This is a genomic window from Pseudoalteromonas sp. MQS005 (genome assembly GCF_001661605.1).
GTDB classification, from domain to species: domain Bacteria; phylum Pseudomonadota; class Gammaproteobacteria; order Enterobacterales; family Alteromonadaceae; genus Pseudoalteromonas; species Pseudoalteromonas tetraodonis.
Genome location: NZ_LYRQ01000023.1, coordinates 1 through 57,671, shown reverse-complemented (window position 1 = coordinate 57,671; position 57,671 = coordinate 1). Strand labels below are relative to the sequence as shown.

Here is a 57,671-nt window from a genome sequence, read left to right as displayed (position 1 = left end):
TATAGTGCGCCTTAAAAAGCTAGGCCATGCAATGCACTTAGCCACTACTAATAAAGATTTAACCTTACGCATTGAAGATAACGCCGAAGATGAACTCGGCTGGCTTGCCACTAGTTTTAACCAAATGATTGCTACGTTTAAAGATAACATTGCTCAGGTATCTCACTCTTCAAAAGTGCTTATTCATTCAGCAGAGAAAATTTATACTTCTGCCGATACTACTGAGCGCGCTATTTTAGAACAAAAGAAAAGTACCGACTCGGTAGCCGCAGCAATTAATGAGCTAGAAAGCTCATCCAATGAAGTAAGAAACACCACTCATTTTGCTCAAGAAAAATCTGAGAACAGTAATGAGCTAGCACAGCAAAGCATGCAGGTTGCAGAGCAAACAGAGCTCAGTATAAATCAACTAGCTGAAGATGTACGCCAAGCGGCAGATCAAGTGAGACAACTGCAAGAGCAAACGCTTGAAGTGGGTAAAGTGCTTGAGGTGATCAGCAGTATCGCCGAGCAAACAAATTTATTAGCACTTAATGCAGCCATTGAAGCTGCCCGTGCAGGTGAAGCAGGCCGAGGGTTTGCCGTTGTTGCTGATGAAGTACGAACTTTAGCAACCCGAACTCATGCCTCTACCGATGAAATACGCCGTACTATAGATAAGTTGCAATCAGAAGCAGCGCAAACAGTTAAAACCATGGGTGAGTCCTGTGCGGAGGCAGACGAAAGAGCGCAACAAGTACAACAAGTTGCACAGGCTTTAAAAGATATTTCTAGCCAAATGAATGAAATAAATGAGCTAAATATACAAATAGCCGATGCAACAGAGCAGCAAAATCTAGCCGCCGAAGAAATAAACAGAAGCGTTGTTGGTATCAGTGATAATGCAGAGCAATCGTTAGTGGATGCGGATGAAAATCAAAAAGTCAGTGAAGAGTTACTCAATTTAGCTCGCTCGTTAGATGAGCAGGTACGAAGCTTTAAACTAAAACAATAATTTTAAAAGCCAGTCAATAAGTAGTTTATTGACTGGCATATCATTCTTAGCCTAGAGCTAACCAATCACGTGGCTTTAAGAAATCTTTATATAATAATGCCTCTGCACTGTCTTCGGCTGGGGTATAGTTATATTCCCAACGTGCTAAAGGTGGCATCGACATTAAAATAGATTCAGTTCGGCCACCGCTTTGTAAGCCAAATAATGTGCCGCGGTCCCAGACTAAATTAAACTCAACATAACGACCACGGCGATATAATTGAAAGTCGCGTTGTTGTTCGGTGTACTTATCGTTTTTGCGACGCTCAATAATAGGAACGTAAGCATCTAAAAAGCCATTACCCACCGATTGCATAAATGCAAAGCTTTGCTCAAAACCTAACTCATTCAAATCGTCAAAAAATAAGCCGCCTACGCCGCGAGTTTCATCACGATGTTTTAAATAAAAGTATTCGTCACACCATTTTTTATATTTTGGATAAACATCATCACCAAATGGCTGACACACATCGTGCGCAACTTGGTGCCAATGCACTACATCTTCAAGTACAGGATAAAACGGGGTTAAATCAAAACCACCACCAAACCACCAAATCGGTTCTTCACCTTCTTTTTCGGCAATAAAAAAGCGTACATTGGCATGGCTTGTTGGTATATGCGGGTTTTTAGGATGAATCACTAACGATACACCACACGCATGAAAGCTGCGCCCAGCAAGCTCAGGTCTATGTGCAGTGGCAGAGCCCGGCATAGAGGCACCAAATACATGAGAGTAATTAACCCCCCCTTGCTCAATCACATTACCATTGGTGATAACGCGAGTACGACCACCGCCGCCCTCTTCTCGCTGCCAGCTGTCTTCAACAAACTGTGCTTTCCCGTCTGCTGCTTCTAAGCCTTGGCAAATGGTATCTTGCAAAGCCATAAAGTACGCTTTTACTTGTTTTAATAATTCGCTTTGCATCGTTAACCTCTGAATACATTGCCAGTCATGGCATCTTTAATGGTACTTGGTTGCGTATTACCACCTAATGGTTCATCAACATAAAAACTAACCTGCTCGCCAAACTGCTGCTGAGCTTCAACAATACTTGTTACCGTTTCTTGGCCGGTTAAATTAGCACTTGTTGATACCAGTGGTTTACCAAACTGTTGGCATAAACGTTTAACTGTAGGGTGGTTAGTTACTCTTACTGCAATAGTATCAAACTGCCCTGTTAACCACTTTGGGGTAGACTTAGCTGCAGGCATCACCCAAGTGAGTGCGCCTGGCCAACTTGAAAAAATATCGGCACGTTTATCCATAGGCAGCTTAGCGTCATCGACGTATTTTAATAATTGCCCGTAATTGTCAGCAATTAAAATAAGCCCTTTTTCAACGGGGCGTTGTTTAATACTCAATAAACGTTCCACCGCCTGTTGATTGTCAGGGTCGCAACCAAGGCCATAAACAGCTTCGGTTGGGTATAAAATAACATCGCCTTGTTCTAAGCTAGTTATTGCAGCAGATAAAGAAGAAAGGTCAGACAAAATTGTCTCCAGAGATATTTACGTTATTCAGTGGCAGCAAACTTATGCATACAGCTTTTTTGTGGGCATTGTAACACAACACCACTCGCGGTTTTTTTCTCAGTAACAACTGGCCAGTCACATACAGGACACGCTTGAGCTACAGGTTTATGATTAAGCGTATATTTACAGCTTGGGTAACAGTCGCAAGAATAAAACACTTTCCCAAATTTATTGCTGCGTGAAACCAAGTGGCCTTTTTTACATTTAGGGCAACTAATCACAGGCTCTTCACTTGGCGTATTGTCATGCTCACTGGCAATATAATGACATTCAGGGTAACCGGTACAGCCAATAAACATACCGTAGCGGCCATTTTTCACCACCAGCGGCTTGCTACACTCTGGACACTCGCTGTCCTCAAGTACTTTGATTTCATTGCTATCATGATGTGCAAGCGGGCGAATAAAATCGCACTTAGGGTAACTAGCGCAGCCTAAAAAAGGCCCAGATTTACTATTACGAATGACGAGTTCTGAACCACATTGCGGGCATATCTCATATTCTTTTTCTAAGGCGTGTTTATTAGCCGAGAAAAGTGAATGATCGATTTTACTCATGTAAATCCTAGTGGTTGGTGAATTTTCGCCTAATATACCCAAAACCCTTAAAGATACAAGCTATGGCAGTCGGTTTGTTAACGCTGAAAATAATAAAACACGCAATAATGATTAATGTAACACTTCACTGGGCTCATCAAAAATAAGATCTTCCATTTGCTCATACGCCTGCTGAGAATCAGGTGCGTTAAATAACACCATAAGAATTAACCATTTTAAATCTTCCAAAGTAATAGCTGAATTATCAAGCGCCGCTAAACGGTCCATCACCATTTCACGAGTGGTGCTATTAATAACGCCCGTTTGTTCAACAAACATTAAAAAGCCGCGACACTCGGTGTCGAGAACTTGGCACTCACTGTCGGTAAAAATACGCACTGCATGTTGTGGAGTGGCTAATAAATAAGGCGATTCATTGCTGTATTGTAATGCGGCAAGTTGATCTAACCAGTCAATGGCTTTGTTAATTTCGGGTTTGTTAAACCCAGCGCGAAGTAACTCATCGGTAAGTGTGCTTTGCTCAACAAATACATCACTTTCGCTGTGAACATAGTTTTCAAATAAATACATGAGAATATCAAACATATTATCCTCCAGCGCTTAATTTAATATAGCCGTCTAATACACGTTCAATTTGATCGTCTAACTCTAAATCAAGCAATCGCGCTTGTACTTTATCAATTGGCCACTGTACTCGACGCATAATATCGTCCACACTGGTCACCTCAAAACCAATACTGTTAAGCACCTCGCAATCTGAGGTTACAGCATCAGTTAACTCTTTATAGTTTAGACCAGAAGGGTATGAAAAGTTCATCTCATCTAGAATATCGGCGACGTTTTCTACCAGCTTAGCACCTTGCTTAATTAAAAAATGACTTGCTTGTGCCAGCGGGTTTTTAATTGAGCCTGGCACCGCAAAAACGTCTTTATTTTGTTCAAGCGCATAACGTACGGTGATCAGTGAGCCACTTTTAATTTCGGCTTCAACAATTAAAACGCCTAAAGAGAGTCCTGAAATAATACGATTACGCCGTGGAAAGTTATGCGCGTTGGCCGCGGTGCCCGGTAAAAACTCACTTACCAATAAACCCTGTGTTAATACTTGCTCTGTAAGTAACTTATGGCGTTTAGGGTAATAAACATCAACACCAGTCCCTAGTACGGCAATGGTTTTACCATTTCCTGCCAGCGCTCCTTTATGGGCAGCACCATCAATGCCACGCGCCATACCAGAGGTTACTGTTATGCCAGCAAGCGTTAGCTGATGTGCAAATTCTGCAGCAATTTCAAGTCCTGTGGTGGTTGCATTTCGACTGCCAACAATCGCAATTTGTGGAGAAGACAGTAAGCTGATATCGCCTTTACAAAAAAGTAATAATGGCGCACTGGCTATTTGTTTTAGGTGTTCTGGGTAGGTGGTATCAAAAATACTAATAACAATAATATGTTGCTGGCTAATAAGCTGTTCATAATGCGCAACTTGCTGCCAATTTGTATTAAGTAAATTGCTTGCTTGGCTCGCTGTTAAGCCCAACATAACCAGCTGGGAATGCGATAAGGAAAACAGCGACTCTAAACTGTGCTGCTTAGAGAGGGCTAATAGCGTTTTTATTCCAAGCCCTTTGCATAAGTAAAAGGCAAGCCAATGGCTTAGCTTGCCAAACGATTGCTCCATGTTCCCTCCTAGAACACCGACTCGCTACTTAATGAATTACTGCCAAATCTCCAATGCGAATTGGGTGCTGATTTTTAGTGATCAGCGCATAACTAACTTTGTCATACACTTTAAAAATAATCATTTCACCAACTTTCTCTGCTGGCATTTTCCAAGTAACGCTATCTTCATCGGTTTCTGAGCCAAATAATTCGCTAGTAGCCGATACCAATTTTTCTAAACGACTTGAATCTTCGGTATAACGCGGGCCTCTGGCACTATCAATCACCTTAGGTGACTGACGTTCAATATCCAGTACATGACCTACTTTAACTTGTTGCTCTGAACCTAAGTTTAGCACCACTACATCCATCGTGCTAAATTCTCTCACCTCGCGCGGAGAGGCAATCACTTGACCCTGCATTGGCTGTTCAGGACGATGCATCTCAAAATATACTGGCAGCATCTGCCCTTCCATTGCAGGTAATAAAAAGTCACCCTGTTTGATCTCACGTTTTACTGATTCAACTCTTACTGAGGCAGGTTCGCCATTGGCCGCATCACCTGTTCTAAACGCACGAGCCATACCCACATAAGATGCTCTACTCGCTAACTCTTCACCGGTATTAGGGTCAGTATAAGGCGCACCTTTATGATAAATAGCATATGCCTGATGACGTTTTAAGTTACCTTTTACATATAAAATATGGTCAATAGTTTGGGTTTTGGTATTTTCGTTGGCGCCCAAAATATAGGGCTTTTCTTTTATCGAATCGCTGTTAATAGCTTGCTCAAACGACAAATACGGTTTAATCAACGCAAGAGGTAAAGTTGTTATCGCATCTTTCCCTTTTGGCGTAATACGTCCCATAGGTGATAGCTTTCGATACGCTTTATTAATCACTAAACGCGGATTACCGTCTGTATCGTAAATTAATGCTAACGCATCTCCCGGATAAATAAGGTGAGGGTTGTCTATTTGTGGATTCATTTGCCATAGTTCAGGCCATAACCAAGGTTCGTTTAGATATATAGCTGAGATATCCCAAAGCGTGTCACCTTTTTTCACAACATACTGTTTAGGTGCATCTTTTTTTATAGTTAGTACATCTGCCAGCACAGGAAAAGTTGCACCTAATGCAAGTATAATTGCAATTAATGGAGATTTCATTGAGCTTCCTCATAGTGTTTTTTCATTATTATTAACCAAAACCTGTTAAAGGGGAACGTGAATGGCTAAAATAAGAACATACAATACCCTAAATTTAAGCATAAGTGTAAAAGGTAACTATGGCTAGGTTAGAAGTTTTAAGATTTCCAGATGAACGTTTACGTACAATCGCAAAAGAAGTAACTGTTGTTGACGATCAAGTGCGTGAAATTGTCAAAGATATGCTAGAAACTATGTACGATGAAAATGGTATTGGGCTTGCTGCTACACAGGTTGATATTCACCAGCGTATTGTGGTGATCGACGTATCAGAAGAGCGCAATGAACCACTCGTGCTTATCAATCCGCAAATTATCAAAAAAGATGGCTCAACCGTGAGCGAAGAAGGCTGTTTATCAGTTCCTCATTCGTATGCAAAAGTTGACCGTGCAGAAACCGTTACCGTAGCTGCACTGAACGAAGAAGGTAAAGAATTTATTCTTGATGCTGACGAATTATTAGCGATTTGTATTCAGCATGAACTTGATCACCTTCAAGGTAAATTATTTATTGATTATTTATCTCCATTAAAGCGCCAACGCATTCGTAAAAAGCTTGAAAAAGAAGCGAAGTTTGCAGCGCAGTAATAAGCACCTTAGTAAATAATTAGGAAACTCAGTGACACAACCATTACGCATTATATTTGCCGGTACGCCGGACTTTGCTGCACGCCATCTGCAAGCACTCATAAATAGTGAACACCAAATAGTGGGCGTTTACAGTCAACCAGATCGTCCAGCGGGTCGCGGAAAAAAACTAAAAGCCAGTGAAGTAAAAGCGCTTGCATTAGAACATGACCTACCCGTTTTTCAACCGCAATCACTCAAAACAGACGACGCACTTGAAGAGCTAAGCAGCCTCAATGCCGATATCATGATTGTCGTTGCCTACGGTTTAATTTTACCTAAATCCATTTTAGATGCCCCACGTTTAGGGTGTTTAAATGTACATGGTTCTATTTTACCGCGCTGGCGTGGCGCCGCACCTATTCAACGCGCTATTTGGGCAGGCGATCAGCAAACCGGTGTAACCATAATGCAAATGGATGAAGGGCTAGATACCGGCGATATGCTGCATATTAGCCGCTGCCCTATTGATAGTACTGAAACCAGTGCAAGCTTATACACTAAGCTTGCTGAACTGGGACCTGGTGCATTAATCGACACCATAAATCGTTTAGCTAACGGGGACATAACGCCTGAGCCACAGAACGACGCCGATGCCAATTACGCTAAAAAGCTCTCAAAAGACGAAGCCAACATTGATTGGTCTATGGATGCCGAGCAAATCGAGCGTAACATTCGTGCCTTTAACCCATGGCCAGTATGCTTTACCCAAATGCGTGGTAATACGGTAAAAATATACCAAGCAAACGTGGTTGAACAATCAGGCGCAGCTGGCACTGTATTAACAAGTGATAAAAACGGTATCGTTGTGGCTTGTGGTAAACACGCTTTATCTATTGGCGAATTACAACCACAAGGCAAAAAGCCAATGGCAATTAATGATTTTTTAAACGGTCGTAGCGACTGGGTCACACCCGGCACCGTATTAGGCGAAAATAATGAGTAATGTAAGCAATGTCAGAGCGCTAGCCGCTGAAACTTTATATAACGTGGTTGATAAAGGCGCATCGCTTAATCAAGAACTCCCTTTCGCTAGCCAAGGCCTATCTCCTAAAGATAAAGCCTTACTGCAGCAAATTTGCTATGGAGTATTACGGTACTTACCTAGCCTAGAAAATTATTGCCAGCATTTAGTAGAACAACCGCTTAAAGGCAAACGCCGTATTTTCCAGTTTTTGTTATATGTAGGTATTTACCAACTACAACACATGCGTGTACCGCCGCATGCAGCAATTAGCGAAACCGTTAATGCGTTACAACAATTACGCGCTCTTGGCTTAAAAGGGCTTATTAACGCCATTTTACGAAGCTTTCAGCGCCAACAAGCTGAGCTTGAAGAAAAAGCCAAACAAATTCCGGTGTGTTTATACAACCATCCAAACTGGTTTATAAAGCAAGTAAAAGAAGCCTACCCAGATAGCTGGGAAGACATTCTAGAAGCTAATCAGCAACAAGCGCCAATGTGGCTTCGAGTGAATCAATCGCAGTTTAGCACCCAAGAATATAGCGAAATGCTAACCGCTAACGATATTGAACATACTCTAAATCCTGATTTTATTGATGGCATTAAACTAAGCAAACCACGCGATGTGTTTTCACTTCCTGAGTTTGATACCGGTGCCTGTTCAGTACAAGATGCGGCAGCGCAGCTTGCTGCACGCTACCTAGACCCACAAAATGGTGATGCAATACTCGATGCCTGTGCAGCGCCTGGTGGTAAAACCTGCCATATTTTAGAGCTTGCCGACGCAGATGTGCTTGCGCTTGATAGCGATGCCACACGCCTAGAACGTGTTAAACAAAACCTAGAACGCATAGGTTTGGGCGCCGACTTACAATGTGGTGATGCATCGCAACCTCACACTTGGTGGGATGAAGAACAATTTGATCGTATTTTGTTAGATGTACCCTGCTCTGCAACTGGCGTAATTCGTCGTCACCCAGATATTAAATGGTTACGTCGCGCATCCGACATTAACGATTTATCGACCCTGCAAGGCGATATACTCGACAGCATTTGGCCATTGTTAAAGCCAGGCGGTACATTGGTGTATGCAACCTGTTCGGTGCTTCCACAAGAAAACCAACAACAAGTTGCTAAGTTTTTAGCTAATAATGAAGACGCAGAGCATATTCCTTTGCACAGCGAAGACACTAAAACCACACCAGGCTTGCAGTTATTACCAGGCGAAAGTGACGGTTTTTACTACGCTAAATTAGTTAAAAAAGCCTAGGTAACACATTTAGCTACTTCAGTTTAGAGGTAGCTAATACTTTGATGTAATTAGTATTAATAATACGGGTACATAATGAAAATAATCATACTCGGTGCTGGGCAAGTTGGCGGCACACTCGCAGAAAACCTAGTGGGTGAACAAAACGAAATAACCGTAGTTGATATCGACGGTAACCGCTTGCGCGAACTGCAAGATAAGTACGATTTACAAGGTGTTGCAGGCCATGGCGCTCACCCCGACGTGTTAAGTCGCGCAGGGGCTGAAGATGCCGATATGATTATTGCGGTGACCAGCTCAGATGAAGTTAACATGGTGGCATGCCAAGTTGCCTACAGTATTTTTAATACACCGACCAAAATAGCCCGTATTCGCTCTGAGCAGTATTTAAAATACCGCGAAAAACTCTTTCATAATGATGACTTACCTGTCGATCATTACATAGCCCCAGAAGCACTCGTTACTAAGTATATTCGCCGCCTAATAGACTACCCTGGCGCATTACAAGTACTGCAATTTGCCGATGGCATGCTCTCTTTAGTGGCTGTAAAAGCCTACTATGGCGGCTTATTGGTAGGCTATGCCCTATCTACACTTAAGCAGCATATTCCTAATGTTGAAACTCGGGTAGCCGCTATTTACCGCCAAGGTAAAGCGATAAAACCCTTAGGCACCACCGTAATAGAAGCCGACGATGAAGTATTTTTTATTGCCGCAACCAAACACATTCGTGCGGTAATGAACGAGCTACAAAAGCTGGAACGCTCGTATAAAAAAATCATGATTGCCGGTGGCGGTAATATTGGTGCAGGTCTAGCCCGTTCACTGGAAAGAAACCACAGCGTTAAGTTACTAGAGCGAAGTAAAGAGCGTGCCGAACAGCTTTCTGAAATGCTCGACAACACCGTGGTATTTTGTGGTGATGCATCCGATCAGGAGCTGCTCTCTGAAGAACACATTGAACAGGTTGATGTTTTCATTGCCGTTACCAACGACGATGAAGTAAATATAATGTCGGCTATGCTCGCAAAACGCATGGGGGCACAAAAAACCATGGTACTTATTCAACGAGGCGCTTACGTTGATTTAGTACAGGGCGGCGAAATTGATATTGCTATTTCACCACAACAAGCGACTATTTCTGCATTGCTGACTCACGTGCGCCGTGGTGATATTGTAAACGTGTACTCGTTGCGTAAAGGGGCTGCAGAAGCCATAGAAGCGGTTGCCCATGGTGATGAAAATACCTCTAAAGTGGTAGGTCGCGCAATTGCCGATATTAAATTGCCTGCAGGTACCACAATAGGTGCAATTGTGCGAAATGACGATGTACTGATTGCCCATGACGATACAATTATTTTGTCAGGCGATCATGTAATCATGTTCTTAATTGATAAAAAGCACATTAACGTGGTTGAAAAGTTATTCCAAGTTAGCGCTATTTTTCTATAATTAAACTGCTTGAGTTAAGTAATCAACAAGCACAAAAAAGCCGCTGACTATTAAGCGGCTTTAGTGGAGTATGATGGGTTAATACTTATTGTACTCTTGCAAACTCTTCTTTAGAAAGTTCACCATTTCCGTCGGTATCTAAGTCATCAAAAATGTTCATTAGTTGTTTATTAGCGGCGGCTTCCTGCTGGCTAATTACACCATCGCCATTACTATCAAAAGAGGCAAAATCTACCGCTGCATAAGCTGCTGATGATGACGCTAATACTAAAATCGCAAGTGTTGTGTTTAATGCTTTCATAATAAGTCTCCTATAAGAGGGAAATCCTTTTCTGAGATCCCTGTGCAATGAAAAAAGTCAAAAATTAAAAGTTTGCAAACTCAGCTTTAGAAAGCTCACCATTACCGTCAGTATCAAGCTCAGTAAATGCGGCTGTTAAATCAGCGTTTACAGCGGCTTCGCTTTGACTAATAGCACCGTTACCATCAGTATCAAGCATGTCAAAGTCGCTTGCTGCAAAAGCAGCTGATGAAGAAGCTAGCGCGATAAGTGCAAATGTTTTATGTAATGTTTTCATAATTTAATCCTTCAAAATGTAATGCAATGGTCTATCAAAAAATTGTGTCTGGCTATCACGGTCCTTGTTATTCTCTTTCATAGGCTTCCTTGCCTATTTAGGTTGTCTTTGGCAACTCAGAATATACTTAGCCTTGCCTTATGCTTTCGAAAATTCTTCTTTTGATAGCTCACCGTTTTGGTCAGTATCAAGCTCTGAGAACATGCTCATTAATTTTGCATCAACCGATGCTTCGCTTTGGCTAATAGCGCCGTTACCGTCGGTATCTAGTGTGTCAAAGTCGCTCGCTGCAAAGGCAGCTGATGAAGAAGCAAGAGCGATAAGTGCAAATGTTTTGTGTAATGTTTTCATAATGAGTATTCCTTAAAATCGTTTAAATAATGGGGGAGCTTTTAACTCCCAAAACTTTAATAGCTTAGGGTTATGCTTTAGAGAACTCTTGTTTTGATAACTCACCGTTTTGGTCAGTATCAAGCTCTGAAAACATGCTCATTAATTTTGCATCAACCGATGCTTCGCTTTGACTGATTGCGCCGTTGCCGTCAGCGTCTAGCGTGTCAAAGTCGCTTGCTGCAAAAGCGGCTGATGAAGAAGCCAATGCGATAAGTGCTAAAGTTTTATTAATGCTTTTCATAATCTATCTTCCTTCAAAGTTTATGTTTTATGCGATTAAGTGTTTTACTTTAAATCACGTTTCGTTCAATACAGCCTGACTATTACAACTTCGATGCCAAAAATATAAAAACCATAATTTTCAATAAATTAACCAGCAACTAGCTGAAAATGGCGCTATTTAACTCGTTATTTTGTTGCTTTTTAGCAACAGTAGATAAGGCAATAAAATTAAAACAATAAAAATCAAAGAGTTGAGTTTAAGGAAAATCCCACACAGTCGATGAGCAATCGCTAAAAAAGAGGATTAAATAAACAAAAAGGAAGGTGAGTTGAGTTTAATTTTGTTATAAACAAAAAAATCAGAATAAAAAACATATTTAACTAATTGTTTTTAATGAATTTATAAAATAAATTTGAAATGGCTTTTAAAAATAACAACAACACATGGCTATTTGTTGCAAAAGAGCGAAAATGTTAGAGCTTGTTGATATTTTAGAATTGTAAAATGTTCAGCGTCGACAGATAACAGGCCTTATACAATTTCAACTTCAAGTGCACTAGGGTCAATGAAGTGATCCCCCATCAGGGCTTTCATTTGCTCTTCACTGGCAAATAATCGAATTCCGCAATATATGCCCTTAGCATGTTTTTTCACACTGCATATTTGCCCTTCGTGCTTTGTATCTTCATCAAACACTACGATGCAACGCATATCTTTAATGTCGTCGATTTCTTGGGTTGTTTTAATATCAAACATAACACCCGTTAACGAAATATCTTTTATAACGCCTTCAAAAGAAGGGCGATCATCCGATAATTTTAACTTGGCTGGAAACAGCGTCGGTATACGCGCTTGCGAGCGCAGTTCAAATAGCTGTACTTGTGAAGGATAGTCGATAAACAATAACTTAGCCGGGTGAGATGCTACAGACATAAGCTGCTGACGAAACGCTAAAACATGCCCACCACTGCCCTCTATAAGCGCTCTTACCACCACCATCACACCATCGCGTAAATAATCACTTGCCATGGGGAGCCGTTTTGCATTGGGGTAATTTAAAATAATAAACTTATTTTCTAATAAGCCTATAAACTCTGTTTTTACGCGTCGGCTACTCGTGGGGGTGAGGATTTCTAAATCAACTATGCCACCCGTGACGATTTGGTTTAACTTTTCCAAATTGGTTTTTCGCATATTTCCTTCCTGATATTTATAACGTTATCCACGCCAAAATGTTGGGGTAAATAGCACAAGTAAGGTAAATATCTCTAAACGACCAAATACCATTGCCACGGTTAATATCCATTTTGCAGTATCGGTAATAGCGCCATAATGAGAAGCAACATCACCTAAACCAGGCCCAAGGTTATTTAAACACGCTGCCGTTGCTGAGAATGCCGTTATATTGTCTAACCCGGTGCCCATTAACGCTAACATAATAATAATAAAGACTAGTGCATAAGCCGAGAAAAAACCCCATACCGCTTCAACTACTTTATCTGGTAGCGCCTTTCGTCCTAACTTTATAGAATATATAGCTCGAGGATGCACTAAGCGGTTTAGCTCTCGCACCCCTTGTAGATAAAGTAAAAACACGCGCACTACTTTCATACCGCCACCAGTTGAACCAGCACAGCCACCAATAAAACTAGAGAATATTAATAAAATAGGTAAAAACAAAGGCCAAGCAGAAAAGTTATCTGTGGCAAATCCTGCGGTGCTGCTTATAGATACAGCTTGAAACAATGCCTGATCGAGGGTTTCATCGCCATTGGCATAAACATCGTGAGATGAAAGTACCGTGAAACAAATCACCACCAGTGCGAGCTGAATACATAGAAACACTTTGAATTCAGGGTCACGAATGTAGACACTAATATTACGACTCGCTACAGCAGCATAATGCAGAGAAAAGTTAATGGCTGCGATAATTAAAAAGAACACACAAATAAAGTTAATTACTGGGCTATCAAAATGCCCCATTGAAGCGTCATAAGTAGAAAAACCACCAATGGCCACCGTAGAAAAAGCATGGCAAATTGCATCAAACCAATTCATGCCAGCGCTCCAATACGCCAAAGTACATGCAAGGGTAATAGACACATAAATATACCAAAGGTGTTTAGCGGTGTCGGCTATACGCGGGGTCATTTTGGAATCTTTTACGGGGCCTGGAATCTCAGCCCGATACAACTGCATACCACCTACGCCAAGCATTGGCAGGATTGCTACCGCTAATACAATGATCCCCATACCACCAAACCACTGTAATTGTTGGCGATAAAACAATACAGATTTAGGCAGATACTCTATGCCGGTCAGTACGGTAGCTCCTGTAGTGGTTAAGCCAGAAAAGGCTTCAAACACGGCATCGGCCAAAGAGAGGTTGGGTTCTTGTAAAAATACCAGCGGTAAGGAGGCAAACGCGCCTAGTACCAGCCAAAACAAAACCACGATTAAAAAGCCTTCGCGGGCTTTTAAATCGCCATGCTCATGCCTATTTGGGTAATAAGCCATTAAGCCAATAACAACACTGAATATAAAGGCTAAAACAAACGGCACCCCTCCACCATCTTTATAAATTAAAGACACTAGCGCTGGTGGCACCATAGTAATACTGAATAGCGCAACCAATTGGCCAAGAATTTTTATGATGGTACGAAATTGCATTGAGCGTATCGCTTTTTTATTAGTAAATTAAAATAACTACTGTATGACTCGAAATTTAATGTTTAATCATTAAATGGGATGAATGTAAGACTATTACTCTTTGATTGTTAACTCAACTGCGCCGTGGCTTAAATCAAAAATATCTTTGATGGCTTGCTGCGCTTGGCGACTATCAATGGTAATAGTCCACTCAATATTTGCAGTAAACTGCTTTTCAATATTAAGTACCTGAAAGTTGGTTTTTAAGTATTGCTCTATCGCCCCTTGCATACTGTATTCACTAAAGCCCACCAGCTCAGCACTCGGCACTTTCACCACGGTTTGTAGTTTTGCTAAGGCATTATTGAGTGAACCACCATAAGCACGCACCAGCCCACCCGTACCGAGCTTTATACCTCCAAAGTAACGTGTTACCACAGCGGTCACTTCACCTAAGCCTGAGCCCACTAGCACATTAAGCATGGGTTTACCGGCGGTGCCATTGGGCTCCCCGTCATCAGAAAAACCATAAACATGGCTGCCACCTGGGTTACCTGCAACATGTGCCCAACAATTGTGACGTGCATCACTGTATTTTTCTTCAATATTTTTAATAAAGGCTTTCGCAGCATTTAGATCGGGCGTGTGGCCTATATGAACGATAAAGGTACTTTTTTTAATTTCTTCTTGATGAAATACAGCTTCGGCTGGGTATTTATATTCAGACATAGCACTTACTTAGGCTTTAATTAAAAAAATGGGGCCAAAAGGCCCCTTTGTATCCGTTTATTTTAGCGCGTATTGACTAACTCGTCTTTAATAAGGATTTAGTCGAGTAATAAATTACGCGTCATATTTTCTAGGCTATCTTCGTGAACAATAATATTGTCCTCGATACGAATACCGCCAAAAGGTTTAAACGCTTCGACCTTTTCCCAGTTAATAAATTGCTTATTGTCTGTTTGTGCTAAATCACCCAATAAAGAGTCAATAAAGTACAAACCTGGCTCAATAGTAAACACTTGGTTTTTCTCAATTAAGCGAGTACAGCGCAAGAATGGATGACCCTCTGGTGGCGCTTGATGTGCCCCTGTTTCATCACGCATAAAACCACCCACATCGTGAACCTGTGCACCTAAATGATGCCCGAGTCCATGCGGGAAGAAAGTTGAGGTAATTTGACGCTCAACAATTTCAGCTGCAGGTAGTTTAACAATATCAAAATCACTTAATAGCTGAGCAATACGGTTATGACAATCAATATGCAGATCGCCATACAGTAAACCTGGCTTTAAGCTTTTTCCTAACTCAATTTGATGCGCTGTCATAGCGTTAACTAAGTCAGCAAACTCACCCTGCTTTTTAAAGTCGTAGGTACGGGTAATATCCGCAGCGTAACCATTAAAATTAGCGCCCGCATCAATTAAAAATGAATTATGCGTTTGTGGTGCTTTTGGCTCAAAATGGGTGTAGTGCAAAATAGCGCAGTTTTCGTTAAGGGCCACAATGTTGCCATATGGCATTTCGTTTTCACTTTGGCGTGTTGCCATTAAGTAAGCTTGCTGAATATCAAACTCGCTACCACCATTAAAAAAAGCATCACGCGCTGCTTTATGGCCATCAACCGCAATACGGTTCGCATTACGTAAACACTCAAGTTCATATTGCGTTTTATAAGCACGGTGGTAATGAATATAGTTAAGTACTGGCTCAGGGTTCATAATACTAAAGCCAAGTGCTTGTGCTACTTCGAGGTATTCACCAATGTAGGCAAATTTAGCTTTATCGTAAGGTAGTAGCTTTTCAACCTGATCAGGTTGTAATAACAATTCAATATCGAAGTATTCTGCCCAAAAATCTCTTGGCTCATCAGGTACTTTATGCCAAAAATCAATTGGACGATAAAAAATAAGTTTTGGCTTATCGCTACCATTTACCACTATCCAGCAATGTGGATTATCAATAACCGGTAGCCACGCTTTAAAATGGGGGTTAACTTTAAACGGGTAATACATATCATCTAAAAATTGGCGCTTAGCTTGGCCTGAATGAATGACTAATCCTTCTAACCCTTCTTGCTCACAAATAGTACGTGTACGCTGCTGCAATGTTGCAATATGTTCGGCGTATAAAACGGCTAATTTTTCCATAATAAACCCATCTGTTAAATTTAACTTGCTTTGAGTCTACCACTTATACACAAAGCGCTCAAAAAAGAGGGATACTTACTGTGTAAATATCCCTCTGTGGTTGTAGATTTATTTTTACTATCCGCCCATCGTCATTTCTAATATGGGGGCTAGAAGGTTTCCCTCCCGACCAAGGCGAGTATGATAAACCTGCCGATAAGCAAATACATTTTTTACATAATCTCGGGTTTCTCTATAAGGAATAAGTTCAACCCATAGCTCAGCCGGCATTGCTTCTTCTGGTAACCAACGCTTAATACGATGATACCCAGCGTTATAAGATGCTGTAGCTAACACCTCATTGCCGTGGTTTTTCTTTTTTAAATACTGTAAATAACGAGTCCCGAGACGAATGTTGGTTTTTGGTTGATACAAACGACGATTAGAAACCGTGCCTTTATTAATATACTTTGCCGTACTCGGTAATAGCTGCATTAACCCGCGTGCATTTGCATGGGAGCGCGCATCAGGTGCAAATGAGCTTTCGCGACGTGCAATAGCAATACTCCAAGTTAGGTCAATTTTGCTTCGCTTGCTGTAACGCTCAAACATTTCTTGAAATGCAAAAGGGAAACGCAAATCCACATAATCCCATGCTTTTATTTTTGCTAGGGTGAATATAGTACTATCAAACCAATCCAGCTCGGCTGCAAGTACCGACGCAGCTAATTTTTCATCATCAGCTGAGGTATCAGTTAAATAATTCCACTCGCGTCGAGCGGCAGTAAAGCGCTCTAATTCATACAGGGCTTTGGCACGCTTAAAGCCTGGCGCATTACTCACTCTTGTTACTAAAGCTTGATTTACATTAACGGGCAACTCATTTAAATCAACCGGTATGCCCAAACGCGCAGCGGCTAAAAAACCATAATAATCACGGTTAGCGGCCACTTTCGTCCAAATTGCCTTGGCTTTTTCATGATCTGCGCGTTTGTCATAACTATAAGCAAGCCAATACTGTTGCCCTAAGCTAAGATTTTCTTTACCTGTAAAAAATGCCGCAATTCCCTCCCAATCTTGGGTTTTGAGTAGATTAGCTAACTGCCATTGCATTAATTTACGATCTTGGCGCTCTTTGGGTACTTTATTTAAATAGAAGCTAGCTTGGCTATGGCCGCTCGACGCCAATGAAAGCGCAAAGGTATAATATACATCCGCTTTTTCATCATCAGTGTAATCAAATAACCCCTCAATTTTTTGCCATGCCTTTAATGCCAACTCTTTATCACGCCAAATTAAACGCTTAATACCATAAAGCGCTATTTCACCCTCTTTCACTGTTTTGCGCTTATAACGGTATAACCCCGCCGCTGCACTTGGGTCACGTCTTACTTTTGAGTATAAATCGGCTAAGTAGCGCTCATTGGCTGGCAACAATGTTTTTAAATAAGGCAGTAAACGATAAGACCCACCTTGTGCCGCTAAAGTGACACGTTGCCAAACAACATCGGGCGTTAAATAACCATTTTGACGCCAGCGTTTAAAAAGGCCATCGCATTCACTTGGCTGCGACTCACCCACTGTCCATAAGTCGGTTACCTGATTGAGTATTGCTTTTTTAGGCGCACCAAGATCAAGCTGAAAAGTAAGGTGGGTACAAGTAAGCTCACTGTCAGAGGTTTCACGGTAGTTTTTAATAAACGCTGCTTTTTGATTTCTGCGTTTTAAATAGTTTAACCATGCTTTACGCACTGGCCACTCTAATGGCGTATGTTCATAAACAGTGAGAAAATTTTCTATCTCTGTTTGGTGGGCTAAGCTTGGGTAACGTTCCCAATAGGCTTTTTCAACATACGGTTTAAGCGGATGAGACAATGAATCCACCGCTTCTTTAAAATTTTGATAATTGCCATAGCGCGCCTGTTTTTCAGCGTCTAAAAATGCATCAATATCAGTTTTCGCGTTGGCAGAGGGGAAAGAGAAAAATAGAGTCGCTGCCGCTACGCTTAATAAGTATTTTTTCATAATGTCCTTTAGGGCATAGTAACCTTCAAGGCTGACGAAGTGTGGCGAAGAGTAAGTAAACAACAGCACATACACAGCTGTACTATTTATTCTAATAAAACCCAAGCTATGAACACTAAGACAGCGCAATAAAATGAATAAAGAAAACTTTCAAACCCACCTTAGCACCAAACCAGCTATATTTTAACCAGACGTTTGTAACCAAGATAAATTTTTCGTTGCATTTTTAATTTAAAGCAAGCACACTGGTCTGAATATGAACTCATCGTACCAGTCTTAGTTCATCAACTAGGGAGAATAATAATGTTATATAAAAGCGATTCCTTTGAAGTTAGCTTCGTGAAGGAAAACATCGCCGAGTTTAAGTTTTGTGCTACAGGTTCTGTAAACACATTATCTCAACAAACTCTTTCAGATTGCGCGGCAGCATTAAAAGAATTAGCCGCTAACGCTGATATTAAAGGCATGATTTTTACCAGTGATAAAGACCACTTTATTATTGGTGCAGATATCTTCGAATTTTTACCTACTTTTACTAAACCTGAAGCAGAATTAGTAACGTGGATCAAAGATGCAACTGACGTTTTTGATGCAATTGAAGATTTACCATTTCCAACACTAAGTGTTATAAACGGCTTGGCGCTTGGCGGCGGCTGTGAGTGGGCACTTGCTACCGATTATCGTGTTGCAAGTGACTCAGCAAAAATGGGTTTACCAGAAGTTAAATTAGGCATAATGCCTGGATTTGGCGGCACAGTGCGCCTTCCGCGCATTATTGGCGCCGATAACGCGATGATGTGGATCACCACAGGTAACGAAAATCGCGCAGCTGATGCCCTTAAAGTAGGTGCGTTTGACGCAGTAGTTAGTGCCAACAAACTACAAGAGTCAAGTTTAGCAACATTAGAATTAGCGATTGCTGGCAAGCTAGATTGGCAAGCAAAACGCGCTGTAAAATTACAACCGCTTAAATTAAACCGTGTTGAGCAAGGCATGAGCTTTGCAATGGCAGAAGGTATGGTAATGGGTAAAACCAAAGGCCACTATCCTGCTCCAGTTATGGCCGTTCGCACTATTAAAGCGGCAGCAAACTGCTCACGCGCCGAAGCAATGGCAATTGAAAATGCCAACTTTGCAAAGCTTGCTCGTACCAACGAAGCAGCCGCGCAAACAGGTATCTTTTTAGCGGATCAATACATTAAAGGTAAAGCACGTAAATTTGCTAAGCACAGCGATGTAGAAATTAAACAAGCTGCTGTATTAGGCGCAGGTATTATGGGCGGCGGTATTGCATACCAATCTGCTTATAAAGGTACACCAATCATAATGAAAGACATCCAACAGGATGCACTTGATTTAGGTATGGGTGAAGCGTCTAAGCTATTAGGTGCAAAAGTTAAGCGCGGCCACATGCCGATGGAAAAAATGCTAGCAACGCTTAGCAAAATCAAACCAACGCTTAACGATGCAGACCTACAAAACGCCAATATTATTGTTGAAGCGGTAGTAGAGAACCCTAAAGTGAAGCAAGCCGTACTTGCTGATCTTGAAAAGAATACGCCAGAAGGCACTGTGCTCACGTCAAATACATCGACTATTTGTATTGACCTACTTGCAGAAGCACTTGAAAAACCAGAAAACTTCTGTGGTATGCACTTTTTCAACCCAGTACCAAAAATGCCATTAGTAGAAATTATCCGTGGTGCAAAAACCTCAGATAAAACCATTAATGCCGTGGTTGATTACGCACTTAAACTAGGTAAATCGCCGATTGTTGTTAACGATTGCCCAGGCTTTTTTGTAAACCGTGTTTTATTCCCTTACTTTGCAGGCTTTAGCAAATTAGTGGTTGAAGGCGCTAACTTTGCAAAAGTAGATAAAGTCATGGAAAACGTATTTGGCTGGCCTATGGGTCCGGCTTACCTACTTGATGTAGTCGGTATTGATACTGCTTTCCATTGTACTGGCGTAATGGCAGACGGCTTCCCTGAACGTATGGCACGTGCAGAGAAAGATCCAGTGACTGTTTTTGCTAACGAAAAACGTTTTGGTCAAAAGAACAAAGCAGGTTTTTACAAGTATGAAACAGACCGTCGCGGTCGTCTTAAAAAATCGCATGACCAAACAGCGATTGAACTACTTGCACCAATTACAGACGCACCAAAAGAATTTGATAAACAAGAAATCATTGACCGTTGTATGATCCCAATGGTCAACGAAGTGCTACTTTGTTTACAAGAAGGCATTGTTGCTTCTCCTCAAGAAGCTGATATGGCACTTGTATACGGTGTTGGTTTCCCTCCATTTAGAGGCGGCGCGTTCCGTTACTTAGATCAAACAGGTTTAGCTAACTTTGTTGCAGCAGCAGACAAATACGCTCACCTAGGTGCGATTTACCAAGTATCAGAGCAAACTCGCAAGTGGGCTGAAGAAGGCCGTGTTTTCTATAAGGTGGAAGGTTAATATCATGAATAATCCAGTAATTGTAGATTGTATCCGCACACCAATGGGTCGCTCAAAAGGCGGCGTATTTAAAAACAAACGTGCGGAAGACTTAAGCGCTCATTTAATGAAAGGCTTATTAGAACGTAATCCAGCAGTTGACCCTGCGTCAATTGACGATATTTATTGGGGTTGTGTACAGCAAACTTTAGAGCAAGGTTTTAACGTTGCTCGTAACGCATCTCTACTTGCAGGCATTCCACATTCAGTGCCAGCAACTACAGTTAACCGTTTATGTGGCTCATCAATGCAAGCATTGCATGACGCTGCTCGCGCTATTATGACTGGCGCTGGCGATACTTACCTAATTGGTGGTGTTGAACACATGGGCCACGTACCTATGACTCACGGTAACGACTTTCACCCTGGCTTAGCAACATCAATTGCACAAGCTTCTGGCTCTATGGGTTTAACTGCTGAGTACCTTGCTACTATTCACGGTATTAGCCGTGAGCAACAAGATGAGTTTGCTTACCGCTCGCATCAACGTGCACATGCTGCAACAGTTGAAGGGCGTTTCCGCCGCGAAATTTTAGCAATGGAAGGTCACGATGCTGACGGTTCACTTATCCTTGTTGAAGATGATGAAGTAATTCGTCCTGAAACAACCGTTGAAGGCTTATCGCAACTTCGCCCAGTATTCAACCCTGCTACGGGTTCTGTTACAGCGGGTACGTCTTCAGCACTTTCTGATGGCGCATCAGCTATGTTAGTGATGAGCGAAGAAAAAGCAAAAGAACTTGGCTTACCAATTCGTGCATATATTCGCGCGATGGCCGTTGCCGGTTGCGATCCATCAATCATGGGTTACGGCCCAGTACCAGCAAGTAAAAAAGCATTAGCACAAGCTGGTATTACTATTGATGACATCGATGTTGCTGAACTTAACGAAGCATTCGCAGCACAATCATTACCCGTACTTAAAGACTTAGGTTTAGCGGATGTGGTTGACGAAAAAGTGAATTTAAATGGCGGCGCTATCGCACTGGGTCACCCGCTGGGTTGTTCGGGTTCGCGTATTAGCACCTCACTTATTCACTTAATGGAAGACAAAAACGCAAAATACGGTTTAGCGACTATGTGTATTGGTTTAGGCCAAGGTATTGCTACTGTATTTGAACGTGTTCAAGACTAATTAGTTTTTAACATGTAAAACCAGCTTGGTGATTAAAAGGCGAACTAGCGCAAGTTAGTTCGCCTTTTTTATGCCACCAGCTTTTGCAGGTTTAAAATGAATAATGTGATCGGGTGCATTAAATTTATTTCAGATTATCTATTAATAAGTTGAGCTGTTTTGTTATACGTAAAATAGTTAACCAACAGCTTTATTTGCGCTAAACTACCCGACCTAACCAAGCCACGACTATTTTTACAGGTAATTTTTATGAGCTTTGATAACCCCGATCACCAATTAGATGCTATCGGCCTTCGCTGCCCAGAACCTGTGATGATGATACGCGCTGCAATTCGCAAAATGAGCGACGGCGAAACACTGCTTATTATTGCCGACGACCCTTCAACCACCCGCGACATCCCCAGCTTTTGTACGTTCATGGATCACACGCTAGTGGCTAAAGAAGTTGCAGAGTCACCATATAGATATGTGGTGAAGAAAGGATTGTAAAGCTATCAGCTCAAAATAAAAAAACCGTGTTTGTTAAATCAAGCACGGTTTTTTATTTTATCTTTAAACTAACGACTGACAGCTTTTAACTTACAGCTTTTACTTCTTCGTTATCGTCACTTGCGGCTCATCGTAGTCACTAAAATCAATGCTGACTATGTAGGAGCCTTTAATCGCTGGTGTGTAGCTAAAGTAATTATAAATGGTATTACAGTCGGCGCGTGTTGATTGGCCGAGTGTTAGGCTTTGCCCTGATGGCTGTGAATCGCTGTAGCCACAGTTAAAACCTTCACTAAAATCCGCATCCGCTATTTTAAATTCGTACACTTTGCCTGGGGTCGAAAACCTAACTTGGGCTTGGTAAAGCGCAGGCCCAACTTGTTTAAATTGATATTGTGGTTCGGCATCCCATAATGTGAAGTCCCCTCTTAAATAAATACTGCGATCCAATTCTTGCTGCGGCAACACGTCGTTAATTGAAATTTGGCTGGTACAGGCACTCAATAGGCCCACTAAGGCTAACGTGAAAATGCGTTTCATTGGGAGCTTCATGGTGAATCCTCTATTAACTAATATAAATAAAACACTAAAAAGCCAGCATAATGCTGGCTTTTTAAATAGCTATTGGCTGTTATTTTTGTAATACAGAAATATCTGCAATTTCTAAAAATAACCCACTTAACTGACTTAAAAGCGCAAGGCGGTTTTGCTTAACCGCTTCATCGTCGGCCATTACCATGACATTGTCAAAAAAGTTATCAACACTGTCACGAATACCAGCTAATTGGCTTAATGCCTCTTGGTAGTTTCCATCGCTGTATAGTGGCGCTAAGTCGGTAGCAAATTTTGCAACTTGAGAAGCCAGTACTTTTTCTGCGTCGTCACTTAGTAAGCTCTGATCAACATCACCTTGCGTTGTAATATTGTTTTTAGCAAGAATATTACTTACACGCTTATTAGCGGCTGCAAGCGATTCTGCGGCGTCTAACGTACGGAAATGGCTAACGGCTTTAACTCGGCGGTCAAAATCAACAGGCTTCGTTGGACGGCGCGCAAGTACCGCTTGAATTACATCTACCTCAATGCCTTCATCTTGATACCAAGCACGGAAACGCCCTAGCATAAATTCGAATACATCGGTTGATACATTTAGGTTAGTCAGCTTTTCACCAAACAAGGTTTGTGATTTAGCAACCAGGTCTAAAATATCAAGTGGTAGCTGCTTTTCTACCATGATACGTAATGCACCAATGGCCGCACGACGAAGTGCAAATGGGTCTTTATCACCTTTTGGTGCTTGGCCTATACCAAAAATACCCACCAGCGTGTCAAACTTATCTGCAATAGCCACTGCACAGCTGATCAAACTCGTTGGTAAGTTATCGCCAGCAAAGCGTGGCATGTACTGCTCGTTTTGCGCAACAGCGACATCTTCAGCTTCACCGTCATGACGTGCGTAATGCATTCCCATTACACCTTGTACGTCGGTAAATTCCATCACCATTTCGGTCATTAAATCGGTTTTACTTAATAAGCCAGCACGCGCTGCTAGTGCTTTATCTGCACCTAGTTGCTCTGCAATGTAACCGGCAAGTTCACTGATACGCTGTGACTTATCTTTAAGTGTGCCCAACTGCTTTTGGAATAAAACGCTGTCTAGCGACTCAAGTCGGCTTTCAAGTGTTTTCTTTTTATCTGTTTCAAAGAAGAACTGCGCATCAGCTAAACGCGGGCGCACTACTTTTTCGTTACCAGAAATAACCACACTTGGATCTTTACTTTCGATGTTAGAAACAAACAAAAACTTATTTAAAAGTTTGCCGTTTTGATCTAATAACGGAAAGTATTTTTGATCGTCTTTCATGGTGTAAATAAGCGCTTCGGCTGGCACATCTAAAAATGCTTCTTCAAATGTAGCTGTTAGCGTTACTGGCCATTCAACCAATGAAGTAACTTCTTCAAGTAAATCTTCATCCATAGCAACTACGGCATTAACTGCTTTTGCTGCATCTTCTATTTGCGCACGAATTTGTGCTTTACGCTGCTCGTAGTCAGCTATCACGTAAGCTGATTTAAGTACGTCAAACACATCATCAGCATGGTTAATGCTAATTTTTTCTGGATGATGAAAACGATGGCCTTGCAGTTGATTGCTCACTTGCTTACCCAGTATCTCACCTTCTATTAGCTCATTACCCAGTAAAATAGTGACTGTATGCACAGGGCGAATAAATTGTGTTTTATTCGCGCCCCAACGCATTGGTTTTGGAATAGGTAATTTAGCAAGCGCTTTACTAATTGCATCAGCCATTAGTAATTTGGTTTCTTGCCCTGCTACTTTAGCAATATGCAATAACCATGCGCCTTTATCGGTTTCGAGTGTTTGCGCATCTTTTACTTCAATTCCACAACCACGAGCCCAACCCATGGCTGCTTTGGTTGGGTTGCCCTCAGCGTCAAATGCCGCTTTAGTTGCAGGGCCGCGTTTTTCAACTTCTTTGTCTTGTTGTTTAGCGTCTAGCGCTTTTACTTGTAAACCTAAACGACGAGGCGATGCATACCAGCTCACACCTTGGTGAGCAAGTTCTAAGCTTTCAAGTTCTGCTGTTAAGTTTGCAGCAAAGGCTTCGGCTAATTTACGAAGTGATTTTGGTGGCAATTCTTCGGTGCCAATTTCTACTAATAAATTTTCTGCTGACATGCTTACTTATCCTTACACAGCGGGAAACCAAGCGCTTCACGTGCATCGTAATAACTTTGTGCACACGCTTTTGATAATGCACGAACGCGTAAAATGTAACGTTGACGCTCGGTCACCGAAATAGCATGACGTGCGTCTAATAAGTTAAATGCGTGCGATGCTTTCATTACTTGCTCGTAGGCAGGTAATGGTAAGTTTGCTTCAATTAACTTTTGGCTTTCTGCTTCGCACTTATCAAACTGTGCAAATAAGTCTTCTACGTTTGCATGTTCAAAATTATAAGTAGACTGCTCTACTTCGTTTTGATGGAATACATCACCGTAGGTTACGCGCCCTAATGGACCGTCTGCCCATACTAAGTCGTAAATGCTATCTACGCCTTGAATATACATTGCTAAACGCTCTAGGCCGTAGGTAATTTCACCTGTGACCGGTGAGCATTCTAATCCGCCCACCTGCTGGAAGTAGGTAAACTGGGTTACCTCCATGCCGTTTAACCAAATTTCCCAGCCCAGTCCCCATGCACCCAACGTTGGTGATTCCCAGTTATCTTCTACAAAGCGCACTTCATGAGTGAGGGTATCAATACCCATCGCCGCTAAAGAGCCTAAATAAAGCTCTTGGATATTATCTGGAGATGGCTTTAACACCACTTGGAATTGGTAGTAATGTTGTAAGCGGTTTGGATTCTCACCGTAACGACCATCGGTAGGTCGACGACACGGTTGAACGTAAGCGCTCGACATAGGCTCTGGGCCAATTGATTTTAAAAATGTTTGCGGGTGAAATGTCCCTGCGCCCACTTCCATGTCAAGTGGTTGAATAATGACACAGCCTTGCTGTGCCCAATAATCCTGTAAAGCCAGGATCAAACCTTGAAAGGTTTTAACGTCATATTTTTGCATATTTTGGCTTTTTACTATCTGAGAAGTAGCGTGAAAATTACCCTCAGTATACCTTGTGCACACTCAGGTTTTAAGCAGTTTGTGCAATTGAGAAAATAAAAAAGGAGCCTAGGCTCCTTTTTTGTGATTAGCATAATTTAATTATACGTCTAAGTTAACCACACGCAGTGCATTCGTTTCTATGAACTCACGACGAGGCTCAACTTGATCGCCCATTAACGTAGCAAATAATTGATCCGCTGCAACAGCATCTTCAATCGTCACTTGCAACATACGGCGTGCGCTTGGATCCATGGTGGTTTCCCAAAGTTGATTTGGGTTCATTTCACCTAGTCCTTTATAGCGTTGAATATAGATCCCACGCTTAGATTCTGCGATCAACCATTCCAATGCATCCACAAAGTTATCAACAGGTTTTGTTTTTTCACCGCGTTGGATGTAAGCACCCTCAGTGATGATATTAGCAATATTTTTACCTGTTACAGCAATACGTTGGTAATCTCTTGAAGTAATAAAGTCATAATGAAGTACATGCGCTTTATCCACACCATGCTGACGAATATTCACAACAGGGTAATATAAATTACGCTCCGTATCGTGCTCAGTACCTGCGTGGAAAATAGTTGCATCTTCATCACGCGCAACTAAGTCATCAACAAGCTCTTTGGTCCAAGCAATTACCTTAGCCTCGTCTGAAAGGTCTTCTTTTTTCAGCTCGCTTTGGTAAATCAAACGGTTCATCACTGTGTTTGGATACTTACGCTTTAAGCGCTCGATCACTTTAACCGTGTTTTGGTAATCATGAACGATTGCTTCTAACGCTTCACCATCAACCGCTTCTGCACTATCACTCGTGTAAAGAGCAGCATTACTTAGCGCTAAAGATGTAAGGTAATCAACTAATGCAGGGTCATCTTTAATATAACGCTCTTGCTTACCTTTTTTCACTTTATAAAGAGGTGGCTGAGCAATATAAATGTAACCACGTTCAACAATTTCCGGCATTTGACGGTAGAAGAACGTTAGTAGCAAGGTACGAATGTGAGAGCCATCCACGTCGGCATCGGTCATGATGATGATACGGTGGTAACGTAGTTTTTCTGGGTTATATTCGTCACGGCCAATACCACAACCTAATGCAGTAATTAGCGTTGCCACTTCTTGTGAAGAAAGCATTTTATCAAAACGTGCTTTTTCTACGTTTAAGATTTTACCTTTAAGCGGAAGAATCGCTTGATTCTTACGGTTACGACCCTGCTTGGCTGAACCGCCAGCTGAGTCACCCTCCACTATGTATAGTTCAGATTGGGCTGGATCTTTTTCTTGGCAATCAGCTAATTTACCTGGTAAACCAGCTAAGTCCATAGCGCCTTTACGACGTGTCATTTCACGCGCTTTACGCGCTGCTTCACGGGCGCGTGCTGCATCAATAATTTTGCCAACAACAATTTTTGCATCCAATGGGTTTTCCAATAAAAACTCAGTGAATTTTTCAGCCATTGCTTGCTCAACTGCCGACTTAACTTCGCTAGAAACTAGCTTGTCTTTTGTTTGTGATGAGAACTTTGGATCAGGTACTTTAACACTCACAACTGCAGTTAAGCCTTCACGCGCATCATCGCCCGTTGCATTACTGGTTGTTTTAGCTTTTTTGTTAAAGCCTTCTTTTTCCATGTAGTTATTGAGCGTACGCGTTAGCGCCGATCTAAAACCAGCTAAGTGAGTACCACCATCACGTTGAGGAATATTATTTGTGAAACAGTAAATGTTTTCTTGGAATGCATCATTCCACTGCATTGATACTTCTACACTAATACCATCTTCTTCACGTTCGTGAGTAAAATGGAATACCCCTTTATGCACTGGTGTTTTATTGCGGTTTAGGTATTCAACGAATGCTCTGATACCGCCTTCGTACTTAAAGTGGTCGCTTTTATTTTCTTCGCGCTCATCGCTTAATATGATACTTACACCTGAATTCAAAAACGACAGCTCGCGTAAACGCTTTGCTAAAATATCGTAATGAAAATCAAGGTTAGTGAACGTTTCGCCACTTGGCCAAAAACGAATTTCAGTACCATTTGTTTCAGAATCACCAATTACAGCTAGTGGTGCATCAGGTACACCCATAGTGTAAAACTGCTCATGAAGTTTACCTTCACGACGAATGGTTAGTTTTAATTTTTCTGATAATGCATTTACTACCGATACACCAACACCGTGTAAGCCACCTGATACTTTATAAGAGTTATCATCAAACTTACCACCGGCGTGTAGCACCGTCATAATTACTTCAGCTGCAGATACACCTTCTTCTTCATGTATAGAAGTAGGAATACCACGGCCGTTATCTCTTACAGATACCGAACCGTCTAAGTGAATAGTGACATAAATATCATCACAGTGACCCGCTAAGGCCTCATCGATAGAGTTATCAACGACCTCAAACACCATGTGGTGTAAGCCCGTACCATCATCGGTGTCCCCTATATACATACCAGGACGCTTTCTTACTGCATCTAATCCTTTAAGTACTTTAATACTCGACGAATCATAATTCTCAGACATGGTTAATCCCACTTATCTTGTTATTAGGTTGCCATGTTTCACGTGGAACATTTTTAGTTCTCGTTGCATGGGTTCCACCACAGCAGAAATACTTTCAGATAAAATTGAAGAAATAAATATTTGAGAACTACAGTGAGTCAATAACTGGCCCACTTTCTCTTTTGTATCTTCGCTTAGTTCTGAAGGTAGATCATCTATTAGCAATATAGATTGCTTATCTGTCTCTGACTCAATTAAGCTATTTTGCGTTACTTTTAACGCATACAACAATAACTTTAATTGCCCGCGTGAGAATACATTCTCAACACTGCTGCCAGCGACACTAAAACTAAAATCAGCCTTATGAGGGCCTTTACTTGTAAAGCCTTGGCGAGCATCTCGCTCAAAACTTTGCTCTAACGCATCACAAAGAGATTCACTCTCTTTCCAGCCCGCATTGAAGCTAATTTCTAAATCGCGTATTAGCGTTAATTCTGCACACATTTTATCAAAAAATTGCTGCTTAAACCTAGTTATATACGCGATTCTTAATTTATTTATTTGTTCTGCCAGTCTAACAAATTCTTTGTCCCAAAACTTGATTTGGTCAAAATAATTCTTAGGCTTAGATTTTAATAAGGCGTTGCGTTGTTTAAGCACTTTATTAAACGATTGCCATAAGAAAAAAAACTCATGTTCCACGTGGAACAAACCTAAGTCTAAAAACTTTCTGCGCTCCTTAGGACCGCCAAAAAATAGTGAGTAGCTTTCTGGTGTTATTATTTGTACCGGCATTAACTGGGCAAGTTCAGATACTTTCCGACTCGCCTTACCCTGGATTTTTAAATTGGTTTCACCCGCTTGGGTTTTACTAATACCAATAGGGATAGATAAATCGTATAACGCTTTGCGGCCATGAATAACAAACTGATCTTGCTGGTGTGCAATAATACTTTTATGTTTAGAAGTTCGAAAAGATTTGCCGTGAGAAAGGTAATATATAGCCTCTAAAAGGCTGGTTTTTCCGCTGCCGTTTTCACCATAAATTATATTAACGCCATTAACTGGTTCTAGCGTCAGCGCCTCAATATTACGAAAATATTTGAGGCTCAAATGACTTAAGCTCATTATGTATTTATAATCTTATAAACGCATAGGCATAACGACGTACATCGCTTCTTCATCGCCTGCACCTTCTATTAGTGCACTGCTATTTGAATCGGCAAGTGTAAATAACACATCTTCAGTTTTTAATGTATTTAATACATCAAGCACGTAAGACACATTAAACCCAATTTCTAGATCATCGCCCTCGTACATTACTTCAACCACTTCTTCAGCTTGTTCTTGCTCTGGATTGTTGGCCGTAATTTTTAATAAACCGTTTGATAAGTTTAAACGTACACCACGAAACTTTTCGTTCGATAAAATCGATACGCGTTGAAATGCATTACGTAACCATTCTCTGTTTGCTGTAATAACTTTATCACCACCGCGTGGTAAAACACGGCGGTAATCAGGGAAACGGCCATCAACTAATTTACTCGTAAACGTAAACTCAATATCAATAATACGGATGTGGTTAGCACCAAACTGAATAGTCACTAACTCTTGGTCGGCCACCATTAGGCGCATAATTTCTTGCACGCCTTTGCGCGGTATAATTAATTGGCGCTGTGTATTTAATGACTGACCTAGTTGCTTTTGTGCAATCGCTAAACGGTGCCCATCAGTGGCGACTGTTTTTATATCGCTGTTATCAACTTCAAACGACATGCCGTTTAAGTAATAACGCACATCTTGGTTTGCCATTGAAAAGTGCGTGCTTTCAAGTAATTTACGCAACTCTAAACGCGTTAGTTGAAATTCAACTTCACCATCCCACTGCTCTAAATTAGGAAAATCTTCAGCCGCTAATGTGGTCAATGAAAAACGACTTTTACCACTGGTTAAAAGTAACTGATGGTCTTGCAAGCTTAAAGTAAGATCAGAACCATCCGGTAAACTTTTACAAATATCGAGTAATTTTTTAGCCGGTAATGTGAGCTTGGTATCGGCAATATCATCACCTACAAACACGCTCGCCACTAATTCAATTTCAAGGTCGGTCCCTGTCATTGAAAGCTGGCCATTTTCTACCACGAGTAATACGTTAGATAAAATAGGTAACGTATGCTTACGCTCTATGGCACCCGATACTTGCACCAATGGTTTTAAAAATTGTTCTCTTGATATTGTTATTTGCATAATAAAGTCAGCCCTAAGATGACAATGTTCTTATTAAATTTTGGTAATCTTCTTTAATCTCGTGGCTTTCGTCACGTAATGATTTAACTTTGCGACACGCGTGCAGTACTGTTGTATGGTCACGCCCACCAAAGGCATCCCCAATCTCAGGTAAGCTGTGATTAGTGAGTTCTTTAGATAATGCCATGGCAACTTGGCGAGGCCTTGCTATAGAGCGACTGCGGCGCTTAGACAGTAAATCAGACACACGTATTCTATAGTATTCTGCTACCGTACGTTGAATATTGTCTATGGTGACTAGCTTATCTTGCAGTGCGAGTAAATCACGCAGTGCTTCTTTTACAAAGTCGATAGAAATTGGGCGGCCGGTAAAGTTTGCATTAGCAATTACACGGTTTAAAGCCCCTTCAAGTTCACGTACGTTTGAACGTAATTTTTTAGCGATAAAAAATGCCACTTCATGCGGTAAATTAATTTTACTTTGCTGGGCTTTTTTCATCAAAATGGCAACGCGTGTTTCTAGCTCTGGCGGCTCAATCGCGATAGTTAATCCCCAACCAAAACGAGATTTAAGGCGATCTTCAACCCCTTCTATCTCTTTAGGATAACGGTCAGAGGTTAAAATAATTTGCTGGTTACCTTCTAATAATGCATTAAAGGTATGAAAGAACTCTTCTTGTGAACGTTCTTTATTAGCAAAAAATTGAATGTCATCAATCATGAGTGCATCAACACTGCGGTAATAACGCTTAAACTCTTCGATCGCATTATTTTGCAGTGCTTTAACCATGTCTTGCACAAAGCGTTCTGAATGCATGTAGACAATTTTAGCATCTGGCTTATTGGCCATAATACCGTTGCCTACCGCATGTAATAAATGCGTTTTACCTAAGCCCGTACCACCGTAAATAAAAACAGGATTAAATGCAGAGCCAGGATTATCTGCTACCTGAGTGGCAGCCGCTTTTGCTAATTGGTTAGATTTACCCTCAACAAAACTGTCAAAGGTATAGTTTTCTTTAATGTTTGATTTATAACCCGATTTAGGAGCGGGCTCAACAACTGGTTTTTGTTCTCGTGGTTGTTGTTTTGCCGTTGCTTGCGTACTTGGTGCTGATTGTGTTTCAACTACCGGCGCAGCTTGTGCATTTAATAGCGGCTTGCTGCCTACATCAAAGCGTAATTCAGGGGCTTCTACACCACAAATTTCAACCAGTAACTCATTTATTCTATTTAGGTATTTTTCTCTTACCCAATCAAGTACAAAACGATTAGGCGCATAAATCGTCAAGGTATCTTCGGTACTTTCTGCTTGAAGTGGTCTGACCCACATACTAAATTGCTGCGAAGGCAATTCATCTTGCAATACATATAAACAACTTTGCCAAACCGACAGATACACAGTAAAACTCCCAGAGATATAATTTTTATTCCCGCACATCAATAATGATTCAAAAATCACACCTGTATTGCGTTTAAATGGCTCAATAAGCAGCCCAAGACCGACTATTATGAATGCACTTTATCCACAAGTAAAAGATTGATTTTTATAAAATTGTTGATATCGATGTATAAATATAATAACAGACTGATTTAAATAGCTTTTTATTTTAAAGCCTGATTAGAGATCATAACAAAACTGGCAGCAGATCGCGACTATAATTTATGATCTAATTTACTTTTCCCATGCTTTTATTCACTTTTTATACAGGGGCTGTGGAAAACTTCTTATTTATGATGATCCTATCGGATCATGAAAATTGATCATAAATAAACATGCTTTACGCGCTCTATTATGATTGACTTTTCGTCACTTCATCTATAATATCTCGCGCTCGCAATGGCACCTGTGCCAGGATCGCGACCTGCATAGGATGTTTTAACTTTAACCGATCGGATGGGATTGTTATGAAAAGAACTTTTCAACCTAGCGTTTTAAAACGCAAACGTACACACGGTTTCCGTGCTCGTATGGCAACTGTAAATGGCCGTAAAGTATTAGCTCGTCGCCGTGCTAAAGGCCGCAAAGTTCTTTCTGCTTAATTTATAAGTGGAAGACTTTAGCTTTGGCAGGGAGTTACGTCTGTTAACTCCCTCGCATTACTCTCGCATATTTAATGAACCCGCTCGGGCTGCAACTCCTTTCTTTACTTTATTAGCAAAACCAAGTGACCAGTCAAAACCTAGGTTAGGCCTTACTGTTGCTAAAAAACGTGTAAAAAAGGCATGTCAACGAAACCGTATTAAACGTCTTGCTCGCGAAAGTTTTCGTTTAAACCAACATACTCTCGATAATATAGATATTGTGTTGATGGTAAAAAGTGGCATTGATGAACAGTCCAATGAAGAATTAACCAAACAACTAACAAAGTTGTGGCGTAAAATTAATGAACGCTGCAAACCCGGTGCCCCTAAACCGCCACCATTTAAAAAACGCCCAAACAAATCAGCTAAATCGACTAAACAAACTCAATAGCAATAGAATTACAGGGTTAATTAAGGTATCTTTAGCTCACCTTTTAATCATGCGTTTAAAATCTTAAAGTAAGTCTTTAAATACATGGTATCTATTCACTAAACATAACGTAGGGGCATGTACAACATGAGGTTACTTAAACCACTTGCTGCGTTACCAACACGTTGTTTAGTTTTATTTATCCGCGGTTATCAAAAGTGGATTAGCCCGCTATTGGGTCCGCATTGTCGTTTTAATCCAACCTGTTCTAGCTACGCTATTCAAGCAATTAATTTGCATGGTGCAGTAAAAGGCAGTTGGCTCGCAGTTAAACGCATATTAAAATGCCATCCTTTACATTCAGGTGGAGACGACCCCGTTCCTGAAAAATTAACCCGTATTAACCACCAACACGAGAAATAAGAGCTGTTATGGAATCGCAACGCACGTTTTTATTCATCGGCCTAATGCTAGTGTCGTTTTTATTATTTCAAGAATGGAATAATGACTACAACACGCCAAAAGCCGATCCTAGTGCCACTACACAAACACTAAAAGCAAACTCACCGGAATCAGATGATTATGTTCCAGCTTCATCAGACTCTGGTTTACCTGCTTCAACTACTTTAGCTAAACGCTCAGTCATTGATATTACAACTGACGTGTTCAAAGTTAAAATTGACACCAAAGGCGGTGACATTGTTGAAACAGACTTAATTAATTATAAAGAAACCAAAGGCAGTGATGTTCCTTACATGCTACTTGGTGAGTTTGATGGTAAACAATACTTTTCACAAAGTGGTTTAATAGGTTTAAATGGCCCAGATGCATCTGCAAATGGTCGTCCTACTTACCAATCAGAGCAAACCTCTTACACCTTAACAGGTGATGAGCTTCGCGTTCCACTGCAATTTACCGACAGCAACGGTGTAAGCTTTACTAAGACTTATGTATTCAAAAAGGGTCAGTATGATGTTGGCTTAGAATATAAAGTTAACAACACCACCAGCGCGCCTGTACAAGTTCAGCTTTACACACAAATAAAGCGTACCGTACAAGAAAAAGGCAGCATGGTTGATCAAAACTATTTAGGGGCTGCATACGGTACAGATGAGGAACCATACGAAAAGTATAGTTTTTCAGATATGGCCGATAAAAACCTAAACATTAATACCCAAGGTGGTTACGTTGCATTTATTCAGCATTACTTTGTAAGTGCTTGGGTACCAATGCAAGATCAAGCGAATACACTTTATAGTTTAATTACTAAAAGTAATGCGGCTATTATTGGTGTTAAAGACGAAGCGGTAAATGTTCAAGCTGGTAGTGAGCAAGTACTTACTGCAACTTATTACATGGGCCCTAAAGAGTCAGATAAACTTGAAGCGATTCACACTGACCTAGACTTAACCGTTGATTACGGTTGGTTATGGTTTATCTCTCAGCCGTTATTTGTACTATTAAAATGGTTACACAGCATTTTAGGTAACTGGGGTGTAGCAATTATAGCCATCACTATTATCGTTAAATCATTAATGTACCCACTGACTAAAGCACAATACACCTCAATGGCTAAAATGCGTGCATTACAGCCTAAGATGAAAGCGCTAAAAGAAAAGTATGGCGATGATCGTCAAAAATTCGGCCAAGCGACCATGGAAATGTACCGTAAAGAAAAAGTAAACCCTATGGGTGGCTGTTTCCCTATTTTACTACAAATGCCAATCTTCTTAGCCTTGTTCTATGTATTCTTAGAGTCTACAGAACTTCGTCACGCTGAATTTGTACTTTGGCTAACTGACCTTTCTGCGAAAGACCCATACTACGTATTACCAATCTTATTTGGTGCGAGTATGTTTATAACGCAAAAACTACAACCTATGACGGTTACCGATCCAATGCAGCAAAAAATGATGACCTTTATGCCGGTTATCTTCTCTGTGTTCTTCTTATGGTTCCCATCTGGTTTAGTACTTTACTGGTTAGTGTCTAACCTTATCTCTATTGTCCAGATGTTAATCATCTACCGTGGCATGGAAAAGAAAGGTATTAAAGTAAGGGGCTAACTCCCCTTACCTACAAAAAAGGCGACCTAGGTCGCCTTTTTTAATATCTGAAATTTACTCACTAAGAATAGGCGAATAAAGCGACTTTGGTACACTGCGCTCACTAAAGCTCACACCCGTTATTGTCAGAGAGAAAATAGCTAAACCTATCGCCACGTAACCTGATATGCCTAACCACTCAAAAACAGTTTTTTTACGCTTTACTCTGAGCCAACTCATATATATGCCAGCAGCACTAACAAAACTCATAAAACCGCCGAATAGCGCCCAAATAAGTTTAGTGCCGAGGCCTGCAAAGTTACCAAAATGCAAAGGATCCGCAGTATCTTTAATACGAGGAATAAGCGGTAAATCCTCTCCTTTTTGTACTGCTAATACTGTACCTGTCGTTGGCTGTAAATACACACGATTGGCGCGTAAACGAAGTAAAATATCATCGTTATAGCCACGTACTTCAATAGGTTGATTCTTTTTATTACCATAACGTATATAGCGAATATCAAGCGTCGGAAATGCCTGCTGCGCAGCGTTATAAGCCTGAGTTAAGCTTATTGGTGTTGCATTAACAGTGGGTATTTGTTTTTTAAATTCACTAACAGCGACTGGTGGTGCAATATAATGCTTTATTTTCGCTGTTTGCAAACCATGTTCAATAAGGTACCACAGACCTGTTATGGCTATGATAGCCATAAACCACATACTCCATAACCCAAGAAACTTATGCCAATTAGACCAGCCATTACGTTTATCTAAAACTAGCTGGGCAGGCTTTTTAAAAAAGCCCTGCCACCAGCGACGATACACATAAAAACTCGAAACCAGCAGAATAACCAATAAAATACTTAAGCTTGTAACAATTAGCTTACCTATCCAGCCCATGGATAAATACATGTGCCAGTTACGTAAAAACCGTGAAGCACGTGCCCATTCCCCCTCACCTAACACATGCCCTGTGGCTGCATCTAAATAAATAAACCGAAATGCGTCATCTATTTTTAGCGCAACTTCCAAAGCCAAGTACTCTTGCTTATGGCGCTGAAGATACAACACTTGTGCACCTGAATAATGCTTGTTGAGGGTATTTTCAATGGCTTGATAGTTGGTGATTGAAGAGGACGTTAACGCACGATACTTACTGTCTGTCAGGTATTCAATTTCATGACTTAGCGTCGCAAGTGTACCAGATAAACAAACAACAAAAAGCAGGACACCAACAAAGAGCCCTGCCCATGAATGCAGATTAAACCATTGTTTAGCGTTCACACGCCACCTTTAAAAGCTATATTTAGCACTAAGATAAATACGGCGAGGTTCACCTGGGAAGTGCCCTGTACGTTCAATAAAGCCACTACTAGCATATTCTTTATCAAACAAATTTTTAACCGACAATTGCCACTGCCAATTATCTACTGTGGTTTGCCATGCCATATTATAAATAGTGTAAGGCTTAACTTGTTGACCACCTAAGCTTAGCTGTTCGTCAACATAGTCTAAACCGGCAGAAATAGAGGAAGATAAGCGAGGAAGCTCGTAGCGTGTCCAAATGCCCACTGTATTTTGTGGGGCATTAGCAAACTTATCACTATCAGGGATTTGATTACGAATGCTTTCATTCGCTTTAGTGATACGGGTATCATTATAGGCATAGTTAGCGGTCACAACCCATCGCTCGGTAATATCACCAACCACTTCAATTTCAAATCCTTTACTTTCTACTTCACCTACAGCCACTAGGTCGTCAACACCATCGCCAGCCACATCACCTAATAAGCTTGCTTGGAGGATATTTTCACGAACAATATTGTAAGCAGCCAAATTAACTGCCAAGCTATCATCAAGCAGTTTACTTTTTAAACCAACTTCATTGATACGGCTTGTTTCTGGAGAAAATGGCCCACCCTTTGCCGTTTCTTGATCACTTGCACTTTGTGGAACAAAGCCCGTACCGTATAAAGCATAGGGGTAGAAAGTATCGTTAATGTTGTAAGTTGTACCCACACGATAAGTCACATCACTATCTGAAAACTCAGTTTGATTTAACTCGTCTTTATCTTCAAAGCGATCATATCTTAACCCTGCGGTGATACTCCAATTAGTCGTAATATCGAGCTGATCTTGAACATAAGCACCAAAACGAGTGCTATTCGTTCGACCTAACCGTGGTGTAATGCTATCTAAATTATAATCATCAGCCGCTGTAAGACCATACTCAGGGTTGTAAAGATCAAGCCCGGGTACAGGCCCACCTTGACTCTGTTGCTTTGCCGTACGATAAACACTTTCAAAGCTATGCTCATACCAATCACTACCCAGTAATACTTGATGTTGCATATCAGCCAATACAAACTCCGCAACCGCATTAGCCGTTAAACTAAAACCTTCATTCTCACGAACTTGATCACGAAACTCTCGATCACTCCAATCAAGCACACCATCGCCATCTGTATCATCGAGTCCTTTCGGTTCATGATAGTTTTGCACTTCTTTATTATCGAAATAACGAGCCGTAATATCCGTTCGCCAAATATCATTAATATCGTGCTTTAAAGTAGCTTGATAAACATGAGCTTCAACATTTTGAAAGTCAGTCGCTTCATTATGATTCCAGCTAATATCTGTAATAAATTGGCCATTATCATCAGCGGGTACACCGCGTAAACGTGCACCACCTAACTCTTGCTCAATAAAAGTGTATTGCGTAGTCAGCTCTGTCGCACTATTAATTAACCAAGTATAACCAAGATCAACAATGGTGTTATCGCTACTGGTATTAGTACGAAAGGGATTTTCTGAATCACGATATAAACCAACACGGTAAGCATGGTTATCGAGCGATTCACTTAGCGTACCAGTACTTTGTATTGCCCCACTGAAAAAGTCATCATTGCCTACTTCAACTTCAATGCTGTGCTCATCGGTAAACTTTGGCTTTTTAGTTACATAATTAATAATGCCGCCAGGGTTTCCGCTGCCATAAATAGCGCCCGCAGGGCCTTTTAATACGGCAACTTGTTCAATATTAAATAACTGTGGGACAGCAAAACCATTAAATGGGTCGCCTTTTACACCATCGTATAAGATCTCATCTTGGCGAAAACCACGAAACGTCACCCCGGAATAACTAAATGCGTTAACCCCTGCAATATTGCTATATAAATCGGTAATTTGACGTGCAGCCTGATCGTTAATTAACGCTTGGGGAAGAATTTGAATGGACTGCGGGATTTTCTCAATTGGGGTATTTGTGCGAGTCCCAAAACTGGATTCTGTTGGTCTGTATAAAGAAAAAGCACGGCCAACAACATCAATAGTTTCTATTTCATTTTCAATATTTTGATTTTCAGCTAGTGAAGAACCTGAAAAACTGACTAGAACAGCCAATAAAACTGGAGAATAGCGCATAAAGTTTAAGTACGTAGAAAAATAATACGCATATGCTAATGAATATAGTTATCATTTTCAATAACTGATTATTAATTAAAACTAAATAATGAAATGCTTAAAATGTATCTGCTGACGCATTTTTACATACAGCTATTCGCATGAAATAAAGCCATAGGTTACAATACAAACCAGCATTCACTTTCATATTGGCAATTTCAAACGCATGATTAATCAAGACACTATCGCAGCACAAGCAACCGCACCAGGACGTGGTGGGGTTGGTATTATTCGTGTTTCAGGCAGCCTAGCAAAGCAAGTCGCTGAGAAAATAGTAGGCAAAATACCTAAAGTTCGCTTTGCCGACTACGTGCCTTTTAATAACCTTGCAGGGGATCAGCTTGACCAAGGTATTGCAATTTACTTTGCCGGCCCACACTCATTTACCGGTGAAGACGTACTCGAACTTCAAGGCCATGGTGGCCCTGTTGTCCTTGATATGCTACTTAAAGAAATAAGTAAAATAGACGGTGTACGTTTAGCAAAGCCTGGTGAATTCTCTGAGCGTGCGTTCATGAACGACAAGCTTGATTTAACTCAAGCTGAAGCTATTGCAGATTTAATTAATGCAACCAGTGAGCAAGCGGCTAAAAGCGCCCTACAGTCACTTCAAGGCCAATTCTCTAAGCACATAGAAACCTTAGTAGAAAAAGTCATTCACTTACGTATGTATGTAGAAGCGGCTATTGATTTTCCTGATGAAGAAATCGATTTTTTATCAGACGGAAAAGTCGGCGGTGATTTGAATGCCATTATTGAGCAACTTAATGCGGTTACCAATCAAGCCAAACAAGGTAGCATAATGCGCGAAGGTATGCGTGTCGTTATTGCAGGTCGTCCTAATGCAGGTAAATCAAGCTTACTTAATGCATTAGCAGGACGAGAAGCGGCAATCGTAACTGAAATAGCCGGCACCACCCGCGATGTACTTCGTGAGCACATACATATAGATGGTATGCCACTACATATAATCGACACCGCAGGCCTGCGTGAAAGCCCAGATCGCGTTGAACAAATAGGTATTGAGCGTGCATGGGATGAAATAAACCAAGCCGATCGCGTGTTATTTATGCTTGATGGTACAGATACAGCCGATACCGACCCTCATGCTATTTGGCCAGAATTTATGGCTAAGTTACCCCAAGGTATGGGCGTGACCGTGATCAGAAACAAAGCCGATTTATCAGGTGATGTAGTCGGTATGGATCAAGAGCAACAATATCCGGTCATCAGTTTAAGCGCTAAGAATGCTGACGGCATAGAACTAGTGCGTGAGCACTTAAAAGCCTGTATTGGTTTTGATGGGGCCACAGAGGGTGGCTTTATGGCGCGTCGTCGTCACTTAGATGCCCTTGAGCATGCAGCCTACCACTTAGATACCGGTAAAACACAATTAGAAATGCATGTGGCCGGTGAAATTTTGGCTGAAGAACTGCGTTTAACGCAGCAGTATCTTAACGAAATAACTGGTGAATTTACCTCAGATGATCTACTTGGCAAAATATTTAGCTCGTTCTGTATCGGTAAATAGTCGAATTAATAAGTAACGATATAATTTATTAAGGGTGCTTAGGCGCCCTTTTTAATGCCCAATCTTACAATAACAACTCACCTAGCTGTGCTTTAATAATCCACTTTAAAAACCAAACAGACTACAAATACAGTTTAAGCTGCACTTATATCAGCCTCAATTCGCCTTTAATAATGTACATAAAAAAAGTAACAACGCTAATAATCACAGCTAATAGCGGCTAGAACGTTTTCATTTATAGAACAAAATAGCTGTAGTTATGCTTATTAAACACTCTAAAACTGAAGCTATAGCATTGGTTATCCATGTTTGAATAGGGGGAATGATCAAGTCATAAAAACAAAACGTAACTAAAAAATACGTTTTGTTCGTCTACACCACCAGCAAAATTCAGTTAAATATTCACTTTAGATCACTCAAATTTATTTTTTTGCAGATCAGTTATCCACAATTGCGTGTTTTTTTGCCTCAGAGATAAATTAAACGTCTTTAAAATGGGGAAATAAGCTGTATTTAATTAAAAAAGGGCTGTTTATAAAAAATAATAATGGTTATTTAGCCTGATCTGACTAAATAGATCATTTTTTAAAATTATTTTCGATCCCAATTTAAGGTTATCAACAAGCTTTATATCCACATTAAGATCAACAAGCATCTATACGTTTATTTTCAATCGCTGGTGGCAAATACTAAATATAAAATCAATGACTTAGCAATAAAACTGCAACTTTAATTGATAGTTAAGCAGAGCTTTCCCCAACCTTATCAACAACTTGATCAGAAGATTACATTTAAAGATATTTTGTTAAACCTTTAATTATCAAGTAGTTAAGCAGTACATTTAAGTGAAGGCTTAAATAAGTACAAAAATAGTTATACAAAATGGCACTCTTAACTTTACTGTTATACTCACTGGGCTATCATAGGCGGCAATTAAAACTAATAGTGATCACAAATATTCATGAGTTCAGTAAATCTTATCGTTGGTAGTCAAATGGGATCCGCAGAATACGTTGCCGAGCAACTAAGCGATGCGCTTAATAGCCAAGGTATTAATACCCAACTACATGATCAACCTGAATTTAGTGAAATAGATCAGCAAAATACCATTTGGTTAATTTGTACATCAACCTATGGTGCGGGTGATTACCCAGAAAACCTTATTAACTTTGTTGATGAGTTATCTCAAGTTGATGATTTATCGCACTTAAAGTACACGGTCATTGCTTTAGGTGATACCAGTTATGACACGTATAACCTTGCAGGGCGTAATATAGATACGCTTTTAAGCCAAAAAGGCGCGATACAGTTAGCACCGCGGTTAGAACTGAATATTCTTGATGAAGCACTTCCAGAAGATACGGCCTTAGCTTGGTTAGACTCGTGGATAGCAAAAACAGGTCTAAAATAGAAAGATCAAGTAAAAAGTTATAAATAAAGTTACCCACAATTTACTAATAATTTAACAGATTTTGTGGATAAACACTGATTAAACTGCTTTTTTAACCATGCTTATCCATGGGATAAGATCGAGGCTTGATCGACCTGTGCATAACAGCCTGTTTTGATCAGAGCTTATTTGCCTGAAGATCCGATCATATTAACACCTTTAGATCCGATCTAATTATATGTTTTTAATCATGATCTAAAGCTTATCAACAGAAAAGCTGATCAGTAGTAGTAATAGTATTAAAAGATCTCTTTAAAAGATCCTTTATATTATTAGAGATCACTTACTTAGATCTTGAGCACTGTTTAATCATTTATCTTCTGCTAATTTCTAGGTAGAATACGCTCCCTTTTGAAGTTTACTGGTTTGATTTAAGTAGGATCCCATTAATGATTTTTCACGAAAATTTTGACGTTATCGTAGTAGGTGGTGGACATGCTGGCACTGAAGCCGCATTGGCAGCTGCCCGTATGGGGATGAATACCCTGCTGCTGACTCACAATATGGATACCCTTGGTCAAATGTCTTGTAACCCAGCGATTGGTGGCATTGGCAAAGGCCACTTAGTTAAAGAAATTGATGCCCTTGGTGGCGCAATGGCTCAGGCTATTGACAAAGGCGGGATCCAATTCCGTACGCTTAATTCTTCTAAAGGCCCTGCTGTACGAGCTACTCGTGCTCAAGCGGATCGTGCTTTGTACAAAGCGGCTATTCAGAACATACTTCAAAACCAAGAAAACTTAAAGATTTTTCAACAATCATGTGATGATCTTATCGTTGAAAACAACCGTGTAACAGGTGTCGTTACCCAAATGGGTCTGCGTTTCAGTGCCCCTAGTGTAGTACTAACCGTAGGCACATTCTTAGGTGGCCAAATTCATATCGGTCTTGAAAACTTTAAAGGTGGCCGTGCAGGCGATCCACCTTCAATTGCATTGGCTGATCGTTTACGCGAACTTCCATTTAGAGTGGATCGTTTAAAAACAGGCACACCACCACGTATTGATGCACGCACTGTTGATTTTTCTAAAATGCAAGAACAACCAGGTGATGCACCAACACCGGTATTCTCATTTATGGGTAAACAAAGTGACCACCCACAACAAATTCCGTGTTACATCACTTACACCAATGAAAAAACACATGATGTTATTCGCAAAAACTTACATCGCTCACCTATGTACTCAGGTGTTATCGAAGGAATAGGCCCACGTTACTGTCCGTCTATTGAAGATAAGATTGTCCGTTTTGCTGATAAAGATAAGCACCAGATATTTGTAGAGCCAGAAGGCTTAACGTCATACGAGTTATATCCTAACGGTATTTCAACCAGCTTACCGTTCGATGTGCAGTTAGAAATTGTGCAATCGATCACCGGATTTGAAAATGCACATATTTGTCGTCCTGGCTACGCTATTGAATATGACTTTTTTGATCCGCGCGACTTAAAACAATCATTAGAAACTAAATTTATTGATGGTTTATTTTTTGCTGGTCAGATTAATGGTACGACCGGTTACGAAGAAGCGGGCGCACAAGGTCTGATCGCAGGTATGAATGCGGCATTACAAGTGCAAGGCAAAGAATCGTGGACACCACGTCGTGATGAAGCCTATGTTGGCGTACTAATTGACGACCTAGCAACACTGGGTACAAAAGAACCATACCGCATGTTTACTAGCCGTGCTGAATACCGTTTGTTACTACGTGAAGACAACGCTGATATACGTTTAACTGAAAAAGGCCGTGAATTAGGTTTAGTTAATAATGAACGTTGGCAAGCATTCAACGAAAAAATGGAAGTGATCGCTAAAGAGAAACAGCGTATTAAAGACACCTGGATCCATAAAGATCATGCGGTTGTTGATCAAGTAAATGAATTACTTAAAACGCCACTTGTGCGTGAAGCCAGCTTAGAAGAATTATTACGCCGACCTGAAGTGCGTTATAACGACTTGATGGCCATTGAAGGACTCGGATCTGAGTTTACCAATAAGGCCGCCTTAGAGCAGGTTGAAATTCATACTAAGTACGCAGGTTACATTGCACGCCAGCAAGATGAGATCAATAAGCAGCTTCGTCATGAAGAAACAATTTTACCAAAAGAGTTTGATTATAAAACCGTCTCTGGTTTATCAAATGAGGTTGTTGCTAAGCTAATTGATGCTCGTCCAGACACTATTGGTCAAGCTTCGCGTATTTCTGGTATCACCCCAGCGGCGATTTCGCTATTATTAGTGTATCTGAAGAAGCAAGGCTTGTTGCGCAAAACTGCGTAACGGTAAAGGTACATTGTGTTACAGCAACAATTAACAACTTTGTTAGCGCAAACTGATATTGCGCTAACACAAAAACAACAGCAACAACTTGTTCGCTATGTCGAATTACTCGATAAGTGGAATAAAGCCTATAATTTAACCTCAGTACGTTTACCTCAAGAAATGATGGTTAAACATATAATGGATAGCTTAGTTGTTGCGCCTCACTTGACCGGTCATCATTATATTGATGTTGGCACAGGTCCTGGTTTACCGGGCATAGTGTTAGCTATTGCCTTACCCGATACGCAGTTTGTATTATTAGATAGTTTAGGTAAACGTGTACGTTTTTTAATGCATGTTAAACATGAGCTTGGCCTTGATAATGTGACCCCTGTGCAGTCAAGAGTTGAAGAATATCAACCAAGTGTTAAATTAGATGGCGTACTAAGTCGTGCATTTGCATCGTTACAAGATATGATTGACTGGTGTTCGCACTTAATCGATCATTCAGGTAAGTTCATTGCACTTAAAGGGGTATTTCCAAGTGAGGAATTAGACTCACTCCCTGCTGGTGTTAAGTTTGAGCAAAAAATTGCATTAGAAGTACCCGATTTAGATGCACAACGACATTTAATAATTCTTTCTAAAGACTAGGGATCAGAGACACTGTGGCAAAAGTCATCGCATTAGCAAATCAAAAAGGCGGAGTAGGTAAAACGACCACTGCCGTTAATCTCGCTGCATCTATGGCTGCAACGAAACGTAAAGTGCTGTTAATAGATCTCGATCCGCAAGGCAATGCGACCATGGGCAGTGGCGTCGACAAATATGGTGACGTCCCTACTATCTATGATTTACTCATAGAAGATAAGCCTATTGATGAGGTGATTATTAAAGAAACCTCAGGCGAGTATCATATGATTGCTGCAAACGGCGATGTGACCGCTGCAGAAGTTAAATTGATGGAATTATTTGCTCGCGAAGTACGCTTACGCAATGCACTTGAAAAAATTCAGGATCAGTACGAGTTTATTTTTATAGACTGCCCACCTTCTTTAAATATGTTAACCGTTAATGCCATGGCCGCTGCCGATTCTATTTTAGTCCCTATGCAATGTGAATATTATGCATTGGAAGGATTAACCGCATTAATGGACACTATTACGCAACTTGCTAAGTTAGTTAATCCTAACTTACAGATTGAAGGCATACTTCGTACTATGTACGATCCGCGTAATCGATTAGCAAATGATGTATCAGAACAATTAAAACAACATTTTGGCGATAAAGTATACCGTACGGTGATCCCACGTAATGTTCGACTTGCAGAAGCCCCAAGTTTTGGCGCACCTGCAATGTACTACGATCGAGCATCAAGTGGTGCGAAAGCGTATTTAGCTCTCGCGGGTGAAATGCTACGCAGAAAAGAAAAAACAACTCCCGTTGTCGCCTAACTTTGAGGTAAAAAAATAACATGTCTGCTAAAAAACGAGGTTTAGGCCGAGGACTCGATGCACTTTTAAGTTCATCTAAACCTGCACCAAGCGAAAGCAAGGAACACGACAGCGCCAATGTAACAAACGCAGTTGAAAATGCGGCACAGCCTAGCAACAGTGAATTACAAAAACTACCCATCGAGTTTTTACACTCAGGGAAATACCAACCTCGTAAAGACATGTCTGAAGAGGCACTTGAAGAACTCGCCAGTTCAATTCGTTCACAAGGGATAATTCAACCGATTGTTGTGCGCCCAGTTGCGCATAACAGTTATGAAATTATTGCCGGTGAACGTCGTTGGCGCGCGGCTCAAATTGCCAAGCTTGAGTTTGTACCGTGTATTATTAAAGATGTACCCGATGAAGCGGCCGTTGCTATTGCCCTAATTGAAAATATTCAGCGTGAAGACTTAAACGCCATGGAAGAAGCGATTGCACTTAATCGCTTGCTTAATGAGTTTGAGTTAACACATCAACAGGTGGCTGATGCCGTTGGTAAATCGCGTACTACCGTGACTAACTTATTACGCTTGAACAACCTCAATAACGATGTAAAGATATTGTTAGAGCATGGTGACATTGAAATGGGTCACGCTCGTTGCTTATTAGCACTTGAAGGTGAAGTGCAATCAGATGCAGCCCGTTTAGCTGTTGCGAAAGCATTGACCGTTCGCGAAACTGAAAAGCTAGTGCGCTCTATTTTAGAGCCTGCTCCAGCAAAAGAAGTAATAGAAAAAGACCCAGATGTTAAACAGTTAGAGCAACAACTTGCTGATAACCTAGGGGCAAAAGTAGAAATAAATTACAACAAAAAAGGCAAAGGGAAGTTGGTTATTTCTTACACTAATCTTGACGAGTTAGACGGTATTTTAAACCGTATCAATCAAGACTATTCCCACCATTAATTCATTGGATGTCTAAAAAGGGACATTTACAGCGATTTTGTGTTACAAAGCACCTACTCAAGTTGCAAAACTGGCAGGATTAAGTATAATTTCGCCAGTTTTCATACCCTGACAATTAGAGCGTCATAAAGGTTAATTAAAAGTGACTAATAAGTTAGCAGGCCCGTATAGGCTTGCCGCATTAAAATTAATTTGCCTTCAGGGATTTGTAGCCCTTTTAGCTGCACTAATAATTTTTATAGGTTGGGAAACCAATGCCGCACTTTCAGCATTAGCTGGTGGCGCTGTCGCAGTACTTCCTAACTTTGTATTTGCGCTTTATGCATTCAGATATATGGGTGCAAGTCGAGCAAATCAAGCGTATGCCTCGTTGAAACGCGGCAACGGATTAAAATTTATGCTAACAATCGTTTTGTTTGCACTAATGCTAAAGCTTTATCCGGTAGTTTTATTACCTTTCTTTTGTGCTTATGTGTTGGTGTTGTTTACAGGATTGTTTACACCCGTTTTTTTTAAACATTAACTTTTGGGATATAACATGGCTGCAGAAGAAGTTACTCTATCTAGCCATATTCAGCACCACTTAACCAATGCTAAGATGTGCTCGACCGACGCTGGTCTTGCCTTCAATAAAGCATGTACGGATAGTGGCTTCTGGACATGGCATGTAGATACCCTCGCATGGTCTATCGGACTAGGTCTAATATTTTTATGGATCTTCCGTAGTGCCGCAAAAAAATCAACTCTGGGTGTACCTGGAAAATTTCAGTGTTTCATTGAAATGGTTGTTGAGTTCGTTGGCGACAACGTACGCGATACCTTCCACGGTAAAAGTAAGCTAATTGCACCATTAGCATTAACAATATTCGTGTGGATATTCTTAATGAACTTAATGGATTTAATCCCAGTTGACTTCCTACCAGCATTTGCCGGCTTTGTTGGCGAAACTGCGTTTGGTATGGATTCACACGACGTATACATGAAAATTGTACCAACTACAGATATCAACATGACAGCAGCACTTGCGCTGGGCGTGTTCATTCTAATGATTGGTTACTCAATAAAAATAAAGGGTATCGGCGGTTTTATTAAAGAACTAACACTTCATCCGTTTAGTTCAAACAATACAGCTATGCAGATTCTTTTAATCCCATTTAACCTATTACTAGAGCTTATCGCATTGGTTTCTAAGCCGTTTTCACTGGCACTGCGTTTGTTCGGTAACTTATATGCAGGTGAGTTAATCTTCATCCTTATCGGTGCAATAGGTTTAATGCAACTACCGTTGCACTTTGTGTGGGCTGTATTCCATATCTTGGTAATTGTATTGCAAGCATTCGTATTTATGATGCTTACAATCGTATACCTAAGCATGGCAAGTTCGGATAATCACTAATTTATAACTTTTAATTTTTACTTTTAATTACAATTGAAACTTTGGAGAAAAAAATGGAACTAGTATTAGGTCTTAAGTACATCGCAGTAGCTTTACTTATCGGCTTCGGTGCAATCGGTACAGCAATCGGTTTTGGTAACATGGGCGGTAAATTCCTTGAAGCATGTGCGCGTCAACCTGAGCTTGCACCATCGCTACAAGTTAAAATGTTTATCCTTGCTGGTCTAATCGATGCTGTAGCAATGATTGGTGTTGGTATCGCGATGGTATTGTTGTTCGTACTTTAATTTTATTTTTTGAACAGCTTACTATTTAAGGAGGAGCGGTTGTGAACTTAAACGCCACTCTTATCGGTGAATTAATTGCGTTTACGGTGTTCGTATTATTTTGTATGAAATACGTATGGCCACCACTAAACGGTGCAATTGAAGCTCGCCAGAAGAAAATCGAAGATGGTTTAGCTGCCTCTGATAGAGCCGAAAAAGACTTAGAACTTGCGCAACACAAAGCTGCAGAACAGCTTAAAGATGCAAAGGCTCAAGCGGCTGATATCATTGAACAAGCTAAAAAGCGTGCCGTGCTAATTGTTGACGAAGAAACTGTTCGTGGTCAGCAAGAGCGTGAAAAAATTATTGCTCAAGGGCACTCTGAAATTGAATCAGAGCGTAACCGTGTGACAGAAGAGCTACGTAAGAAAGTAGCAACTCTGGCTGTGGTTGGCGCAGAAAGAATTTTAGAGCGCGAAATCAATCAAGCCGCACATAGTGACATCGTTGAAAAACTTGTCGCTGAGCTGTAATTAGGAGGGTATGAGCATGTCTGAATTGACTACTATCGCTCGCCCATACGCTAAAGCGGCTTTTGAACTTGCCGTTGAAAAAGGCACCATTGAAAGTTGGAATGACATGTTGTTCTTTGCTGGCCACGTTGCCAGCAATGAACAGGCATCAACCATTTTAGCTGGATTGCCTACTGCTACTGCACAAGCTGAGTTATTTATTAACTTATGTGGTGAGCAGCTCAACGAACAAGGTCAGAACCTAGTTAAGGTGATGGCTGAAAATGGACGTTTGATTGCACTACCTGAAGTTGCTCATTTATTTTCTGCTTTAAAAGCAGACTATGACAAAGAAATCGATATTGACGTGATTTCGGCAACGCCTCTTGCTGCAGCGCAGCAAAAATCATTGGTAGCGGCACTTGAAAAACGTTTCGCACGCAAAGTTAAGCTGAATTGTAGTGAAGACGCTACAGTTGTTGGCGGCCTTATTATCAAGGCGGGTGACACTGTAATTGACGGCTCTTTACGCGGTAAATTAAATCGCTTAGCCACAACACTACAATCGTAATTGGGAAAAAGAGCATGCAACTTAATTCCACTGAAATTTCAGATCTGATCAAACAACGTATTGAGAAGTTCGAAGTTGTAAGTGAAGCTCGTAACGAAGGTACAATTGTATCTGTTACTGACGGTATCATTCGCATCCACGGTCTAGCTGACTGTATGCAAGGTGAGATGATTGAGCTTCCTGGCAACCGTTATGCTATCGCACTAAACCTTGAGCGCGACTCAATTGGTGCAGTAGTAATGGGTCCATACGCTGACCTTACAGAAGGCGTAAAAGTATACACAACTGGTCGTATCTTAGAAGTGCCTGTTGGTGCGGGTCTACTTGGTCGTGTTGTTAACACACTAGGTGCTCCTATCGATGGTAAAGGCGCTTTAGATAACGACGGTTTTGAACCTGTAGAAAAAATTGCACCAGGTGTAATCGAGCGTCAATCAGTAGATGAGCCAGTGCAAACTGGTTACAAATCTATCGATGCAATGATTCCAGTTGGTCGTGGTCAACGTGAGCTTGTTATCGGTGACCGCCAAACAGGTAAAACTGCACTAGCAATCGATGCAATCATCAACCAAAAAGACACAGGCGTTAAGTGTGTGTACGTAGCGGTTGGTCAAAAAGCATCTACTATTGCTAACGTAGTACGTAAATTAGAAGAGCACGGTGCACTTGCAAATACTATCGTAGTTGTAGCATCTGCTTCTGAATCTGCGGCACTTCAGTACTTAGCACCGTTCTCGGGCTGTACTATGGGTGAATACTTCCGTGACCGTGGTGAAAACGCATTAATCGTATATGATGATTTATCTAAGCAAGCTGTTGCTTACCGTCAAATCTCATTGCTACTTAAGCGTCCACCAGGCCGTGAAGCATACCCAGGTGACGTATTCTACCTTCACTCGCGTCTTTTAGAGCGTGCATCACGTGTAAACACTGATTACGTTGAAAAATTCACTAACGGTGAAGTGAAAGGTAAAACAGGTTCATTGACGGCATTGCCTATCATTGAAACTCAAGGCGGCGACGTTTCTGCGTTCGTACCGACAAACGTTATCTCTATCACCGATGGTCAGATCTTCTTAGAAACTGACTTATTCAACTCAGGTATCCGTCCGGCAGTAAATGCTGGTATCTCGGTATCGCGTGTTGGTGGTGCTGCACAAACTAAAATCGTTAAGAAACTAGGTGGCGGTATCCGTCTAGCCCTAGCTCAGTACCGTGAATTAGCTGCGTTCTCGCAGTTCGCGTCTGACCTTGATGATGCTACTCGTGCTCAACTTGAGCATGGTGAGCGTGTAACAGAGCTAATGAAGCAGAAACAGTACGCGCCAATGTCTGTTGCTGAAATGTCTTTGTCGTTATTCGCAGCTGAGAAAGGTTACTTAAAAGACATCGAAATCGCTAAAATTATGGATTTCGAAGCGGCTTTACTTTCTTACGCAAATAGCACATACGCAGAGCTTATGGCTCAAATCAATGAAACTGGTAACTACAACGCCGAGATCGAAGCGCAGCTTAAAGAACTTCTAGAGAAGTTCAAGTCTACGCAAACTTGGTAATTTAGTTATTAATGGTGTGCTTTATATCTTAAAGCACACCTTGATTCGGAGAGAGAGTCATGGCCAGCGGAAAAGAGATTAAAAGCAAGATCGGCAGTATTAAAAATACTCAAAAGATCACTAGCGCAATGGAAATGGTTGCTGCGTCTAAAATGAAAAAGGCGCAAGAACGAGTGGCTTCAAGCCGTCCATACGCTGAAAAATTACGTAAAGTGATTGGTCGTGTTGCTCAAGCAAATCTTGATTTTACTCACCCGTTCTTAGAAGAACGTGAAGTAAAACGAGTTGGTTATATTGTTATCTCTACTGACCGTGGTCTGTGTGGCGGTTTAAACTCAAACGAGTTTAAAAAAGTCGCATTAGAGATTAAAGCGTGGAAAGAAAAAGGCGTAGATGCTGATTTTGCTACTTTAGGTAGTAAAGCAGCTGGCTTCTTTCAACGTTTTGGTGGTCAAGTGCTTGCTAAAAAAGCAGGTCTTGGAGATAAGCCTTCAGTACAGGACGTAATTGGTCCAGTAAAAATAATGCTAGATGCATTCTCTGAAGGTAAAATTGACCGTTTATTCCTGGTATATAACAACTTTGTTAATACCATGAAGCAAGAGCCAATAGTAGATCAGTTACTCCCTTTGCCAAAAGCTGAAGAAGAAGTATCTACACATGCGTGGGATTACTTATATGAACCAAACCCAGAGGCTATTTTAGAGTCTTTGTTAGTACGTTTCATTGAGTCTCAGGTATACCAAGGTGTAGTTGAAAACGCTGCCTCTGAACAGGCTGCCCGCATGGTTGCAATGAAAGCTGCAACTGATAATGCCGGTGACCTTATGGATGAGTTACAGCTTGTATATAACAAAGCTCGCCAAGCAGCAATCACACAAGAAATTAGTGAGATTTGTTCTGGTTCAGCAGCAGTTTAATGCTTCAGGCAAAGATTAACGAGAGGAATAGACATGAGTTTAGGTAAGGTCGTCCAAATTATCGGCGCCGTTGTGGATATCGAATTTCCACAAGACAGCGTGCCAGCCGTATATGACGCGCTAAAAGTAACAGATGGCGATTTAGCTGGTTTGACTTTAGAAGTTCAACAGCAGCTAGGTGGCGGTGTGGTACGTACTATCGCACTAGGTACTACAGACGGTTTACGTCGTGGTGCTGCAGTAGCAAACACAGGCGAAGCAATTCAAGTTCCAGTTGGTACTAAGACCCTAGGTCGTATCATGAATGTACTTGGTGAGCCAATTGATGAAGCAGGTCCAATCGGTGAAGATGAGCGTATGTCTATCCACCGTGCAGCACCTACTTACGAAGAGCAATCAAGCTCAGTAGAACTTTTAGAAACGGGTATCAAGGTAATCGACCTTGTATGTCCATTCGCTAAAGGTGGTAAAGTTGGTTTATTCGGTGGTGCCGGTGTTGGTAAAACCGTAAACATGATGGAACTTATCCGTAACATCGCAATCGAGCACAGCGGCTACTCAGTATTCGCAGGTGTTGGTGAGCGTACTCGTGAGGGTAACGATTTCTACCATGAAATGAACGATTCAAACGTACTTGATAAAGTATCGCTTGTATACGGTCAGATGAACGAGCCACCGGGTAACCGTTTACGCGTAGCGTTAACAGGTCTTACTATGGCTGAGAAGTTCCGTGACGAAGGTCGCGACGTACTTTTCTTCGTAGATAACATCTACCGTTACACACTTGCGGGTACAGAAGTATCAGCACTTCTTGGTCGTATGCCATCAGCGGTAGGTTACCAGCCTACACTTGCTGAAGAAATGGGTGTACTTCAAGAGCGTATCGCATCTACTAAGACAGGTTCAATTACTTCAATCCAAGCGGTATACGTACCTGCGGATGATTTAACGGATCCATCTCCAGCAACAACGTTTGCTCACTTAGATGCAACAGTGGTACTTTCACGTGATATCGCATCACTAGGTATCTACCCAGCGGTAGACCCTCTTGATTCATCTTCACGTCAGCTTGATCCACAAGTAATCGGTGAAGAGCACTACGGTATAGCGCGCGGCGTTCAAACAGTTCTTCAGCGTTACAAAGAGCTTAAAGACATCATCGCGATTCTAGGTATGGACGAGCTTTCTGACGAAGATAAGCAACTTGTATCTCGTGCACGTAAAATCCAGCGTTTCCTATCTCAGCCATTCTTCGTGGCAGAGGTATTTACAGGTGCGCCAGGTAAATACGTTTCACTTAAAGACACAATTGCAGGCTTCAAAGGTATCTTAAACGGTGAGTTTGATGATATGCCAGAGCAAGCGTTCTACATGGTTGGCTCTATCGAAGAAGCTCAAGAAAAAGCCAAAAGCATGTAATTAGGAGGGTAGTATGGCAGCTATGACTGTACATCTTGATGTAGTAAGTGCTGAAGAGAAATTATTTTCTGGTTTAGTAGAATCTATTCAAGTATCTGGTAGTGAAGGTGAGTTAGGTGTTAACGCCGGTCACGCCCCACTACTAACTGCCCTTAAACCTGGTATGGTACGTTTAGTTAAGCAATTTGGTGAAGAAGAACTCATCTATATTGCTGGCGGTACACTAGAAGTTCAACCGAACATAGTGACCGTACTTGCTGATACAGCTGTTCGTGGTGAAGACCTAGACGAAAAAGCTGCAGAGCAAGCTAAGCGTGACGCTGAAGCCCAAATGGCAAAAGGCGCATCTGCTGAACTTGATTACAATCAAGCAGCAATGCAACTAGCTGAAGCAATTGCTCAGCTACGCATTATTCAGCAATTACGTAAAAAGTAAGCCTATCTGGTTTTTAAAAGCCCACTTTATGTGGGCTTTTTTGTGCCACTAACTAACTACTTCAGCCTATTTGTAAATAAATTAATCGTTATGGCTAATATCTCTTCATTATTACTTATATCTACGCAAGATTCTCGTTACAATAACCCTATTCTATTAGGTGTTATTTTGCTTAAGTTAAGATTCAGTAGTCATTGCTTAGCTTACTGAGTATTTGCACATGATGTGACTTACGTAATCTACTTTGCAGCACACTTATTCTATCAAGCTAAAACAACGGAAAAAGGAAATTGTTTTAATGGCTCTAACAACAGTAATTCTTGCAGCGGGTAAAGGTACTCGTATGCGCTCTGCTCTGCCTAAGGTACTGCATAAAGTGGCAGGTAAACCTATGGTGCAACACGTTATCGATAATGCCAATGCGCTAGGTGCTACATCGACTAACTTAGTTTATGGTCATGGCGGCGAACTATTACAACAACAATTAGCCGATAATAACGTAAATTGGGTACTGCAAGCTGAGCAACTAGGTACAGGCCACGCAGTGGCACAAGCAAACCCTCATATTAACGACGACGATACCGTACTGGTTTTATACGGTGACGTACCTTTAACTAAGCAATCAACACTTGAACGTTTATTAGCAGCAACACCTAAAAATGGCTTAGCAGTATTAACCGTTAATCTAGCAAACCCAAATGGTTATGGGCGTATGCTACGTGTTGATGGCAAGCTAGTGGGGATTGTTGAACAAAAAGATGCCAATGCAGAGCAGTTACTTATTAACGAAGTAAACACCGGCATTATGGCGGTAAATGGTAAGCTTTTAAAAACATGGTTAGGTAATTTGTCTAACAATAATGCCCAAGGCGAATACTACCTAACAGATATAGTCGCTATGGCGCACAGTGAAGGTGTAGAAATTACATCAGCACAACCAGATCACCCAATGGAAGTTGAAGGTGCAAATAACCGCGTACAACTTGCAGGATTAGAGCGTGCTTATCAAGCATGGCAAGCAGAAGAGCTGATGCTAAATGGTGCAACTCTTGCCGACCCTGCTCGCATAGATGTACGTGGCGACGTTAAAACAGGTGAAGATGTCCTCATAGATATCAACGTTATTTTTGAAGGTACAGTAACCTTAGGTAATAACGTACAAATTGGCCCTAACTGCGTACTTAAAAACTGTAGCATCGGCGATAATGTTGTTATTAAAGCCAATACATTGATTGAAGATGCATCAGTTGCGGCTAAATGTACACTCGGTCCATACGCCCGCCTTCGCCCAGGTGCAATAATGGAAGAAGACTCTCACATTGGCAACTTTGTCGAAATGAAAAAAACCCGTTTAGGTAAAGGCTCTAAAGCAAACCACTTAAGTTACTTAGGTGATGCTGAAATTGGCGAGAAAGTGAATATTGGCGCAGGCACGATTACCTGTAACTACGATGGTGTGAATAAAGCCAAAACCATTATTGGCGATAATGCCTTTATTGGCTCTAACTCATCACTGGTTGCACCTGTAAATATTGGTGCTACAGCAACTGTAGGTGCAGGTTCTGTTATTACCAATACCGTCGCGGATGATCAGCTAGCCGTGGCACGTGGCAAGCAACGCAATTTAGATGGTTGGAAACGCCCAGTTAAAAAATAGTAATGACCATTACTTATTAAGTATTTAAAGCGAGTTTTATAACTCGCTTTTTTATTGCCTAAATATTCTATAAATAAAAATGCCATACTGTTGTCATCCCTGTGTGTTGATATTTAACTAATACAACACTAAGGAAAACAATAATGTTAAACAAATCAATAATAGCCCTTTCTTTGCTATCACTATTAACTGGTTGCTCACTAGATGGTGATGACGGCCAAGATGGCGCACAGGGTGTACAAGGTACAGCGGGTAATAATGGCGAAAACGGCACTAATGCAAATTCAGCTTTAAATATAAATCTTATTGGACGCGCAGTTCTCAATGCACAAAGCCCAGAGGGTGCAGCTGAAATAGTCGCCTACCAAGCCTCTAAAAAGTGGATTTATGCAATTAATAGCTCTGGCGATAAGGCTGTTGTGAATATCATTCCTGCCGATACGTTCGACACCGCAGCATTAGTAAAAGATAACGAAGGTATTGTAAACGCGACCAACTTAGCCTCTGCCATTACGCTCTCACTAAATGAAAATACGCCTGGCGATGCAAACAGCATAGCTATCGATGCAAATAACCAATTATTAGCGGTAGCAATGGCTGCTACAAGCGTGGGCGAAGCTGGCCAAATAGCGTTTTACAATATTAGCGGAGATACACCCGTATTTATTAAAAATGTAACAGTAGGTGCCCTACCCGACATGGTAGCATTTAGTCATGATGGTGCAAAAGTAGTGGTTGCTAATGAAGGTGAACCTAATGGCGACTACAGTATCGATCCCGAAGGCACTATTAGCATTATCGATATTAATAACGGCACTATTGCCGATACCGCTTTGAGCATCAACTTTCAAGATTACAATAATAAGCAAGCAGAATTAGAAGCACAGGGCTTAGTGTTTGCCAACCCTACTGGACGTACTATTAACGGCAATTTAATAAATACCACCGTCGCTATGGATTTAGAGCCAGAATATGTGAGTATTTCCAAGGATAATAAATACGCCTATGTCTCTATTCAAGAAAATAACGCTCTAGCCATCATCAACCTTGAAGATAATTCCCTTGAGCTAAAAGGATTAGGTTTTAAAGATTGGTCAAACTTAAAATTTGACGCTTCAGACAAAGACGGTGGTGTTAATTTTAAATCATACCCTGGTTTATATGGCATGTATCAGCCAGATACAATTGCAAGTTTTAGCTGGAAAGGAGCCAACTTTATTGTATCTGCCAATGAGGGTGATGCACGCGAATACTTTTTTGATGCCAGCGATGAAGCTGATTGTATAGCCAAGGGTGGCCTTGATTATGACGCTAAAGATGGGTGTTTGGGATATATAGATGAAAGCCGCGTAGAAGATCTAACGCTCGCAGCTAATTTCGATTACTTAAATAACGATGATAACGACATTGGTCGTTTAAAAGTTACAACAGTAAAAGGTGATATAAATAACGACGGCCAATACGAATCGCTTTATGCCTATGGCGCACGCTCATTTACCATTTGGGATAGCAATGGGCTGGTGGTGTTTGACTCAGGCGATCAAATTGCACGAGTAACCGCTTCTGTTCATGGCAATGCATTCAATAATAACGAAGATGAAAACAAAGGCGATACACGCTCAGATGATAAAGGGGCAGAACCCGAAGCGCTGACATTAGGTAAGGTTGGCGATAGATTATTTGCTTTTGTTGGCTTAGAGCGTATGGGCGCAATAATGGTGTTTGATATAACCAACCCTTACGATGTGAAATTTCAAGACTACTTCTATAATCGTGGTTTAGAACCAAGTGCAGATATAACTGGCGATATTGCTCCTGAAGGAATGACATTTGTTCCTGCAGCGCAAAGTGCAACAAATGAAGCACTGCTTATAGTCGATAATGAAATCTCAGGCTCAATTGCCGTATGGGAAATAACAACTCAGTAATTAATAAAGTGTTATGTAAAAGCGATTAGCAGTTATCTATAAATCGCTTTTACTTCCTCCCCTCTCAATAATCATGCCTTATGTGAATGCTTTTTAATCAAAAACAGCCCTGCAGCCCTTTGTTTGTATGGTTATTGTACTAAATTGAAATTAATTTAATAAAACTGAAATAAAGCATTGACCCTCTCCAGAATATCCCTATAATGCGCATCCACTGACCCGGTAGGCAGCAATGAAAAGCGCTGAACAAACGGTAAGTGAGTCGAGTAAAACTTAGCTTTTAAATCTTTTAAAAGAAACTAAAAATTAAGTGTTGACAAAAAAATAGGAAAGCGTAATATGCGCAGCCCTAGCGAGATAAAGTTAAACGCTTTAATCGCAACGTTCTTTAACAATATAAAGCAATCATCTGTGTGGGCACTCGTACAGATTGAGTTCTAACAGCCAAGCTACTTCGTTCTTTATTGAGCAAGTAACGAGGCAAACAAATTTAGAGTCTCAATTTAAACTGAGTGACCAACAGAATAGTTACTTCGGTAATTATTCAGCACAGTCAATTCAATATCGAAAGATATTAAAT

General features: G+C 41.0%; 53 protein-coding genes (1 of these 53 running past the window's edge). 29 read left to right on the top strand and 24 right to left on the bottom strand.

The annotated features are described in order from the left end of the window. Nucleotides 1-994, top strand: partial view of a methyl-accepting chemotaxis protein gene (locus A9479_RS09975; RefSeq protein WP_064663332.1) — the 3' portion only. Its footprint begins 611 nt before the window's first position; 994 of the gene's 1,605 nt are visible here — the last part of the coding sequence; the start codon falls outside the window, past its left edge; the stop codon is at nucleotides 992-994. A gap of 46 nt (nucleotides 995-1,040) precedes the next feature. Here the strand turns inward: A9479_RS09975 and hemF are convergent, their stop codons facing one another. The 6 genes from hemF to A9479_RS09945 all read right to left on the bottom strand — a co-directional run bounded on the left by hemF (nucleotide 1,041) and on the right by A9479_RS09945 (nucleotide 5,951). Further along, the gene (hemF, locus tag A9479_RS09970; RefSeq protein ID WP_013463672.1) at nucleotides 1,041-1,958 is read right to left on the bottom strand and encodes an oxygen-dependent coproporphyrinogen oxidase; all 918 of its coding nucleotides are present in this window, start codon (nucleotides 1,956-1,958) and stop codon (nucleotides 1,041-1,043) included. A gap of 2 nt (nucleotides 1,959-1,960) precedes the next feature. Next, nucleotides 1,961-2,524: an L-threonylcarbamoyladenylate synthase gene (locus A9479_RS09965; RefSeq protein ID WP_033102908.1), complete on the bottom strand. Its 564-nt coding sequence runs from the start codon at nucleotides 2,522-2,524 to the stop codon at nucleotides 1,961-1,963. Nucleotides 2,525-2,547: 23 nt separating this feature from the next. After that, the gene (locus A9479_RS09960; protein ID WP_064663331.1) at nucleotides 2,548-3,123 is read right to left on the bottom strand and encodes a type I DNA topoisomerase; all 576 of its coding nucleotides are present in this window, start codon (nucleotides 3,121-3,123) and stop codon (nucleotides 2,548-2,550) included. Nucleotides 3,124-3,234: 111 nt separating this feature from the next. Then, nucleotides 3,235-3,708, bottom strand: a complete 474-nt coding sequence (locus A9479_RS09955; RefSeq protein WP_013463668.1) for a DUF494 family protein — start codon at nucleotides 3,706-3,708, stop codon at nucleotides 3,235-3,237. A 1-nt stretch (nucleotide 3,709) separates the two neighbouring features. Next, nucleotides 3,710-4,801: a DNA-processing protein DprA gene (dprA, locus tag A9479_RS09950; RefSeq protein WP_013463667.1), complete on the bottom strand. Its 1,092-nt coding sequence runs from the start codon at nucleotides 4,799-4,801 to the stop codon at nucleotides 3,710-3,712. A gap of 28 nt (nucleotides 4,802-4,829) precedes the next feature. Next, entirely contained in the window at nucleotides 4,830-5,951 is a 1,122-nt protein-coding gene (locus tag A9479_RS09945; protein WP_016900042.1) for a LysM peptidoglycan-binding domain-containing protein, read from the bottom strand. 119 nt (nucleotides 5,952-6,070) lie between these two features. Here A9479_RS09945 and def point away from each other — a divergent pair, with 119 nt between their 5' ends. The 4 genes from def (at nucleotide 6,071) to trkA (ending at nucleotide 10,302) form a co-directional block, all read left to right on the top strand. Then, complete coding sequence (gene def, locus A9479_RS09940) at nucleotides 6,071-6,577, top strand: peptide deformylase (protein WP_013463665.1); 507 nt, start codon at nucleotides 6,071-6,073, stop codon at nucleotides 6,575-6,577. Between the two features lie 31 nt (nucleotides 6,578-6,608). Then, the gene (gene fmt, locus A9479_RS09935; protein WP_064663330.1) at nucleotides 6,609-7,562 is read left to right on the top strand and encodes a methionyl-tRNA formyltransferase; all 954 of its coding nucleotides are present in this window, start codon (nucleotides 6,609-6,611) and stop codon (nucleotides 7,560-7,562) included. After that, entirely contained in the window at nucleotides 7,555-8,850 is a 1,296-nt protein-coding gene (gene rsmB, locus A9479_RS09930; RefSeq protein ID WP_064663329.1) for a 16S rRNA (cytosine(967)-C(5))-methyltransferase RsmB, read from the top strand. The genes fmt and rsmB overlap by 8 nt, the downstream gene beginning before the upstream one ends. 75 nt (nucleotides 8,851-8,925) lie before the next feature. Further along, nucleotides 8,926-10,302: a Trk system potassium transporter TrkA gene (trkA, locus tag A9479_RS09925; RefSeq protein ID WP_008112933.1), complete on the top strand. Its 1,377-nt coding sequence runs from the start codon at nucleotides 8,926-8,928 to the stop codon at nucleotides 10,300-10,302. A gap of 85 nt (nucleotides 10,303-10,387) precedes the next feature. Here trkA and A9479_RS09920 read toward each other — a convergent pair whose 3' ends face one another. The 9 genes from A9479_RS09920 to A9479_RS09880 all read right to left on the bottom strand — a co-directional run bounded on the left by A9479_RS09920 (nucleotide 10,388) and on the right by A9479_RS09880 (nucleotide 18,299). Continuing rightward, entirely contained in the window at nucleotides 10,388-10,603 is a 216-nt protein-coding gene (locus A9479_RS09920; protein ID WP_016900039.1) for an EF-hand domain-containing protein, read from the bottom strand. Nucleotides 10,604-10,667: 64 nt separating this feature from the next. Continuing rightward, a complete protein-coding gene (locus A9479_RS09915) occupies nucleotides 10,668-10,880 on the bottom strand; it encodes an EF-hand domain-containing protein (protein WP_013463660.1) in 213 nt (70 codons plus the stop codon). A gap of 138 nt (nucleotides 10,881-11,018) precedes the next feature. Next, nucleotides 11,019-11,231 carry an EF-hand domain-containing protein gene (locus A9479_RS09910; RefSeq protein WP_013463659.1) on the bottom strand — a complete coding sequence of 71 codons (213 nt, stop codon included), beginning with the start codon at nucleotides 11,229-11,231 and terminating at the stop codon, nucleotides 11,019-11,021. Nucleotides 11,232-11,301: 70 nt separating this feature from the next. Next, nucleotides 11,302-11,514 carry an EF-hand domain-containing protein gene (locus tag A9479_RS09905; RefSeq protein ID WP_064663328.1) on the bottom strand — a complete coding sequence of 71 codons (213 nt, stop codon included), beginning with the start codon at nucleotides 11,512-11,514 and terminating at the stop codon, nucleotides 11,302-11,304. 513 nt (nucleotides 11,515-12,027) lie between these two features. Beyond that, nucleotides 12,028-12,690: a flagellar brake protein gene (locus tag A9479_RS09900; RefSeq protein ID WP_064663327.1), complete on the bottom strand. Its 663-nt coding sequence runs from the start codon at nucleotides 12,688-12,690 to the stop codon at nucleotides 12,028-12,030. Between the two features lie 24 nt (nucleotides 12,691-12,714). Beyond that, a complete protein-coding gene (locus A9479_RS09895) occupies nucleotides 12,715-14,166 on the bottom strand; it encodes a TrkH family potassium uptake protein (protein ID WP_013463656.1) in 1,452 nt (483 codons plus the stop codon). Nucleotides 14,167-14,259: 93 nt separating this feature from the next. Beyond that, nucleotides 14,260-14,874, bottom strand: coding sequence for a YigZ family protein (locus tag A9479_RS09890; protein ID WP_016900036.1), 615 nt, complete (start codon nucleotides 14,872-14,874; stop codon nucleotides 14,260-14,262). 98 nt (nucleotides 14,875-14,972) lie between these two features. Beyond that, nucleotides 14,973-16,295, bottom strand: coding sequence for a Xaa-Pro dipeptidase (gene pepQ / locus A9479_RS09885; protein WP_013463654.1), 1,323 nt, complete (start codon nucleotides 16,293-16,295; stop codon nucleotides 14,973-14,975). Between the two features lie 117 nt (nucleotides 16,296-16,412). Beyond that, nucleotides 16,413-18,299, bottom strand: a complete 1,887-nt coding sequence (locus A9479_RS09880; RefSeq protein ID WP_024601481.1) for a lytic transglycosylase domain-containing protein — start codon at nucleotides 18,297-18,299, stop codon at nucleotides 16,413-16,415. A 303-nt stretch (nucleotides 18,300-18,602) separates the two neighbouring features. On the opposite strand from A9479_RS09880, the gene fadB reads away from it, so the two are divergent. The 3 genes from fadB to tusA all read left to right on the top strand — a co-directional run bounded on the left by fadB (nucleotide 18,603) and on the right by tusA (nucleotide 22,425). Beyond that, nucleotides 18,603-20,762, top strand: a complete 2,160-nt coding sequence (gene fadB / locus A9479_RS09875; protein WP_064663326.1) for a fatty acid oxidation complex subunit alpha FadB — start codon at nucleotides 18,603-18,605, stop codon at nucleotides 20,760-20,762. Nucleotides 20,763-20,766: 4 nt separating this feature from the next. After that, complete coding sequence (gene fadA / locus A9479_RS09870; protein WP_013463651.1) at nucleotides 20,767-21,936, top strand: acetyl-CoA C-acyltransferase FadA; 1,170 nt, start codon at nucleotides 20,767-20,769, stop codon at nucleotides 21,934-21,936. A gap of 249 nt (nucleotides 21,937-22,185) precedes the next feature. Continuing rightward, nucleotides 22,186-22,425, top strand: a complete 240-nt coding sequence (gene tusA / locus A9479_RS09865; protein WP_064663325.1) for a sulfurtransferase TusA — start codon at nucleotides 22,186-22,188, stop codon at nucleotides 22,423-22,425. A gap of 99 nt (nucleotides 22,426-22,524) precedes the next feature. On the opposite strand, the gene A9479_RS09860 is transcribed toward tusA, so the two are convergent. The 7 genes from A9479_RS09860 to dnaA form a co-directional block, all read right to left on the bottom strand. Continuing rightward, nucleotides 22,525-22,977, bottom strand: coding sequence for a hypothetical protein (locus A9479_RS09860; RefSeq protein ID WP_024601485.1), 453 nt, complete (start codon nucleotides 22,975-22,977; stop codon nucleotides 22,525-22,527). A gap of 79 nt (nucleotides 22,978-23,056) precedes the next feature. Then, entirely contained in the window at nucleotides 23,057-25,126 is a 2,070-nt protein-coding gene (gene glyS, locus A9479_RS09855) for a glycine--tRNA ligase subunit beta (protein ID WP_064663324.1), read from the bottom strand. A gap of 2 nt (nucleotides 25,127-25,128) precedes the next feature. Next, nucleotides 25,129-26,031 (bottom strand): glycine--tRNA ligase subunit alpha, encoded by a 903-nt coding sequence (gene glyQ, locus A9479_RS09850; protein ID WP_013463645.1) that lies wholly within the window; start codon nucleotides 26,029-26,031, stop codon nucleotides 25,129-25,131. A gap of 141 nt (nucleotides 26,032-26,172) precedes the next feature. Beyond that, nucleotides 26,173-28,599: a DNA topoisomerase (ATP-hydrolyzing) subunit B gene (gene gyrB / locus A9479_RS09845; protein ID WP_013463644.1), complete on the bottom strand. Its 2,427-nt coding sequence runs from the start codon at nucleotides 28,597-28,599 to the stop codon at nucleotides 26,173-26,175. A gap of 12 nt (nucleotides 28,600-28,611) precedes the next feature. Continuing rightward, nucleotides 28,612-29,706: a DNA replication/repair protein RecF gene (gene recF / locus A9479_RS09840; RefSeq protein ID WP_028834900.1), complete on the bottom strand. Its 1,095-nt coding sequence runs from the start codon at nucleotides 29,704-29,706 to the stop codon at nucleotides 28,612-28,614. Between the two features lie 15 nt (nucleotides 29,707-29,721). Then, nucleotides 29,722-30,825, bottom strand: coding sequence for a DNA polymerase III subunit beta (gene dnaN, locus A9479_RS09835; protein WP_064663323.1), 1,104 nt, complete (start codon nucleotides 30,823-30,825; stop codon nucleotides 29,722-29,724). Between the two features lie 13 nt (nucleotides 30,826-30,838). Beyond that, the gene (gene dnaA, locus A9479_RS09830; RefSeq protein ID WP_008467048.1) at nucleotides 30,839-32,227 is read right to left on the bottom strand and encodes a chromosomal replication initiator protein DnaA; all 1,389 of its coding nucleotides are present in this window, start codon (nucleotides 32,225-32,227) and stop codon (nucleotides 30,839-30,841) included. A 506-nt stretch (nucleotides 32,228-32,733) separates the two neighbouring features. Here dnaA and rpmH point away from each other — a divergent pair. The 4 genes from rpmH to yidC all read left to right on the top strand — a co-directional run bounded on the left by rpmH (nucleotide 32,734) and on the right by yidC (nucleotide 35,346). Beyond that, nucleotides 32,734-32,868, top strand: coding sequence for a 50S ribosomal protein L34 (rpmH, locus tag A9479_RS09825; RefSeq protein ID WP_008112968.1), 135 nt, complete (start codon nucleotides 32,734-32,736; stop codon nucleotides 32,866-32,868). A gap of 7 nt (nucleotides 32,869-32,875) precedes the next feature. Continuing rightward, entirely contained in the window at nucleotides 32,876-33,301 is a 426-nt protein-coding gene (gene rnpA, locus A9479_RS09820; protein ID WP_008467046.1) for a ribonuclease P protein component, read from the top strand. A gap of 126 nt (nucleotides 33,302-33,427) precedes the next feature. After that, the gene (yidD, locus tag A9479_RS09815; RefSeq protein ID WP_008467044.1) at nucleotides 33,428-33,703 is read left to right on the top strand and encodes a membrane protein insertion efficiency factor YidD; all 276 of its coding nucleotides are present in this window, start codon (nucleotides 33,428-33,430) and stop codon (nucleotides 33,701-33,703) included. An 8-nt stretch (nucleotides 33,704-33,711) separates the two neighbouring features. After that, entirely contained in the window at nucleotides 33,712-35,346 is a 1,635-nt protein-coding gene (yidC, locus tag A9479_RS09810) for a membrane protein insertase YidC (RefSeq protein WP_013466276.1), read from the top strand. A 54-nt stretch (nucleotides 35,347-35,400) separates the two neighbouring features. Here yidC and A9479_RS09805 read toward each other — a convergent pair whose 3' ends face one another. Both A9479_RS09805 and A9479_RS09800 read right to left on the bottom strand, forming a co-directional pair. Further along, nucleotides 35,401-36,609, bottom strand: coding sequence for a PepSY domain-containing protein (locus A9479_RS09805; protein WP_064663322.1), 1,209 nt, complete (start codon nucleotides 36,607-36,609; stop codon nucleotides 35,401-35,403). A gap of 9 nt (nucleotides 36,610-36,618) precedes the next feature. Beyond that, nucleotides 36,619-38,748 (bottom strand): TonB-dependent siderophore receptor, encoded by a 2,130-nt coding sequence (locus A9479_RS09800; protein ID WP_064663321.1) that lies wholly within the window; start codon nucleotides 38,746-38,748, stop codon nucleotides 36,619-36,621. A 205-nt stretch (nucleotides 38,749-38,953) separates the two neighbouring features. Between A9479_RS09800 and mnmE the strand changes: the two genes are divergently transcribed. From mnmE to A9479_RS09715, 17 genes are all read left to right on the top strand, one after another. Then, nucleotides 38,954-40,318: a tRNA uridine-5-carboxymethylaminomethyl(34) synthesis GTPase MnmE gene (gene mnmE, locus A9479_RS09795; RefSeq protein WP_013466273.1), complete on the top strand. Its 1,365-nt coding sequence runs from the start codon at nucleotides 38,954-38,956 to the stop codon at nucleotides 40,316-40,318. 961 nt (nucleotides 40,319-41,279) lie between these two features. Then, on the top strand, nucleotides 41,280-41,729 hold the full coding sequence (locus A9479_RS09790) for a flavodoxin domain-containing protein (RefSeq protein WP_024601476.1): 450 nt from the start codon (nucleotides 41,280-41,282) through the stop codon (nucleotides 41,727-41,729). A 428-nt stretch (nucleotides 41,730-42,157) separates the two neighbouring features. Next, nucleotides 42,158-44,047: a tRNA uridine-5-carboxymethylaminomethyl(34) synthesis enzyme MnmG gene (mnmG, locus tag A9479_RS09785; RefSeq protein WP_064663320.1), complete on the top strand. Its 1,890-nt coding sequence runs from the start codon at nucleotides 42,158-42,160 to the stop codon at nucleotides 44,045-44,047. Between the two features lie 15 nt (nucleotides 44,048-44,062). Continuing rightward, nucleotides 44,063-44,683, top strand: a complete 621-nt coding sequence (gene rsmG, locus A9479_RS09780; protein ID WP_008464169.1) for a 16S rRNA (guanine(527)-N(7))-methyltransferase RsmG — start codon at nucleotides 44,063-44,065, stop codon at nucleotides 44,681-44,683. A gap of 14 nt (nucleotides 44,684-44,697) precedes the next feature. Next, a complete protein-coding gene (locus A9479_RS09775; RefSeq protein ID WP_008112117.1) occupies nucleotides 44,698-45,483 on the top strand; it encodes a ParA family protein in 786 nt (261 codons plus the stop codon). A gap of 20 nt (nucleotides 45,484-45,503) precedes the next feature. Then, nucleotides 45,504-46,430 carry a ParB/RepB/Spo0J family partition protein gene (locus tag A9479_RS09770; protein ID WP_016900011.1) on the top strand — a complete coding sequence of 309 codons (927 nt, stop codon included), beginning with the start codon at nucleotides 45,504-45,506 and terminating at the stop codon, nucleotides 46,428-46,430. A gap of 142 nt (nucleotides 46,431-46,572) precedes the next feature. Continuing rightward, nucleotides 46,573-46,953 (top strand): ATP synthase subunit I, encoded by a 381-nt coding sequence (locus tag A9479_RS09765; protein ID WP_013466267.1) that lies wholly within the window; start codon nucleotides 46,573-46,575, stop codon nucleotides 46,951-46,953. Between the two features lie 15 nt (nucleotides 46,954-46,968). After that, nucleotides 46,969-47,826, top strand: coding sequence for a F0F1 ATP synthase subunit A (gene atpB / locus A9479_RS09760; protein WP_013466266.1), 858 nt, complete (start codon nucleotides 46,969-46,971; stop codon nucleotides 47,824-47,826). 53 nt (nucleotides 47,827-47,879) lie between these two features. Further along, complete coding sequence (gene atpE, locus A9479_RS09755; RefSeq protein ID WP_004335261.1) at nucleotides 47,880-48,113, top strand: F0F1 ATP synthase subunit C; 234 nt, start codon at nucleotides 47,880-47,882, stop codon at nucleotides 48,111-48,113. Nucleotides 48,114-48,154: 41 nt separating this feature from the next. Continuing rightward, complete coding sequence (gene atpF, locus A9479_RS09750; RefSeq protein ID WP_013466265.1) at nucleotides 48,155-48,625, top strand: F0F1 ATP synthase subunit B; 471 nt, start codon at nucleotides 48,155-48,157, stop codon at nucleotides 48,623-48,625. 16 nt (nucleotides 48,626-48,641) lie between these two features. Then, entirely contained in the window at nucleotides 48,642-49,175 is a 534-nt protein-coding gene (gene atpH / locus A9479_RS09745) for a F0F1 ATP synthase subunit delta (protein WP_064663335.1), read from the top strand. 14 nt (nucleotides 49,176-49,189) lie between these two features. Then, the gene (gene atpA / locus A9479_RS09740) at nucleotides 49,190-50,731 is read left to right on the top strand and encodes a F0F1 ATP synthase subunit alpha (protein ID WP_013466263.1); all 1,542 of its coding nucleotides are present in this window, start codon (nucleotides 49,190-49,192) and stop codon (nucleotides 50,729-50,731) included. A gap of 59 nt (nucleotides 50,732-50,790) precedes the next feature. Continuing rightward, on the top strand, nucleotides 50,791-51,651 hold the full coding sequence (atpG, locus tag A9479_RS09735) for a F0F1 ATP synthase subunit gamma (protein WP_008464174.1): 861 nt from the start codon (nucleotides 50,791-50,793) through the stop codon (nucleotides 51,649-51,651). Between the two features lie 33 nt (nucleotides 51,652-51,684). After that, nucleotides 51,685-53,070, top strand: coding sequence for a F0F1 ATP synthase subunit beta (gene atpD, locus A9479_RS09730; RefSeq protein ID WP_008464175.1), 1,386 nt, complete (start codon nucleotides 51,685-51,687; stop codon nucleotides 53,068-53,070). 13 nt (nucleotides 53,071-53,083) lie between these two features. Then, nucleotides 53,084-53,506 (top strand): F0F1 ATP synthase subunit epsilon, encoded by a 423-nt coding sequence (locus A9479_RS09725; RefSeq protein ID WP_008464176.1) that lies wholly within the window; start codon nucleotides 53,084-53,086, stop codon nucleotides 53,504-53,506. 298 nt (nucleotides 53,507-53,804) lie between these two features. After that, a complete protein-coding gene (gene glmU, locus A9479_RS09720) occupies nucleotides 53,805-55,163 on the top strand; it encodes a bifunctional UDP-N-acetylglucosamine diphosphorylase/glucosamine-1-phosphate N-acetyltransferase GlmU (protein WP_064663319.1) in 1,359 nt (452 codons plus the stop codon). Nucleotides 55,164-55,306: 143 nt separating this feature from the next. Further along, nucleotides 55,307-57,091, top strand: coding sequence for a choice-of-anchor I family protein (locus A9479_RS09715; RefSeq protein WP_064663318.1), 1,785 nt, complete (start codon nucleotides 55,307-55,309; stop codon nucleotides 57,089-57,091). Nucleotides 57,092-57,671: the final 580 nt, after the last annotated feature.

Coding starts and splice junctions, on each gene's coding strand:
- hemF (WP_013463672.1), bottom strand. CDS start 1,958: ATGCAAAGCGAATTATTAAAACAAGTAAAAGCGTACTTTATGGCTTTG.
- A9479_RS09960 (WP_064663331.1), bottom strand. CDS start 3,123: ATGAGTAAAATCGATCATTCACTTTTCTCGGCTAATAAACACGCCTTA.
- A9479_RS09955 (WP_013463668.1), bottom strand. CDS start 3,708: ATGTTTGATATTCTCATGTATTTATTTGAAAACTATGTTCACAGCGAA.
- dprA (WP_013463667.1), bottom strand. CDS start 4,801: ATGGAGCAATCGTTTGGCAAGCTAAGCCATTGGCTTGCCTTTTACTTA.
- A9479_RS09945 (WP_016900042.1), bottom strand. CDS start 5,951: ATGAAATCTCCATTAATTGCAATTATACTTGCATTAGGTGCAACTTTT.
- def (WP_013463665.1), top strand. CDS start 6,071: ATGGCTAGGTTAGAAGTTTTAAGATTTCCAGATGAACGTTTACGTACA.
- rsmB (WP_064663329.1), top strand. CDS start 7,555: ATGAGTAATGTAAGCAATGTCAGAGCGCTAGCCGCTGAAACTTTATAT.
- trkA (WP_008112933.1), top strand. CDS start 8,926: ATGAAAATAATCATACTCGGTGCTGGGCAAGTTGGCGGCACACTCGCA.
- A9479_RS09920 (WP_016900039.1), bottom strand. CDS start 10,603: ATGAAAGCATTAAACACAACACTTGCGATTTTAGTATTAGCGTCATCA.
- A9479_RS09915 (WP_013463660.1), bottom strand. CDS start 10,880: ATGAAAACATTACATAAAACATTTGCACTTATCGCGCTAGCTTCTTCA.
- A9479_RS09910 (WP_013463659.1), bottom strand. CDS start 11,231: ATGAAAACATTACACAAAACATTTGCACTTATCGCTCTTGCTTCTTCA.
- A9479_RS09905 (WP_064663328.1), bottom strand. CDS start 11,514: ATGAAAAGCATTAATAAAACTTTAGCACTTATCGCATTGGCTTCTTCA.
- A9479_RS09900 (WP_064663327.1), bottom strand. CDS start 12,690: ATGCGAAAAACCAATTTGGAAAAGTTAAACCAAATCGTCACGGGTGGC.
- A9479_RS09895 (WP_013463656.1), bottom strand. CDS start 14,166: ATGCAATTTCGTACCATCATAAAAATTCTTGGCCAATTGGTTGCGCTA.
- A9479_RS09890 (WP_016900036.1), bottom strand. CDS start 14,874: ATGTCTGAATATAAATACCCAGCCGAAGCTGTATTTCATCAAGAAGAA.
- pepQ (WP_013463654.1), bottom strand. CDS start 16,295: ATGGAAAAATTAGCCGTTTTATACGCCGAACATATTGCAACATTGCAG.
- A9479_RS09880 (WP_024601481.1), bottom strand. CDS start 18,299: ATGAAAAAATACTTATTAAGCGTAGCGGCAGCGACTCTATTTTTCTCT.
- fadB (WP_064663326.1), top strand. CDS start 18,603: ATGTTATATAAAAGCGATTCCTTTGAAGTTAGCTTCGTGAAGGAAAAC.
- fadA (WP_013463651.1), top strand. CDS start 20,767: ATGAATAATCCAGTAATTGTAGATTGTATCCGCACACCAATGGGTCGC.
- tusA (WP_064663325.1), top strand. CDS start 22,186: ATGAGCTTTGATAACCCCGATCACCAATTAGATGCTATCGGCCTTCGC.
- A9479_RS09860 (WP_024601485.1), bottom strand. CDS start 22,977: ATGAAGCTCCCAATGAAACGCATTTTCACGTTAGCCTTAGTGGGCCTA.
- glyS (WP_064663324.1), bottom strand. CDS start 25,126: ATGTCAGCAGAAAATTTATTAGTAGAAATTGGCACCGAAGAATTGCCA.
- glyQ (WP_013463645.1), bottom strand. CDS start 26,031: ATGCAAAAATATGACGTTAAAACCTTTCAAGGTTTGATCCTGGCTTTA.
- gyrB (WP_013463644.1), bottom strand. CDS start 28,599: ATGTCTGAGAATTATGATTCGTCGAGTATTAAAGTACTTAAAGGATTA.
- recF (WP_028834900.1), bottom strand. CDS start 29,706: ATGAGCTTAAGTCATTTGAGCCTCAAATATTTTCGTAATATTGAGGCG.
- dnaN (WP_064663323.1), bottom strand. CDS start 30,825: ATGCAAATAACAATATCAAGAGAACAATTTTTAAAACCATTGGTGCAA.
- rpmH (WP_008112968.1), top strand. CDS start 32,734: ATGAAAAGAACTTTTCAACCTAGCGTTTTAAAACGCAAACGTACACAC.
- yidD (WP_008467044.1), top strand. CDS start 33,428: ATGAGGTTACTTAAACCACTTGCTGCGTTACCAACACGTTGTTTAGTT.
- yidC (WP_013466276.1), top strand. CDS start 33,712: ATGGAATCGCAACGCACGTTTTTATTCATCGGCCTAATGCTAGTGTCG.
- A9479_RS09800 (WP_064663321.1), bottom strand. CDS start 38,748: ATGCGCTATTCTCCAGTTTTATTGGCTGTTCTAGTCAGTTTTTCAGGT.
- mnmE (WP_013466273.1), top strand. CDS start 38,954: ATGATTAATCAAGACACTATCGCAGCACAAGCAACCGCACCAGGACGT.
- A9479_RS09790 (WP_024601476.1), top strand. CDS start 41,280: ATGAGTTCAGTAAATCTTATCGTTGGTAGTCAAATGGGATCCGCAGAA.
- mnmG (WP_064663320.1), top strand. CDS start 42,158: ATGATTTTTCACGAAAATTTTGACGTTATCGTAGTAGGTGGTGGACAT.
- A9479_RS09770 (WP_016900011.1), top strand. CDS start 45,504: ATGTCTGCTAAAAAACGAGGTTTAGGCCGAGGACTCGATGCACTTTTA.
- atpB (WP_013466266.1), top strand. CDS start 46,969: ATGGCTGCAGAAGAAGTTACTCTATCTAGCCATATTCAGCACCACTTA.
- atpE (WP_004335261.1), top strand. CDS start 47,880: ATGGAACTAGTATTAGGTCTTAAGTACATCGCAGTAGCTTTACTTATC.
- atpH (WP_064663335.1), top strand. CDS start 48,642: ATGTCTGAATTGACTACTATCGCTCGCCCATACGCTAAAGCGGCTTTT.
- atpA (WP_013466263.1), top strand. CDS start 49,190: ATGCAACTTAATTCCACTGAAATTTCAGATCTGATCAAACAACGTATT.
- atpG (WP_008464174.1), top strand. CDS start 50,791: ATGGCCAGCGGAAAAGAGATTAAAAGCAAGATCGGCAGTATTAAAAAT.
- atpD (WP_008464175.1), top strand. CDS start 51,685: ATGAGTTTAGGTAAGGTCGTCCAAATTATCGGCGCCGTTGTGGATATC.
- A9479_RS09725 (WP_008464176.1), top strand. CDS start 53,084: ATGGCAGCTATGACTGTACATCTTGATGTAGTAAGTGCTGAAGAGAAA.
- glmU (WP_064663319.1), top strand. CDS start 53,805: ATGGCTCTAACAACAGTAATTCTTGCAGCGGGTAAAGGTACTCGTATG.
- A9479_RS09715 (WP_064663318.1), top strand. CDS start 55,307: ATGTTAAACAAATCAATAATAGCCCTTTCTTTGCTATCACTATTAACT.